We start from the raw sequence: 57,671 nt of genomic DNA, 5'->3' as shown, positions 1-57,671 counted from the left end.
CATTTACTATGGCAGTTGTATTAATTATGCTTTCATTTGCAATAGGATTAAACACTACAAATGACTTATTAGTTTACAATGGTAATGCTGCTATAAATTCAATTCCTTTATATATTCACATTTATGACTTATTTATCATTTTTGCATCAATAGCTATTTTACTAAATATCATATGTCAATCTTTAAGATGAATATATTCAGCTTATATCGTTTATAAAAATTCAAATAAGGGAGTAATTTATGAAAACAAAACAAAATAAAAACAATCAAATTACCAATGAAGAAAATGCTTATGATAAATTAGTTTATGGCAACTATGAAAAAGCAAAATCATCTGATAAATTCATTAACAAGCAATCGCTTGAAAACCAATTTTTATTAGTTGAAAACATTTCGTTCGAAAGCGAAGGCTATCAAAAATTATTAACTTTATTTAATAATGCGCTTAGTGAAGGAAATGAAATCGAATTTGATTTTGGTATTTTAAGTTTTGATAGAGATGCACGCTTTAGTTTAGATAAATTAGTGCCAACAATTCATCAAAAGCCAAATGATCATTTGGTGACATACTCTTTGATAAATTCTGATAATACAGTATTGAAACAATACAATGATTTTGTTGTTAAATTATTAAATTTACAATACTATGTCGAAATATTTAAGGGATTAATTATTTGAAAAGATGAAAATAATTTAATTAAAGTATTTTTTGCAAAAGAGTGAACAAATGCAAATTAAAACAATCAAAGAAAAAAATAAAAGTCTCGATAACATTTTAAAAATTATCGAATCAAAGAAAAACATTACTTTAATTAATATTTTGAAATTAACTAAAAGAATTGCCTTTTATTATGAAAGAACCGAGCGTTCACGCAATATTATTAAAAAACTAAGTGAACGCCACCAAATTGATTTGCCAATTTTAAATCACGAAAAAACTCATTGATATGAAAAAAGCAAGTGACTAAGAAAGCTTTCGCAAAAGCTTCTGCCAGCTAGCATCTGGGTTTATATCACTGAAGAAGAAAAATACGATACTAACTCATATTTAAAACATGAATTAAACATTGAAAAAAATTACCGTAAAAATGATGTGTTCATTGCTATTGGAAAACGGGCAATTAATTTCTGTAAAAATAAAAACTATAATGTGATTTACTCAGAGCAGGAAAATGACATTGATAAATTAACTAAAGTATTGCCTGATTTTATTTTAAATTATTTAAAAGCTTACGGATTTTTCAATGTTAGATTTATCATTAACTCTTCTAAATTAAAACAAGACTATTTGGAAATATTGCCAATGAAAAAGCTAAATTTTGATTTACAAGGTCACTATGAAACACTTGAAAACGAAATCGATTTAAATAAATTGACAATCTATCCAGACATCATTAGCTTTATCAATTCAGAAATAAATTCATATTTAACTTATATGACATTGACTTTATTATCTGAATCATCTTTGATTTATCAAAAGTATAAACTAGTCGATGAAAATCAAAAAATCAATGATTTAGAAAAGAAACAACGACAATTACATTTAAAAGAATTGCGTGCAAAAAGAGAAATCGAAGTAGAACAAATTTCTTTATTATCTAAGAAAAAAGACTTACTATACGAAAAGAGCAAGAATGAAAAAAATTAATTTAAAATTAACATCTCAAAACTTTCTTAAAAATGAATTTGAAATTGAAAAATTTGAGATAAATAATGAGCTAAAAGATAATTGATTAGTTATTAATGTTAATTCTGTAGCAAGTTTTATTAAGTCATTTTTCAAAGTAACTTTTCCGAATAAACAAGTTAGATATTTGTTATTAGACAACGTTTTTATTGATTACCAAAATGACACAATTTCAATTAAATATAATGATGAATTAGTTTTTTATAAATCTGATGAAAGCCAAGTTGAATTATTAAAAGAAAATTCACAAAAAATCAAAGTTTTGAAACAAGAACTTAAATTAAGAAAAGCCGAATTAGAATTAAATATCAATAAATTAGCCGAGTTTTACATTAGTGATATTACAAAAGAATTATTTAAATTAGAAGCCATTGAAAATTTCGCATTAATAAAGGATGAAGAAATATGAAAAAGATAAATAAATTACTATTGCTTTCTTCACTAAGTTTGCCAATCAGCACATTGCCCGCCATCGTTGTATCGGCTAATACAAACGAAAAAGATAATAGTACTCCTAAAGTAGCGGAAAATTTTAGCACTTTCAAAGATATTATTAATGAACAAATCAAAGAACAAATTGGCGAATTAATTGATAATAATGTTAATTCATTACGTGACCAAGCTAATGATTTAATTAATTCATCTGATGAAGTAAGTTCAAACGGTAAAGAAGACATTGTTAGAGCGGTTTATTTACAAAAAATTGCTGATTATCTTGAAAAAAATAAAGACGCAATTAAAGAAGATCCATCTAAATATGGTTTCGAAATAATTTATCCACGGGTAATTTCAGAAAATCAAAATCTAAATAAAGGCAATTTCACTTACGGCGAAGAAGAATTTAGCAATATTATTTTTGGCACAGAAATTGGCACATCGTATGATGACATATTGGGACTTAAAAAGCTAAGTGATGAAGGCAAACCTTATGTTAATACTGATGATTTAGATACGCTAAAGAAAAAAACTGAAGATTATTTTTCAGGTTTAGATACTTCATTTAATGATATTTTTATCAATGATGCTGATATTCCGACATTGAATGCAAATGATGACAATAATCGCCCATTGACAAAAATATTGTTTGACGAAGCACATAAAGGTATTGAAATCAAATTACCGAATGGATATGGTACATGAAATGAATATATTCGTTCACACATCAAACCTAGATTTTTAAAATATGATTTAGACACTAATGCCGAACAAAGTCAAGAAGATATCAAACAAAAACCAACTGTTCCGCCAATTATTCCTGACCAACCACCGATTGACCCAGTTAAAGATAATAGTGATATCCAAAATGTTTTAAATTTAAATCCTTATGTTAAATTTGAATATTACAATAGTTCAAATAACGATTTAATTCAATTGGCCAATAATAAAAATAATTTACAATTAATGTTTTTATTCAATAACCCAATTAATACACGTTTCCAATATTCGGTTACTGGTTTAGAAATGAATAATGATAAATTAATGGCAAACATTAAAATTCAAGATCAACTTAATTTATCATCATCACGTGAATATAAAATTGAAGTTTTAAAAAATACCTCATTACAAAAAACCTTAGTCCAAGAAGCACAAATTACTTATATTAATTCGCTTATGCATAGATTTTATCTAGCTACCGGTATTGGTGATAAAATGAATTTCCTCTTATTGCCAAATAAACAAATGTCATTGACTGTTTATAACATGATTCACGGCGTAATTAATTTATATTACCAAAGTGATTTCCAAAGCCAATTACAAGAAATTAATAATAAATTCGAATCAAGCTATGCTGGCATTAATAAAAAACCAGTCGTTGAAGAAAACAGCGAATTTGCAAAAGCCCTAAATAATTTATTTTTAGGAAGTTTGAAGAATTTAGAAATTACATTATTGAATACAATTAGTTATACATTTTTTAGCTACTTACCAATTAATTATCAAAGCACATATAGTGATTTTAAAAAATCCATTAATGAAGTTGTTCGTTCAAAAGTAATTTATGCTAACTTTAAAAAGTTTGATTTAGACATAGCTAATTTCGAAAACGGCTTGAATGTTTTAAAAAATAACATTTTAGCTTTAAAAGGTTTTTCAGAAAAAAATGGTTTCAATATTTATGGTGATTATTTAGTTTACACAACAATATTAACCGAAATCACTAAGTCATTTAATGCCCTTGGCACACTTAGCTTAGACCAAATTATTAACCCTGAAACTGATAAAGAGATAGCTTCTCAGTTCAAAGAAGCATACAAAAATCTATTAACTATCAAAGAATACAAGCGTAACGCAACATATAAAACTGTAAATGTTTCATTAGGAATATTCTTTAGCGTATTAACTATTTTGGCAATTTTGGGTCTAACTGTTACCTCGCTAATGAAAAACAAATCTAAAAAGAAAAAAATAATTTTAATTATCACATTAGCAATTGCTTTATGTATATTGATTGCTTTATCGGCAACATTTATTGCTTTAGGAATTGGAGGAGTATAAAATGCAAACACCTAAGATAAATTCAATATTCGATTATGTTATCGAATTAAAAGGAAAATACAACTATGCAGCAAATCAAGTTTTTGCTGTGAAACAAAAATCAGAAATTATTGCTAAAATGATTGTCATTTCAGCATCAGAAGATAAAGCATATTGCTTAGCTAAAGGAAAAATTGAAAACCTTTCAGTTGGTGATGCAGTCTCTGCTTCAAAAGAAGAATCAAGTGTTGTTACATACAAAGAAATGTTTGGAGACATTATTGATATCGACGGAAATTACATTTTCGGCGAAAACAAAGTGTTCAAAAACAAATATGATGGAAGCAATAAAGCATTCAACACACCAAATAAATTACTTGATTATGAATCTTTAACCACCCAATTAAATACAGGATATTTCTCAATTGATTTATTAATCCCAATTGGTAGAGGTCAAAGACAATTAATTATCGGTGATAGAAAAACCGGTAAAACTCATATAGCATTAAACACTATTATCAATCAACGTAATCAAAACGTTAAATGTATTTATGTGGCAATTGGTCAATCCCAAGAACAGGTAGCTTTAATTTACAATCTTTTAAAAGAAAATAATGCACTAGATTACACCATGATTATTGATGCATCATCAAGCAATCCATATGACCAATATTTAGCGCCATATATCGCTATGGCACATGCTGAAAATATTTGCGAAAAAGAAGACGTTTTAATCGTATTCGATAGTTTAACAAACCATGCTAATATATATCGTGAAATTGCCTTATTAACTAATAAACCAGTTGGTAAAGAAGCGTTTCCTGGCGACATGTTCTTTGCTCATTCAAGACTATTGGAAAGAAGCGGTAAATTTAAAGGCAAAAAATCAATTAGTGCCTTACCAATTTTACAAACAACTGAAAACGATATTACATCTTTAATCGCATCTAATGTTATTTCAATTACCGATGGTCAAATTGTAACTAACTCAGAATTATTTGCCTCGGGTAAATTACCAGCTATCGATATTGATTTATCAGTAAGTAGAATAGGTGGCAATGTGCAAAAACCTTACATCGCTAAAGTTGCTGCTGAAATTGGAAAAATTTATCATCTATACAAACGTCACATTAAATTAGCTTCATTAAAATATGATTTAAACGACGAAACAAACGCATTAATTATTAATGGACAATTAGTTGAAAATCTATTTATTCAAAAAGGGATTTCAATCTATAGTGAAGCCTCAATGTATTTAACTGCAAAATTAATTGCTTGAAACATTTTAAAAGGTATTGATAACATTGCCTTAGCAATTCAATTTATTGAACACTTAATTAAAGCAGATTCAGTTGCTAAAAGTAGCTTTGAAAAATTAATCACCAGTTCTGAAGCTGATGAAACACTAATCAGAGATTACTTTGCTTTTATGTTCAAAACATTTTCGGAATTAAATCATTTAAATTGAGATATTGAAGCAAAACAAACATTTGTTATATCAGATAGCAATTTAATTCAAAATATTTCAAAACAAATCATTAAAGGAGATAATAATGGCAGCCAAAATAACTAAAATTTGATCAGATGTTGTCGAAGTTACTTTTAGCAATGAAGAAGCACCTAAAATTAACACAATCTTAACAACTGAAGATGAAAGCTCAACTTTAATTGTTAAAAAAATTATTAATGAAAATATCGTTTATGCCATCATTATTGATTCTAATGATGCAATGCAAATTAATGAAAATATTATTAACACTAAAAAGTCATTTATGGTGCCAGTTGGCAATAAAACTAAAAACCATATTTTCGATGTTAAAGGTAAAGCATTAAATGAAACCAAAACAAAATTCGATTATGTTGAAATGAATGAAACCATTATCGAAAATAATGACTATAAATTTAAACCTGAATTAATGGAAACCGGTATCAAAGTAATCGATTTCTTTGTTCCTATTCTGAAAGGTTCTAAAATCGGTATTTTCGGTGGTGCCGGAGTTGGTAAAACCGTTTTAATGAAAGAAATTATTTTCAATTTATCAAAAACACAAGAAAGAACTTCTTCACTATTTATCGGAGCCGGTGAACGTTCACGTGAAGGAGTTGAATTATATAACGATCTAAAAGAATCTAATTTAATGCAAAACTCAATCATGTTTATTTCGAAAATGAACGAAAGCGCAGGTTCAAGAATGCACATCGTACCAGTCGGAATTACTGCTGCTGAGTATTTACGTGATCAAAATAAAGAAAATGTTTTGTTATTCATTGATAACATTTTCAGATTCTTACAAGCTAATAATGAAGTTTCGGCTTCGCTTGATAAAAAACCTTCATTCGGTGGCTATCAAGCAACATTAAATACTGATATTTCGCAAGTTGAAAACCGTTTATTTACAAATGAAAACGGAGCAATTACTAGTTTTCAAACTGTATTTTTACCAATGGATGATTTATCTGACCCTTCTGCTATCGCAGTATTCAATCACTTAAATGGTTCGCTAGTTTTATCTCGTGAAGTTACTGCTAAAAATATTTACCCTGCGTGTGACCCGCTTGAATCAACTTCGGCAATCGTTGATCCTAAAATCATTGGCAAAAGACATTATGATGCAATCTTATCAGCTAAAAAAGTTTTACAAAGATATAAAGAACTTGAAGATGTTTTATTAATTTTGGGTATTGATGAACTTGACCAAGAATCAAAACAAACTGTTAAAAAAGCCCTACAATTACAAAACTTTTTCTCTCAATATTTCCACACAACCGAACACTTCACTCACCATAAAGGTGTTTATGTTCCGTTGGAAAAAACTATTGAATCAATCGAAAGAATTTTATCGGGTGAATTTATTGATGTTAACCCTGCTAAATTCCTATACATTTCAACTGTTGATGATATTAAAATAGGAGATTAATTAAATGAAAAAGAAAAGCATCTTAGCAGCACTTCCTTTATTATCATTACTAACAGTTCCTGCGATTGTTTCATCGTGTAAAACAAACGCTCCTCAATCTGATACTAATAACCAAAATCCTTCAAAACCAGATACATCAGATAAACCCAATTCAAATCAAAATAATTCTTCTTCAAGCGAAAGCGATTCAAATAATTCTTCAAATAACAATGATGGTAATAATAATTCTTCTAATCCCGGAAACCAAAATCATTCAGATAGCCCCTCAGAAACTTATTTACAAGGTTTAAATTTATTAAAAGAATTAAAAATTGATACAGACTATACATACCCAACAAATGCAGATGATGCTGAAATTATTAAAAAATACAAACTAAATGAACCAAAATATTTGGCAAGAGTTTTAGGCATTATTTCTACTTACACAGGTCTAGATTTCAAAGATATTTATAATAAAATTTTGGCCAAAGTTCCAGCTAATTTCAATGAAAAAGCTGCTGCTGATAAAATGGCTTATTTAGCCGATTCATTAATTAAAAACTTTTCATTAGTAGATAAAGATAACAACCTTATTCTTAATCCATTGGGTCAGTCAATCAAATTGGCTCCAGATGCTGCAGATGCCGCTCCAATGGACCGCGGAAAGCCTCGTTTTTTAGCTAATGACAAATATAAAAATGCAGTTTTACAAAGTTACTCAATTATTATTAACAATAGTAATGATTTATTAACACAAGAAAACTCGGGCACTGTTAACGGAAGAATATATTTTGGAACCGCATGAATTTTAGATTATAAATTAGAACCAAATCAAACTTATCCAACAAAATGATATTTAGCAACCAACTTACACGTCGCCTTGTCATTAAAAAAACAATTTGACGCAGCTTCACATCAACAATATAAAAATGAACCAAGAGTTCAAGAAGAAGCAAATGAATTAAAAGCAGCCTATAAACAAGTTAAATCATTAGAAGCTAAATATTTTGCTAAGCAAAATGAAATCAAAGAAGAGGAAAGAAATAAGGGTCAAACAGAGCGTTACAATGAATTAAATGCTGAGTTACAGGAAATTTTAAAAGAATATTCAGCAGCTAATGCTAAATATAAAGCATTAGAAAATAGTTTTATGGGCGAAACTAAATCAATATCTTTATATCATTTCAATACTGAAACCCCACTAAATACTGAACTTCAAGTAACAAATCGTTCTCCATATGTAAATCATGTTAATTTAGAACCTTCACAAGTTAATATTGTTTATGCTGCAACAAACTTCTTAAATCAATCACCTAGTCAATATTTAGGTAATAATGATTTTCATAATCTAGAAGAAATGGCAGACTTTGCGGTTTTAGAAATTGACTTTTCTAAACAAACAGCAAATAGCAAAGGAACTTATACACTTAATGGGGAAACTCGTTATAATGATGAAGAATTCACAACACGTGAAGCATTAGCCAAAGCAATTACATCAGATTTTGCAAACTGAAATGAAGCTGATAAAGGTAAACCAGCAAATTTTGATTTAAATGAAAAATACTTTGATTTAATTAAAGAAAAAGTGTCAATTAATTACAATGGCAAACCAATTCAAACTTCACAATCAAACTTAAATTATATTGCCGTTGGTTTTCCTGTTGCTTCAACAGATTATAATATCCAAGAAGGATCACTGAACGATATCGATAGAGAAAATCTAAAATACACAACCTCGTTATGAACTAACAAATCTAATGCAAAAAATAGAGGTGTTGCTGAATTGGGTAATACACTTACTCGTTCATATGCTATGCAAAATATGGTTAATAAACCAGGATTAACCGATATTATGATAACCGCTCCAATAATCAATAATAAAACTGGTTTTGATTTAGGCAATTTTAAAGACGTTAATGATTCATCATATCAATTGGGGGAATACATTAACTATGGACTTGGTTACAATTTGGCATCATGACAACCGTTAACCGGAGCATCTGGTTCTTCGGTAAGAGATATCAATAATAATATCATTGGTATTAACTATGCATCAGGAGACCAATTGGGCAACTCTTTAGTTTCAATTGTACAAGCCTTAAGGTCAAGCGGAAATAGTTATAATGATTTTTATGGAAAATATAAATTAGCTCAATATGACTTGATTTACGGAGGCGGAGTTGATCAAAGAGACTCTTATCGTCAAGCATTGGCTAGATATGTAAATGATTCTTCATATCAAACTTATTTATTCAGTGATATTAATAATATTCCTGAACAATATAAATTTGTTTCGAGCACGAATAATTAATTAAGAGGAACAATATGCAAAAGAAAAAACGTTTAATTTATTCACTTCTATCATTAAGCGCTCCGCTAATAGCATTAAGCGCTATTTCTTGTTATAAAGTTTTAAATGATAATGCTAATAACATTAAAGAAAGCGAACAAGAAGCGATCATCAAAAAAATTCAAAGTGAAATTCTAAATGTTAGAGTTTTACTTGAAAATGATATGAATAAATTAAACCCAATTTTGGCAAATATTGATACTGAAAAAGCAAATGCCAAAACTGCAAAAGCCGAGCTAGAATCAGCTCAAGCAAAATTGCAACCACTTTTAGATTTTAGAAATGAAATTGATAAAAAAAGAGGGCCAATTTCAGCTCAAATCGATAAGTTATTGCAAGAAGACAAAAGCGATTCAATTAGTAATATTGATTTGAAAATTAATCAAAAAACTCAAGATAAGACGCAAGTTCAAAACACAATCAATTTATTGCAAAAAGATATTCAAGCTTTACAAGCCACAATAGACGCAAAACAAAAAGCAATTGAAAGTATTGATAATCAAATTAGCACAATATCAAGAGAAGTAAGCGAATTAAAAGCTAAAATCAATACTTTAAAATCAAATAATGAAGTTTCTGATACACAAAATCAAGAATTAATTAATAACCTAAAATCAGAGATTGCTTCCTTAGAATCTCAAAAAAATAAATTGCAAAGCACACTAAACACTTCAAACACAAACCAAAAAGCATTACAAAGCCAAATTGCTAAAATTAAAGAAAATATTAAAAGTACTGAAGCTCATATCGAACTTTTAAACAACATTCAAACAAAAAATAATGAATTTTTAATACAAGTTAATAACCTTGAAAACTTAATCAAGAAATTCATTGCTCCATATCAAAGTTCGTACCCGGAAATTGCTGCTCTATTTAAGAAGTTTTTATTATCGAATTTAATTTTCATAATCAATAACAATACAACCGGTGAAGCATTTGATGCCGGAATTCCGAAATACAATAAAGATGTAAATACATTTTTCAGAATTTTATTAAATAATTTATCTCCTGATACATTGAAAATAGATAGAAATTTAGTTTTACAAATAAGAAATAACAACGAGTTAATGGAAGCACTTCTAAAATTCAAAAAGCAATATGAAGTAACCAATGAAAATCTTTTAGCAGCCTTAAAAGCAGTAGCTTTAGAAGCGAATAATGAAGAAACATTTTCTAAAAATATTACCGTTATTAAAGATTTTGATCGAGCAATTAAAAATAAATTATCTGAAGATAATGACACATTATTATCTGAGAAAAATAAACTAAACGAAAAAAATCAACAACTGCTTGATGCATTGGGCGAAACGGATGCAGCTATAGCCAAAAGAATAGAAAATATTAATCAAGAGATCGGATTGAAAAAAGATGAATTGTCTCAGCTAGAAAAGAAATCATCTAATAACAAAATCATTGAGGCTTTAGAGTTACAAGTTAACACCAAAATTAGTTATTCTAATACACTTGCATTGCAAAAAAGAAATCTTTCAGATGAAAAGACAACAACTGAAAGTACTTTACAATCAAAACAAAGTACATTGCAAACAACTCAGTCTAATTTAGAACAAATTAATGCTGAACTTACAGAATTAGAGAACGAAAAAGCAGCAGCATCTAAAGCTGATAAGTCCACAGAGATTCAGAAATTACAAGCACAATTAGAACAGTTAAATCAAGAAAAAAGAACTAATGAAGAAGAATATTTAGCGGCTAATAAAAGCTATTTAAATATTGCAAATAATGTAAGTAAAATTATCGCTAAAGAAGAGCAAACTATTAGTTCATACAATGTTTTAATTAGAAGAATTAATGAAAATAAAAATAAGATCTTAAATTACTTTTCTGATTTGAAAAAATTGGGAACTCCGTTGTCTGAACAAGATTTAGAATTGTTGAAAAACATTGATAAAACTCAAAAATTTAAGCCTTTAATTCAACCTAATGAAAACGATCCTTTAAAAGATTTTCCGGGACAAGATACGAATAATAATCAAAATGGTGATGAACACAATAATTCGGGTGATAATACAAATTCAAACGATAATGGCAATACTAGCGGAAGCGATAATAATAATGCCGGATCACATACCGGCAATGACAATCCATTTCCTAACTTCCCAATGTACAATATTGCCGATAATGAATACCCAAGCTATGTAAATCGTTACCAAACATTGAATGCAGACGAAATATATAAAGAAATCTGAAAAAGAACTTTCACGATTTCATATTCATTCATTGAAGGTGATTCAATCAATAGTCCTAATCCGGTTGTTGTATATAATAACGAACGTGGAACAATGTGATTGCTTGACTACGCAAAACAAGAAGGCAATAAATATAAATTATTCTTTGCTACAAACATGCACGTTTTAGCACACTTTTCTAACTCTATGCAAAACAAAGTATTGCAAAAAGAATTGAATTATGAAGATCCTTCTGGCGATATCTTAACTGGATTTACAATTGGAAAATCTTCAATGCCAAGTACATTTGGTTCAATTCCTAACAAGAGTTGAAATGAACACATTAACACAAACTCCGGTGTTATGAAATATTACACTAACCAAGATAAAATCTTAGATTTAAAACCAGCTAACCAAAGCAATATGTTAAAAACTAATGCATTCACGAATCCTCAAATTGTGTTTGCGGCTGTGGATTATATGAATGATGAAGCGACTTCACAGTGAAGCCAAATCATTCAAAGCAGATGAGAAGAATTTAAAACAAATAATAGTATTTATAGTGCAGTAAAAAACTATGAAAAAACTAATGGAAAAATCCCGTTCTATACTGACTTTGGTGTAATTGAAATGGATGTCGATCTGGACCAAGCTGATAGTGATTTAAGAACATGATTTACTGAAGCAATTGGCGCAGTAGATACATATATTAATCGTGTTAAAACTACTGAAGAAATGCCTAACTTAAGTAAAGAAAATGATAACTACATGATGTCATTAGATTATTTATCAAAAGGTAAAAATATTGACAACGATAATCCAGCATTTGCATTTGGATTGGCTAATGCACAAAATGTTTATATTGGTGGATATCCGGGCAACTCTCAAATTGGTGCGATCTGAATGGAAAATAACCCGACTGAAAGAAATAGTACTAAAACAAGCTATTTACAATCACCTCCTAACAATAAAGCGTTTGCCTATGCAACTAATAATGTTGATTCACCATTAGATTCGGGCAATGTTTCAATTTATACAAACGTTTGAAGTCGTCCATTAGCTTCATTTTATGGATTTAATTACCGGATTAAATTTAGTTCATTATACTATGGGGCATCAGGTTCAGTAGTATATAATCAATTCGGTGAAATAATTGGTATTTATAATGGGGTTGCTTCAAACGTTGAGTTTGGTGATTTAATGCGTGAAGCGTTCATGGCACCTTTATTACAAACCGGAAACATTCAAAACTTTAGTCGTGATAAAACTATTTATGGCTACAATTTAATCGATGGTACAAATTATCAATATCAAAAAGCATCATATCGTCAAAACTTAAGCAAAATATATAGTGATACTAATTTAAAAACCGCATTATTCCCTAATGGGGTGAAAAAATAAGTCAACTTAGGTTGGCTTTTTTATTTAAAGCTTAGATAGTAAATCTCACAAAAAATAAATTTAAATTATTAAATTAAATGCTGAAAGTGCTCTTTTTAGCCAATTATGTAAAAAAATGTTTTTTTTATATAAAATAATATTATTACATTATTATTGTATAATAATTTTTAACTAATTTTATAGGAGGATATCATGCCAAGAGAAGGATTAACCTTAAGATGTGAAGCCTGCAAAATGGAAAATTACATTACTAAGAAAAACAAAAAATTACATCCAGACAAAATGGAAGTAACAAAATACTGTGCAAAATGTAATGCTCACACAAACCATAAAGAAAAGAAATAGTTAATTATATTTGTAATTGCCAAAGGAGAATACTAGTATGGTAAAAAATGAATTAAATAAAATCTTTGAAGAAAACAAACTTGATGCGATTATTTCAGAAGCACCTCAAACTCGTTTATGATATGCTAATGTTCAAACAACTGATGGATATTTAGTAATTGAAAAAGACAAAGCTCATTTATTTGTCGATGGAAGATACATCGAATACGTAACAAAAAATGCACGTAATGTTGAAGTTCATCTATTACAAAAAGATTCTTTATCAAGTTTTTTAGCTAAAAAGAATTATAAAAGAGTTGGAGTTGAAAAAGATTATCTAAACTTGGAAACTTTTGAATATATCAAATCAATGTTACCAAAATCTGAATTTGTTTTAGTTTCGGCTAAAAAATTCAGAATTATTAAAGATGAAGAAGAAGTTGCTAAAGTTCAAGAAGCTTGCTTAATTTCATTACAAGCCTTCGAGGAACTTAAAAAAGTTTTAGTTGAAGGTATGACTGAACTTGAAGCTTCAAATAAGTTAGGCTACTTGATGCGTTTATTTGGTGCAGAAAAAGAATCATTTGATTCAATTATTGCGTTTGGAAGCAATGCAGCTGAACCACACCACCACCCAACAAACCGTAAATTAGTTGATGGGGATATTGTTAAATGTGATTTTGGTGCCCAATTTGAAGGATGAGCAAGTGACATTACTAGAACATTTTTCTTTGGTAAACCAAAAGAACCAGAACTTGTTAATATCTTAGATGTTGTAGCTGAAGCTCAAAAATTAGGACGCGAAGCGGTAAAACCAGGTATGGCAACTAATGAAATTGACAAGATTTGCCGTGATTATATCGAAAGCAAAGGATATGGTAAGTTCTTTACTCACTCAACTGGTCATGGAGTCGGAATTGATGTTCATGAACTTCCAGGTGTTGGTCGTGGTAGGGGAGATGTCATTCTTGAAGAAGGAATGATTATTACCGTTGAGCCTGGTATATATGTTGAAGGTCTTGGGGGCGCAAGAATTGAAGATACCATTCTTGTTACAAAAGACGGAGCAAGGGTATTAAGTCGTCCAGAGGACTACAAATAAAACTTTATTAATGTAGATAAATTAATATTATTTTAAGCACAGCAATGTGCTTTTTATTTATATTTTTTTAAGTATCTATTAATGGATAATTTAAAAATCAAAAACTAACTTTATTTATAATGATTAATGATTTTGCTTTTAAAACATTTTAAAAGATTATTGAATAATAAAATAAAATCGAAATGCATCAATAATTTAAAGTTAAAAAAAGTAATACGCTAAACAAATTAAACATAATATACTTATCTTTATAATTTAATTTTTAAAACCCATAAAATTAATTAATATATAATTCTGTTATGAAAAAATTACACTTTTTAGCATATATTCCGTTGCCTTTGACTGCGTTAGTCGTTGCTTGTACAAAAGAACAAGAAAATACCGATCTTGTTTATAGTCAGTTAAATAAAGAAATAATAAATTTGGAAAATAAGCAAGATAATGGATATTATGTAAGTGAAATTAAGGATTATAAAAATCAATATTTAATGCTAGATAAAAATAATAAGCAGTTAATTCAAACATTACTTGATAAAATCTCAAAATTAAGTCAAAAAATTGATTTAGCTTTAGCTATAAAAAAAACATTACAACAAGTTTTAAAAGAATTTCAATTTCTCATATCGCAAAATGAGGAAATGATAATTTCTAACTATATGAATCAAATCCAAACAAAGATATATCAAATTAATCAAGCGCTTCATGATACTGCCCCTGATTTAACTATTTGAAATAGTTTATATATAGATTCAGATAATTTAATTTCCAAAATAAAAAATGATTTAACTACTTTAGCAAATAATCCAGTTGACAACGAAAACGAAAATTTTAATGAAGAAAGTAATAATGATAATAATATAAATAGCGAAGAAGGTGAAAACCCAGGCAATGCTAATTCAGAAGGTAATCAAAATTTAAGTAATGAAAAAATTATTTTTTCGCTTAATAATAATCTTGATAACATTAATGTCGAATTAAAATCTGAAAATGTTACATATAATGATTTAAAGGAAAATCTAGTTGATAATATATCGATATCTACCATACCATCAAATGTAAATTTGATTATGAAAGGTCAAGAAAAAACTGGTTATTTTGCAATCACCATACAATTAAAATATAAGGAAAATCCTGATTTATTTAGCAAAGTCAAAACAGTTAATGTTTTTCCTAAATTAAATGAAGATCAAGTAAAACAATATTATATCGATAACCCTACGGTTTTAAAATATCAAGAATCAAAGCCTAATATACCTACTGAATTTAAAAATAATAAAGACTATATCGATGATATATTATCGCGTTCATTTTCATTAAGATGGTCATTTAAAGATGGTACATGAACAGGCGGAACCGCTTGGTTGTTAGATTATCATAAAACCGATGAAAATAAATACAGTCTATTTTTGGCAACAAATTACCACGTTGCAGTAGACTTATACAGAGATGATGACCAAGAAATTTATTATCAAAATAAACGTGTTAATTCAAATCCAATAAATGAATTTTTAATTTCATTCGACTTAAAAAATTCGCAAAGTAACGAAATTAAAAATTTGGCTAACAAATACAAGTTTAATAAAGATTTCGCATACCGCATGTTAAAAGGCAAAGCAATTCCTAAAGTTTTATTTTTGGCTCAAAACTTTATGGATAGCCATATTAACGATGAGGGCAATAATTATTATTCTGACTTTGCTGTTATTCAATGGGATGTTGATTTATCTAAACAATTAACATTAGAAGATTTGAACTTACCAAGTGATTATTCAGCATCAGCAAAGCAAATTGAATTAAAAAATAAAAATATCGAATGAGCTTTAATGGTTCGTCATATTAAGGGTGCAATTAATAATTTGAATAATTCATATCAAAAATTTGTAAAAGGTCAAAATGAATATTTAATGAATAACAAAACTATTCCCTATGCAACATTGCCATATTACAATTTATCAGAGATTCGTAGAAATTTTTTCAATAAAGTTACCCCTGAACCTATATATGAATCCCCTTTCAATAAGCGACCAGATAATGTTTTGTCAATTAATCAATTAAGTGATTTGGTGAATGAATATCTTGGGGATTATAAATATGCATATAACATTAATGCTTATTTAGCTGGTTTTTCTTTATTAAATGGAGTGGCGCCTAAAACTTTGACAAATATAACGCCAGGCCAAGAAGAAAAATTAGGTTTTAAAGAAGATGAATTTAATCGACCTGTGCTAATTGTTGATAAAACTTATAACAATAAAAGGGTGGCCGACCATGGTACAGCATTTAATTTAAATGAAAAATCTTTATTTTACGGAATAGCATTAAAATATTTAGCATTACGCCGCGGTAAAGGTGGAATGAGTGGATCGATGGTGGTCAATGAAGAAAATTTACCATTTGGCATATTTTTTGGTAATACTAATGGCGGAATGATAATTGATAGTAATCATAAATATGTGAGTTTAGCCTCGCTACTTATTGCTCCATTTAGCCAAGAAATTTCTTTTTGAGAAAATGGTTTAAAAGTGGATAAATATAATTTAATTGATGGCACTGATAAACAAAAATATCCACATCAAATACATTCTTATCGTGAAAGATTACAAGCGATATACGGCAATGATTATGAAACACTTTTATATAAAAAATCACAATAAAAGTCAAACAGATGTTTGATTTTTATTTTTTTAATAATTAAAAAAACGTAAATTTAATAATATTTACGTTTTAGTCAATTTCATAATGATAGCTTATTGTGTGATTAATCGGTATATTAAATGTTTTTCAGCTAAATTGTTCATTGTTTGAATTAAATAATAAGATATTCAGAGTAGCATTAAGATTTAAATTAATTGTATTATTTGCTTGATTAATAGATTCAACGTTTATTGAAGCAATATTAGCATTTAAGCCATATATTGAAAAACCGTTATTTTCATTTTTATTAAATTTAATCATAGCAGTATGTGAATCATAATTATCGATTAAATTGTGTGAATTATTTGTAACTTCGGGATAGCCAAATTCAAGATAAAAACTTCTGTTTTCATGTAGCAATATTTCTTCGCGATTTACTTTAATATTGTTAAAGTCATATGGTTTTATGAACACAAAATTATTGTCTGCTTTTCTTAATAATTTTTCAAGCGCTGCCTCTTTATAATTATTAATTTTCGGATCATCTATATAGTTTTTTGCAATCTTATTAATTAGCTCATTTTTTATAACTAAATTAAATCATTTAGTAAGGTCGCTTTCATTAATTTGATTAAAACCATTTACTTGATAAGTTTTACCATGGCTTTTTTCAATTTCACTATAGTCATCTTCCCAAGTCAGCGATTGATTGATGAACAAAGTTCCGGTTAAATCATTTGCCAACACACTATTTGTACTGAAGTAAATTAATGATTTTCTAGCATTTGGGTTAGTTTCATTAAAATCTAATCAGTTTTCAAAGCCTGGCTCTACTTGGTAGAAATTATTTGCCAATGTTCCCTGGTTTAGAAATTTGGCATATCAAGAAGAAGCATATTCTGATGCTAAAAACTCTTTGTTAAAAGTAAGATCGGTTGGAATAATTTTATTATTCTCAAAAATGAAATTAAAAATATCTTGTTTGCTATATTCGATTTGATTTAGTACAGAAAAGCTTTTATTAATGAAACTAATTTCTTTAGATGTCTTAACATTGTTATTTATTTCAAAAACTTTTTGATAGACATTAATATTTAAAATACCATCATTTGATAAGCTTAAATTTTTAATGACAAAATTATTATCATCAGTATTGATATTATTTTTTATTTCAATTACATATTTTTTATTATTTTTAGAGTATGAAAATATACTAAAATTAGACAAGGCATTAAGTAATTCTTCTTGAGTTAATGATGCGAGTTTGGATTTGATTATACGATTTTCGATAAAATAGTTTTTATTAAATGTAATTTCAACCGATTCTGCTTGAGTGGGTTTTGCAAATCCTGAAATATTAATATTTAGGTTATCAAATGATTTTTTGTTATATTTTCCGTTAATTTTAATGGCAATTAAACCTTTTTCATCACTTAATGAAATAATTTCTATGCCAGTGATTATAAGATCAATATCGTCTCAATTTTTGGGTTGCAATCTTTCTAAATTTTGACTTGCTAAAGCATTTGCATTTAAATCATATAATTTAGCAAAATTAATAAATTTATTTGATGTCAAACCATTTAAAGTTCCTCCTTCAAAAAAGCTATTTTCTAATTCATTTTCATCAACTTTAGAATCTGACTCCATATTATCTTGATTATTAGGCTTTGTCATGTTTTCAGTAGTATTTTCTTGGTTATTATTTGAACCTTGATTGTTATTACTATTAATATTTTGTTGGTCATTGGTTTCGTCTATTTTGCTTTGATATGAACAAGCTAAAGTTAATAGCGAAGAGCCTGGAATGGCTAATAATGACGAAATAATAAAGGTTTTTAGTTTTTTATTCATATTTTTCCTATCTTTTTAATATCAAACATTATAAACAATATATTTAAATCTTAAAACATATTGTAATTATTAAATATTTTAAAAATAATGTATTATTATAAAATAATAAATTTGAGGCAACATTATGAACAAAAATAAAACAAAAAAAATTTTAAAGTTATCATTGTTTGGAATAAATTTAATTACTCCATTAGTTTGTTTGGCCTGCAGCAAAACAAATAAAAATGAAAATGATTCATTTGCAAATGACCTAAATAAAGGAAATGGCAATGATGATGACAAAAACAATGATAATAATCAATCACCTATTATCAATGATTCAACAAACGAAACTAACTCAACCAATACAAATCCAGAACCATCAAATGAAACTAATGTGGATATAAATAATGATTCAGATATTGAAAATAATTCAAATATTACTGATAAAACACCAAGCGAAGATCAAAATGTAAATGAAAATGAAAATGAAATTAGCGGCAATAACCAAAGCACTCCATCAAATGAAACAAATTCAAACGTGGCTATAGATGATACAAATGATTTAAATAATTTTTTTAATAATTTAAATTTATCTTTTAGTGCAGATGAGCTTAGCTACTTAGACAAAACCCAAGCTGAAAAAAATGTATTAAATGAAGATTATATTTTAAAAAATGAAGGCAATGTTGATATAGCTAAATGAGGAAATGTGCCGCTAGCTATTAAAGAAGATAATTTGATTACTAAAGAAGATTTAAAAATAATGTTAACTAAGATTATTGGTTCATCGAAGCCAATTGAATACGATTTTGGACATCGCAAAATAGATTCAAATTTAATGGCTGATGCATATAGCGAATGATTTTATGAAACATGAAAATATTATCCTTATTTTTCAGTATCAAACGTAGCCATGACTTTTGATATAAAAACTGAAAATGATAAAGTTTTCGTTGCTAAAATATATCGCCCATTATTTGCTTATGACTGGATCGGTAATTCAACTCATAAAGATAGTTTTAATGATTTCCTTAGCAATGCTTTTGTCTTAATTAAACCAAACATGAATGATTATGATAAAGCTTTTGTGCTTTGAAGATACGTGATGTATTATTTAGAATACAATTTACGTGATGTTTTAATTGCGCCTGAAAAAGCAATTGAAGTTTATAAAGGGGTTTGTGCTACTTTTGCACATTTATACTCATTATTATTAAACCTAGTCAATATTAAGGCGATGCCAATGATCACAGGTCAAGGTAATGAAGACATTACACTGAATAATGAAACACATGAAGTGGCTTATTTGTATTTACAGTTACCGGGTTCAAATAAAAAAATGTGATATTTATCAGATCCAACTTATTCAAGAAATGTTGACATTATTAAATACCAAAAAAATCAGTTAGCTTATACAGCAAATAATGATGTTGCTTATACTCAATTTTTAGCTCCTGTTTCTAAAAACTATCGAGAACCATTAATTAATGTTCAATTTCACGGAAGAAAGTTTTTTGATCTGCCTTGAACTAATTTTTTTAACGAGGAAAATGATAATAAAGAATATTTAGTATCTGATAACTTCTTTAGTTTTGATAAAACTAATAATAATTTGATAAATCATACTTTTAAAACCGGTTTTATGTATGACTATATTTTGCAAAAAAATAAAGGCGTTTTAATGGATAGACGTTCATCTGCTCAATATGTTGATGGCAAGTGATATTTCATTCAAACTCTTAAAAACGATAAAGAGGAAATTTCAAAAAATTTAATACGCCAAGATATGGCTTCTCATAATTATGAAAACGTTGATTGATATGAATGAATTGATAGTCAAGACAATATTAATGAAATCATGTTATCAATGTCATCATCATCTTTACCTCGTGCCTATAATTTATTGGGTTCCTATAAAAATAAAATGATATTCATTGGTAATAACATTGTTAGCAAAAATAAAGACTATGTGAAATTCTTTTATATTACGCAAAAAGTAAATAACCAAATTGAATTTATTAAAATTGATATTCCGAATTCGGCTAAAAAATATGTTACCAACTTCGAAGTTAAAACTGATGGAATTTATTATAGTTTTGATTATGAAAAGGAATATCATAAATTGGAAATGTCAGAAACTGAAATGAAATTTTATCAAACTTCAGTTAAAAAAGAGGATCTAAATCAAGATTATATTAATGACTGACATTTAAAACAAGCAAACATTAACAGTTATTTATCTGTCAATAATAATGGCAATATTTTAATAAATAGTAAAAATAATTTTAATAAATTGATTGACTATAGTATAAAAAATATAGCTTACATTGATGTAAATTTTGTTAATCAATTAATTAATAAAATTTATGATGGTTTAATACAAAAAACTACTGACATTGCTTTTATTTTAGAGTCAAAAATTACTGATGAAATTATTAATATACCTAATTATAATTTTGAGAAGCATGGTTATAGTTTAGGAAAATTATTTTATGAAAATCTATCGCAACTATCTACTGCAAAAAATTCAATATTTTACGTTGATGTATTGACAAGTGATGATAATAAAAATTTCCAAACAGTAATGAGTAATATTCCTTGAGATAGTTTGCGGCTAAACAATAAAATCATTACAGCTCCATTAACATATATAAAATTACGTTATAAATTAAACAAAGATAGTAAAGAATTTATCGAAGAAAAAACATTTTTATTTAATACTGATACTGATCAATACAATGACAACATTTCATTATATGCAACGATTAATTATCAACCTTATCAAATTAGTAATTATATAAATACCCAAAATTGATATGAAGAACCGGTGACATTGAATATTAATTTAGGTATTAATCAAAATGGTGTGTCAAATGTGAAATTAATACACATTAATAAATCCGGATTAATTAAAGAACTAAGTTATGAAAACAATGAAATTAACCTAGGCAAAATCAATAGTGATAATGCTGGTATTTATTTCATTAAAAAAACAATGGTATTAAAAAATAAAATATATAATTTATATTCAAACTTCTTTTTTGGATTAGAAAAAGAAGATATCAATAAATTATCTTCAACAAAATTATTTGCAAAATTAATAGAAAAAGCAAAAATTGTAAATTAAGTGTTTTGGCTTGCCAAAACATTTTTTTATAATAATTTTTTATTAAAAACTTTATTTTTTTTATTTCTATTATTTTTTCTATGCTATAATACTTAAGACCAATTTGCGAGCGTAGCTCAGCTGGTTAGAGCACACGACTGATAATCGTGAGGTCGATGGTTCGAGTCCATTCGTTCGCACCATTTCAAGTAATTGACTAAATAGATGCCAAATCGGCATCTTTTTTATTTATTTTTAAAATTTTATATATTAAAATTTAAAAAGAAAAGAGATTGTATGACCGGAACAGAATTATGAAATTTATATTGCGATGAAAATAATATTGAAAAATATTCTAATCATTTCGTTTGAAAATTAAATCAAAAAAGAATTAGAGAAATTCTTAAATTTAAATTGCATGGGCGAATTAATGTATATCAAAAGTTTTATGAAAAAACTCACCATATTCCACAAATTAATGATTACTTAATATTAAAAGATTTTAAAAAAAGAGTCTATGCTATTTTAAAAATTAATTGGGTTTCGATCACAACTTTGGACTCGATTCCGCAAGATTTTATTGCTAAAAATAATCCCAAAAATTTAAATTATGAAGATTGATATTTAAGTCTAAAACATTCTATAAAAAACGATTTAAAATTAGAAGAAAATTGCAATAAAATTCCAGTTATATGTGAAGAATTTTCTGTAGTTAAAATTAATCAAGATATAAAGCTGTAATTTTAGAATATTATGATATAATATTTTTGTTTTAACAAACATATATTTATTCCTTGGTGATAATTAAGATTATTGCTAGGTTATGAAAGGAAAAAAATGGTATCAAAAGAAAGAAAAGCTGAATTAGTAGTTAAATTTGGAAGAAACGCAAAAGACACAGGTTATTTACCAGTGCAAATTGCTATTTTAACCGAAGACATTGAAAGTCTAAAAAAACACTTTGCTACAAACAAAAAAGACTTACACTCAATGCGTGGATTTATGGCTAAGGTTAACCACCGTAAGGCCCTATTAAACCACTTAAAAGATGAAAACTACAATTTATACTTAGAAACTATTAAATCATTAAATATTAGAAAATAACATATTGAGCCGGTTTTGCCGGTTTTCTTTATAAAAAGTTTAAATTCACATAAAAAATTACTAAAATTTCGTATTAATTTGATTAACGGATAAAATTGGAGGACTATGGCAAATAAAAAGATCAAAGCAGCTTCCGCTTTTTTAGCCGTCGCTACTATTGCATCGACTGCAGGGACAATTTATGTTCTATTAGAAAATAACAACGAAAGCAATGATATTAGAAAAAGAATCGCAGAATTAGTAAGCGAAATTAAATCATGATCGCTTAATAATTTAAAAAATAAAAACTATGCTAAAGAATTAGAAAACTCAGTTAATGATGGCATTAAAAAAATCGAGACTATTTTAGTCGATAAGAATATCAAAGACGCCGCAACATTATCAAAATTTTACGATGATGCGTTGAAAAAATTTGAGGAAGACAAAAGAACTTTAGACATTTTGGAAAATGAAAATAGCGCAACCAAACAGGCGCTAATAAAAGCAAACAAAGAATTCGATGACTTTAATCAAGCAAATCAAAATAATGATTTAGTCATGAATACTTTAAATCATTTTCAAGACCAAATTAACAATATTAATAATTCTTATGTAGTTGCTCATAATTTGACGGATTTAATTTCTGTTAAGGAAAATGCTAACAATTTTAGCGAACTTTTAGAGGCAACTAATCAATTATTAAAATCAATATCATTATCACAAGAAACTTTGGATAAATTCGGAAATTATGAACACGAAAATAAAAATAGTTTGCAAAATTTAACAAATGAAGCTATTGCAGCAGTTAATGATATGACGCTTAATAACGAAAATAAAAAATCTTTAGCTGAAAAATTAAATAATGCAGCCAATGAAATCGGCGACTTTTTAAATTCAGAAAAACAATCATTAGTTGCACAAATTTATAATATTATTGAGCAGGCTAAAAAATATTCAAATGATAATTTAAAAGATGATATTTTCAACAATTTAAGAAATAAATTAACAAATCAAATCGAACAAATAACATTAGACTTAAACAATGCCAACAACCTTGGCGATTTTAATGCTATTTTAGTCAATAACAAAAATCTTATAAGCGAAACAGAACAATTAAAAAATTTAATAAATGACTTAAATGAAGAAAAAATTAAAGCAGAAAATAATAAAAATGAAATAAATTCATATCCAGATGCTTTTGAAGAAAATGAGCTTGAAGATTTAGTTAATTTGATTAATAAGTCAGATACAGCGTTAGAGACATTGAATTCAAAAGAATTAATTACTGTCTTGAATGATTTAAGTCTGAAAAATAATAAATTAAATGATTATATTAATTCTTTAAAAAATAAATTAATCAGTAGCACTGAAGCCTTAATCGAGGAAGCTAAAGAATACAATAATTTAATAGATGAACAAAAATATCCAACAATCAAAAAACAATTAGAAAAGTTAATATCATCGATTAGTGAAAAGGCTAATAATAAAAGTTTAGTAGGTGAATTAAGCGAAAATAAAAAATCACTAGAAACTGCTCTTAAAAACTCAAAATATATCATTGCTCGTGAAAAGCTTAAAGATGCAATAAAATTTTCAAAAAATTTATTAGACAATATTGTCAATAATAATGCATTTGATAGTAACCTAAATTTAAATCACATCATAAGCCAAGCTGAAGATGTTTTATCGGCAACATATAGTCAAAATCAAGACATTGCGAAAATTTATAATGATGCTATTAATAATTTATCAACTGATTTTGCAAATGAAATTAAAAAACAAGCTAAGATCAGATTGCAAAAAGCCAAGGAATTATCTAAAGAATTAGAAGATAAAAAATATTATGTGAATAATGCAATTTCAAGCGCAAAAAGAGATTTAGATGCGGCTATTGCCAATCTAGAAGTTTCATTAGAAGAAAATGATAATGAAAATAATATTGTTGATAATGTTATAGCTTTGAACAATGCGTTTGTTGAAGCTGAGTCATTTAAAAATGCAACTGCTGAAGAGCGTTTAAAATTACTTGAAAAAATTCAAAAAACAAAAGAAAAAATTAACGAAATCGTTGCAAATTTAGGTAATGAAAAAGATGAACTAGCCAACGATAATTTTGAAAAATACGAAAAATTAATTGAAGATTTGACAAACACAATTGAAAATTACGAAAATAATACTAAGCCAGAAATGGAAAATGCTGGTTTAGCCAGATTGAACGAAATTCAAAAACAATTGCAAGATAAACTTGATAGCGTTCCCGCAAATAAAGCAAAAATTGATGAGGAATATCAAAAGCAAATTGATATCTTGAATTCGAATATTGAAAGAGCTAAAGAAATTTTAAAATTGATGCCAACTGATGAATATAACCCAGAAAAGGCATTGCTACAAAATATTTTGGCTCAGTCAGAAGATAATCACAGTATAAATTCGGTTGAAAAAATTAAAGCTATTAATTCTAAGTTTGCAGATATTTTAGAACAAGCTAATAATAAAGCAACTAAAATCAATAATGAAAAGACTGAATTAATCAATGATATTAATAATTTAGTTACAGTTGCAAAAAACTATTTAGATGAAAATGTAAATCAAAATCCTTCTATTAGAAATATTTTAGAAACCGAGATACAAAAAAATAGCCAAACCGAAACAAATTCTATTTCATTAACTAAAGATGAATTAAATAGAAAAATTTCAGATTTATCTAATGCCTTGGAAAGGGCTAAAAAAGCAGTAGAAAACGGTAATAACAAGTCTGTTTTAAATGAAAAAGTTAATGAATTAGAAGAATTGAAAAATTCAATTACTAGTCTAGATCCAACTATGGTTGATTTAAAAAACAAACTTCAAGAAGCAATTAAACAAGCTAATCAAGTACTAGAAGCAGAAAACGCTGATGAGTATTTAAATCAATTAAGCAAATTAAATGAAATCCAAACCGAAGCAAATAAAAATATTCAAGACTTTGCAACCGAATTATCGAACAAAATTCAACAACATGAAACCGCATTATCAGAAGCTAAAGATTTATTAGCAAACCTTGAAAAAGATTCAAATAAGGCTAATTTAACTGATGTAATTAATCAACTAAAACTAGCAATTGAATCAAACAAAGTAATTGATAATAACGAGCCATTGGAATCGATTGCAGCGAAAACAAGCAACTTAAATAATGCTATTTCATCGGCTAAGGAAAACAAAAAATTAGCAGATAATTTAACCAATCAAAAATTAGCTGACCTAAATAATACAATTGCCGAATCTAATGATTTATCTGCAAAAATGACTGATCCAGCTTTAGAAAGTGCGAAAGTAAAATTGGATGCAGTTATTTCAAAAGCAACGAATATTCATGATGCTGAAATTAAATCAACTAATGAAGTTATTGAAAGCTCAAATGAAGAACTTAAACAAGCTCAATCTGAAGCTAAATTAGCTTTAGACAAGTTAAATAAAGAAAAAGCAGATCTTCAAGATAGCATTAGAAATAAAGCCGAAGAAATCCAAAACTATATAAGCGATTCTCTAGCAGAAGAGCAATATAAACAAATAAAAGCAGATCTAGCTGCTGTATTAGATAATTACAATAAAAATCAAAAGAATTCACTTGATGTTAAAGATAAAGCCTCATTAGAAGATATTCAAACTAAATTAAATGATGCCTTAGATTTAGCAAAAAATAAAAAAACAGAAGTTGATAATCAAATCAAAAAAGACAATAAAACTAAGTTGAGTGAAAAAGTTAATGCATTAGAAGAATTGAAAAATTCAATTACTAGTTTAGATCCAACTATGGTTGATTTAAAAAACAAACTTCAAGAAGCAATTAAACAAGCTAATCAAGTACTAGAAGCGGAAAATGCTGATGAGTATTTAAATCAATTAAGCAAATTAAATGAAATTCAAACCGAAGCAAATAAAAATATTCAAGACTTTGCAACCGAATTATCGAACAAAATTCAACAACATGAAACCGCATTATCAGAAGCTAAAGATTTATTAGCAAACCTTGAAAAAGATTCAAATAAGTCTAATTTAACTGATGTAATTAATCAACTAAACCTAGCAATTGAATCAAACAAAGTAATTGATAATAACGAGCCATTGGAATCGATTGCAACAAAAACAAGCAACTTAAATAATGCTATTTCATCGGCTAAGGAAAACAAAAAATTAGCAGATAATTTAACCAATCAAAAATTAACCGACCTAAATAATACAATTGCCGAATCTAATGATTTATCTGCAAAAATGACTGATCCAGCTTTAGAAAGTGCGAAAGCAAAATTGGATGCAGTTATTTCAAAAGCAACGAATATTCATGATGCTGAAATTAAATCAATTAATGAAGTTATTGAAAGCTCAAATGAAGAACTTAAACAAGCTCAATCTGAAGCTAAATTAGCTTTAGACAAGTTAAATAAAGAAAAAGCAGATCTTCAAGATAGCATTAGAAATAAAGCCGAAGAAATCCAAAACTATATAAGCGATTCTCTAGCAGAAGAGCAATATAAACAAATAAAAGCAGATCTAGCAGCTGTATTGGATAATTACAATAAAAATCAAAAGAATTCACTTGATGTTAAAGATAAAGCCTCATTAGAAGATATTCAAACTAAATTAAATGATGCCTTAGATTTAGCAAAAAATAAAAAAACAGAAGTTGATAATCAAATCAAAAAAGACAATAAAACTAAGTTGAGTGAAAAAGTTAATGCATTAGAAGAATTGAAAAATTCAATTACTAGTTTAGATCCAACTATGGTTGATTTAAAAAACAAACTTCAAGAAGCAATTAAACAAGCTAATCAAGTACTAGAAGCGGAAAACGCTGATGAGTATTTAAATCAATTAAGCAAATTAAATGAAATCCAAACCGAAGCAAATAAAGTAATTAGCGATTTTTCTGATCGCCTTAATGTTGCTAAAGCTGAATATAATAAAAAGCTAGCCGAAGCAAAAACTCTTTCAAACGATATAAAACAAAGTTCAAACAGCGCAAATTTAGTCGGTGTGGATGAAGCATTGAATTCAATTATTGATAACAATAATTCAATTAATGATAACGATGCAATTAGTTTGATTAATGCTAAAACTAACGCTTTAGCAAAAGCAATTGAAAAGGCTAATGCCGCAATCAAAGAAAACAATTCCTTAACTGATCAAAAATTAGCTGAATTAAATAATCAAATTGAAATTGCTGAAAAATTATTGGAAAAAATGTCAGATCCTGCTTTAGCCGAAGATAAACAGTCTTTAAATGAAGCGATTGTCAAAGCCAAAAACACTGCCGAAGCAAATAAAAAACAATTAAATAACATAATTGATGCTGATACTCAAAAATTAATCGAAAAAATTCAAGTTGCTCAATCAGCTCTAAATAATTTAAACCAAGAAAATGAAAAATTGATCGCTAAAATAAATAAAGAAAATGCTGAGGTATCTGATTTTGCAACAAATCTAGATAATATTTTGGTTAATACAAAATCTGAATCAAACAATTATTTAAGTGAATTAAATGAAAATACTTTACCTTTATTGAATCAAAAAAATAACGCTGAATTAAAAGAAATTTTAAAATCTATCGAAGATAAAAAAGTTGAAATAAAACAAAATGCATTTAATGAAGCAACTAATTTATTGTCGGCTGAATTAAAAAACGCAAAATCATTAAAAGAAGAATTAAATAACTTGCCTAATCATGAAGCCGCAGAAATTCAAGATTTAATAAGTAAGTTAGATAAAGCAATTAATAATGCCACATTGGCAAATAGTTCTTCGGATTTAACTGCTATAGTCGAAGCATTTAAAAATTTAAAACAAATTAACACCGAAGCAAAAGATGCCATAAAAAACTCATATAAAAATGAATTAAATAAAATGTTTGAAAATGCCAAGGCAATTAAAAGTAAGCATGCTTGAACTAATGAAAAGGCACAAGAAATTATTGATGAAACTACACCATTCTTGACAAATAATGACAAAGACTTTTCAGAATATAAACAAGCTTATCAAAACATAAAACCTAAAAATGAAAAATTAAATAAAGAAATCGAAGATTGAAATAATCAAGCTAAATTATTTAATGATTCAAAAGAAACCATGAATTCGCTAGCGCTTGCTATCAGCGAATTGGCTAAAGAACAAATTAATTTTAATCCCGCATTAAATGATTTATTATCACAAGCTAACGCTCAGTCAAATATAGTATTAGACAATGGTTGAACAAAAGATGAATTAGTGAATAAAATTAGCGAGATGAAAGCAAAATATCAAGAGATTAGTAATGCCTTAAAAGCAAATCAAAAGCAAAAGCTTAATGAATTTAAAGCCATTATAGGGGCTAATAAAGTTAAAGCGAACGATTTAAATTCTAAATTTTCAAATTTTGATGAATTAAGGACTATTAATAATAAAGTAAATAATAACTATGATAAAGTAATCGATGCAATTAACACAATCGATAATAATAGTTTTGTATACAAAGGTAATGTAAAAAACATATATGATAATTTATTATCGGAATCTGAAAAACAAATAATTGCCTCGCTAAATGAAACTTTAAATAGAATTAATTATTTAAGAAGCTCGGCTTTAATTTTCAATTCACAATTAAACAAAAATATTATCGATACAAATTCAATTAATCAACAAATTGATAACCAAGGAAATGGTTTAAGTAAGATAAGTAATTGAAATGAATTAAATAATTTAGTAAACGGACTAAATAATATATATTCAAATTCAATTAAAAACAGTATCATAGATTTAAAAAATGCTTTAAACTATGTACTTAATGGCAATAATAATGATTTTAATGTTGCGTGATTGAATAATATTAATTCATTGAACAATTTCATCGCTAAAACATCAGAAGCTTTCAAAGATAATGAAAGCATTATTAAGGCAAATAATAATTTAAAAGCAAGCGTTGCTCAAACCCAATCATTAGACATAATTAATCAAAACAATTTAAGCAATAGCGTAGATCAAAATATAAAATCACAATTATCTAATATTAATCAAAGCAGCGAAGCAACAGAAAGCAATTATTTGGGACAATCATATTTTGAAATATTAAGCGCAGCATTTAAAGGTAAAGAAAATATTTTGTCAGAAGTTAAAAATCAGTTTAATGAAATGATGCAATTGGTAAACAAAAACAAGAATGAAGTATTAGGAGTAATTACTGATTTTAAAAATCATGCAGACGACAAAAAAACCCAATGACCTTATTTAAGCACAATCAACTCATTAAATGCCGAAGAAATTAAAATTCAAAATAAAGATGACCTATTTGAATTGAATTCTGCTGTCAACAATCTAACAGGATTAATAGGTAAAAATCAAGATAAACTAGCTGAAGTTATTAAGGCAAAAGTAAGAATAGTAAATAATTATTATCAATATTTATTTACTAAAGAAATGTTTACTATTGGCTTTACTAAAGGTGATGAAATCAAATCATTTAAAAATATTTCTCCTAACGATATTAACGTTGAATATTATGAAATAACTGGTATGTCAATAACTGATGGTTATAAGGGCAATTGATATGAAAATCCTCAAACAGAGCAAGGGCAAGGGCTATATCAAAATGCATTAAATATAATCATAGATACATTAGATTTCAATAAAAATAAAGAACTATCTGCTGAATATTCATTGAATGCTAACAAATTAAATGAAAAAATTAATAGCATTGAAGGTTCGGAAATAGCTTCGGTAAACATTTTAAAAGATGCGTCATTGAATATATTAAAAAGTATTCAAAATGCTTTATTTAAAAAGATTTATCAAAACATGCCAAATATAATGCAATACTTGCCGGTAGCAAACTCACAAAACAATGGTAAATTAACACCATCAAATAATTACTATGATTATTTATATGAACAAAGAAATAATAGTTCATACGGCCGCTTTTATACTAATCCGGTATTTTATGATAATAATAATGCTAACACTGCAAATTCTGGATCGGCGCCAACCGAAATTATCGAATTTAATAATTACTTAAACGTAATGTTGGGAGCAATAAATAACTATCAAAATAAATTTGAATTAAATATTAATAATACGAATACTAATGAAGTTTATGACTCTTTAGAAAAATTTAATCAATTGTATATCATTGACAAGAGATATTCAAGTGTTAAAGATAGATTAAGTGTAATGTATGATTTAATTTTAAAGAGATTAACTTATGATGGTGATTTAGATTCTGCTCAAAAAAATAATCCATTTTTAGTAAACAATGGTTACAATATATTGATTAATACTGATAATGAAAGATTAAAAGCAACACCTTATTCATATATGCAAATGGTTGGTTATACAGCCTATGTATTGAGAAATTTAATTAACAAAGACATTGCACCTCATCTTGACCAAAAACGTTTTGGAACTTGAATGAATAATGATAAAGGTGAAGCTTACGTTTGAAATCCTAATGTCCAAAATGAAGTAGAAAAAGTTTCATATAGAGGATTGCTAAATGACGTTATTATGAGAATGGGTGTTTGAATTTCAGATGAACCTGACGGACTTAGCCATAACGGTTTAATCGATGGTGGACCACGTTATGGCGTAAAATGAAGCTCTGGATATAACAATTATCCTGACAGAATCTTATACGGACCTTGAAAATCATATAATGATGGGTTCTATTCACAAAGACAATTCGGTACTTATTCATTCTTTTACAATCAATCTACAAGATTAAGTACCAATATAAACCCTATTAGCGGAGAGGGTGTAATTGGAACTGGACAAGGTGCATTAGACTGAATTAGAAATGCATACCAAGACATTTATAAAGTTATTGATTGATTATCAGATTTTAATCACCCTTCAAACCCATTTTATAAAAATAAATTCAAACTATATAGTTTTAATAGTAAAAACGGTTTTGCAAGTAAGACAAATATAAATACATCATCAGCAAATCCAAGTCCAATATCTTATTCAAAATCAAACAATACAGAATGAATTAAAAATTCACTAATTGACTTAGATAAAAATATAGGATAAAAAATAGCGCACTCGTGTGCGCTATTTTAAGTTTAAAAACCTAAAGATTAAAATAATATTTTTACAGCGTCAAAAATTTATAATTAGTCGCTGTAAAATTTAGGGATCCAAAAAAGCAGCTAGACTAGCTGCTTTTTTAGTTGAAATTAAATTAAAAGAAAAAAATTATGAAAAGAAATACTTTTTTTAATTTTAAAACTGAACCATGTAACATCACTATATATAAATTATAAATAAAAACTAGTCAAATGACTAGTCTGCGCACTTTTTCATTCCCGAAAGCGTCCGTAATCTTATTACGTCATTTTCACAGTCGGAGTTGCGCCTCTCTTCTCAATATGGTTTTATTATACACTAAAAACTAGATTTATAAAAAAATATTAATTTAGTAATATTAAATTATGAACGAATATATTTTAAATATCATAAAACTGAAAATTGGAAAAGATGAAAATTTTAGAAACTCAAGGGTCCACCGGTACTTTAAAGTAAGCGTAAGCGCGGATATATAAGTGAAAATTATTTTAAAAAAGTTATTTGATTATTTAGTAAAAAAATAAAAACCGAAACAATATTTTTGATTTTTCATAATTTTTTTAAAATCTGTCAAATATAAATAACTAGATTATGTTTTGATGTCGCTTTTACTTCACAAGATCTAAAATTATGGTATAAAAAACTAGCTTTCGCTAGCTTATACCATTTTTCATTTTCAAATAAGCATCCGTAAGTACATTACGCCGTTCTTTTGAGCCGGAGTGGCATTTCTCTTCTCCAATATGACTAGATTATACACTAAAAACTAGATTTATAAAAAATATTAATTGAGTAATATTAAATTATGAAAGAATATATTTTAAATATCATAAAGCAAAATATATACTTTGTAGATCTAATTTATGGCAAAGATTAAAGTTATATTTAATGATTAGATAACCCTAAAGGATAATTTAAAAAGTTTAAATAATGATTTTGGTTTTAATTTTCTGTCTTTATTTTTTGATTTTTTAAACTTGAAAAATTGTGATGAATTAACACAATTAACATATTTTAATTGTGAAAATTTAGAATTTCTTTTAGGTCAAAATAGAGCAAAATTATTATTTTTGCTATGCCTTTAGCTTTACAAGAACCATAATTTATAACTATTATTTTTTAATATATTGATTGAAATTGACGCTTATTTTTTATTTTTATTAAAAGGTTTTTAATATTCTGCAAATAAAACAAATTTAATTAATTGCTTTAAGTCATAAGTTATTAATTATTTTAATATTAAGTCAGTTTATTTAATGTGTGTTGAATTTATTTTTTAAATAAGCTATATTGATAAGATATTTATTTGTTACTATAATTTTAGTATTTTGATTTGTATTAATAATTATCATAAGAAATAAAGCGACCTATCAGTAATTTATGCGCATAATATATAATCTCAATTTTAAGAGTATTGCATTATTACAAAGTTTTTATTTAATTTACGATGTTATTGATATATTTATCAAAATAAGTTTAATTTTATTATTAAATCAATAAATAAATTAAAGAAAGATTAACTAAATAATAGTTAATTTCATAAATACAAATATAATTATTATAAATAATATAATAATTAAAAAATAAAAAGAATACAAGAGGGTAAGCATGTCAAAAAACAAAAAAAATAAATTATTGAGAATAAGTGCAGCAATGGTATTAAGTTCAATACCTTTTTTTGCAATTGCATGTAACAATATAAAACCGTCAGATAACAAAAAAGAAGATAATAATAACAGTATTACAAATACCGATACTGATAATAAAAATAATAATACTAATAATCCTAATCAAGATAATAGTGCTTTATCGGGCGACAATAATGAAAATCAAACAACAAATAATAACGGCTCAGAAAATGGCAATAATTCAAATGAAAATCAAACAACAAATAATAATAACGAAGCAGAAGACAATGGCACTACACCTGCTAACAATGGTACCGAACCGTCTGATGGCAATTTAGAAAATGGAACAAGCGATTCTTCCGCAGATAATAAAAATAACGAAGTAGTATTTAAAAATGAAGTAATAATTAATTTTTTAAATATTGTAAATAGCGAAAAAATTAAACAATTACTTGAAATAACTGTCAACGCTAATAATGACAAGAAAAATCAAGATCTAATTGAACAAATTAAGAATTTTAATAATAAATATGGCGAGATTGTATCAAATGCCAAAATTATTATGAATTATGGACAAGATATTAATACACCATTTTTATATTCAATGTCTTCTATTCGCGAAAAAATTATTGCGGCTTTTATAATTGATAATCAAAATAATTACCAATTAAAAACAGATACATTTGTAAATAATCAAAAAAATAGTTTCGAATTAGCTTTTGAATCACTTAATGAAGGTATTGATAGCATAAAAAACGCTATTGAGGTTTTTCAAAATCAATACATTAGCGATTTGGATAAAAATATCAAAACTACTTTTTCAGATGCTTTCATAAACGCTTTTAATATAAATTTAAAATTAAAATACCCTAATTTATTCAACATTCATAATAATTTAATTTTGGATAAAAATGAACTTGTTAAGGTGCAAAATCAATATCAAAGCTTGACAAATCTTCAAACTCTATATAAAAAATTAGTTTCTATTGAAAATTCTTTTGCCGAAATTTTTTCATCTAAATCATTAGAATCATTTAATGATAATCTACAAACAAGATATAAAACAATTAAATCACTTATTTATGATGAAAATAACAAAATTATATTTGATAATTTAACCGATTCTAATATCCTTGATTATGAAAATTTACTAAATGAATTTAAAAATAAATATCAATTTATTCTCAAAGCGAACAATGCTTTAAATATAAATTTGAATAAAAATTTGAAAAACTATGAATTGGATAAGGCGATTAATCCATTATCAATTACGAATAGTAATTTTGATTATTATATTAATAGCAACCTTACGGATGAAAATTTATCAGCCAATTTAGTTAAATTTGATTTAGATTTGGCTAATAATAATATATTAAAAATTGAGTATAATGTTGCCGACAATGCGACAAACATGAATACTAATGTTATAAAAGAATTAACTTTTCCGAATAGCTGAGCAAACAAATTAAGTGAATTATCAAACTTAAATATTCACGATTTATTTAATTTCAATAAAACAATTATCAGTAATTACACAGTAGAAGAATTTTTTGCTAACGAAAGTATTGTTAAAGAAAACATCATTCCAAAGAAAACAATATTGAATGATTACTTCACTTACGAATTAGATGATCAAGATCCTTATGACAAACAAAACAAAAGCTTTAATATATTAATTAAACACAATAATCAAGTCATTAAGCGTTTTTCATTAATTGCTAATGATGTTTTATTCATTAATTCTAATCACGAAGTCACATTTGCAACATTTTCAGAAGAATTTAAAAAATCAAAATATTACACAAATCCTAGTGAATTCGGTAACTCTTTAGCAAATTATTTTTCTTATGCAATGAGTGAAAAAGAAAAAGCATATAATGAAAGTCATCCTAATGCGACGAAATTATTAATTAACCCACTATGAAATAAAGTTCCAGTACAAAAAGATTTGTATTTTACACAAGAGCAAAGATTGAGCATGTTTAAGGAAGTTATTAAAGGTTTTATCACCAATATTAATGCCGATGATATTCAGCCTTATAACGACGCAACACTTATTAATTTAATTCAGGAAGTTAACGCCATTCAATTTTGAACCGATAATAAAACTAAACTCGTGCAAGTTCAAGTTAATGCTTCTGAAGCATCAGAGGATAATAAAAATTTAAATTTGATTAAAAAAACTCTAGGTTATTCTGAATATTGAAGCAAATTACAAAATTTAAATCCAGTAAAAAGCAACTTATTTGCAAATATTCAAGCTAAAAACCCTAATGTTACTCACTCAGATTTCGTTGCTTATGATAATCAAACCGTTTTAAAATTATTGAATGAGATTTATACATTCCCTTCATTCGGAGAATATCAAATTTTTATAAAAGAAATTAAAAACGTATCTCCGCAAAAAGGGAAAGCTGATTTATTTTTCTGATATAAAAAAAATAATGAAGAAGCTGTTTTACCGAAAAATTTTGGTTCATCGCAAAAAGTATGATTTACTTTAGAATTCTTTAAACCACTTACATTTGAAGATGTCAAAACAATAGATGGAACCAAGGTATTTAAGGCGGTTGATTTTCAAGGTCAAAATTATAGTTCAATTGATAAAACAGATATGGATAATATCAAGTTAATTAATTCTACTAATTTCGACTATCGAATGGTTAATGCTTTATGAGACAATAAAACGCCAATTCCTTATGCTGTGATTGACCCATATGATATTTATGAACAAGAGGCATTTTTAAAAATTAATTATGTATTGAAATTTAAAAATGGTTCTTTAAACAAAGATAAAGAAACTGAAGACAAAAATGAAAATAACGATAAGTTCAATAATAACTTTGAAGATAATCCTAAAACAACTGATGAAAATAAACCAATTCCTGAACCTACTGTAATTAACTTCAATCCTAACTCAAGATCAATTGCTAACCCACGTGATTTAGCAAATAGCGTAAATATGAATACATTAGCTAATAAGTATTTTATTTATTTTGTTAATGTCAAACCATTTATTTATCAAAATACAAAAGGAATGTCATTCCAATTAGGTTTTATTAATAAAAATAATTTATCGCAAAGATTTATCAGCCCTCAAACAATTAGATTAGTTAATTTACAAAATGATTATAAAAACAATCTATACCCTGAAGTGATTCTTAACAATATAACATTTGATGATTTATCAATTATAAAAAACTCAAAAACTTTTACTATTAAAGATTTAGCTAATACCGTGTCGCAACCTTTATTAAGAAATTCATATATAACTTTAAATATCGAACCAAATTCTCAATTTGATTATCCCGTAATTAAATACAATAATTTCTATTTAAATGCAAACAATATTCAAATTGCCGAAGTAATTAAAAAGGATAATGATGATACTAAAGCTTACTTTAGATTGAAATATGTTGAAGGCAATAAAGTAATCCAGGGTAATCGATGATATGTAATCGAAGATCTAAGGGCTCAAGATAACGATATTATAAATAAAACATCATTGTCATATTCAAATAATAATTTAAAAGAAATTTACACCCCAAACTCAGTCCACCGCGAAAGAATTATTGAACCTTATTACAAAGATTTGGAATGAAACAAACTTAATAATGGTGCAAGCTGATTATTGAAAAAGAAATACTATGAAAAAACATTATTAAACCATGATGTAAAAAATGCCAAAATTAAACTTCATATTTTTGGAAATGTCTTATTCCAAGATGACTATAGATTAAAACGAATTACTGATATCGATAAAGGGATGAACATTGAAGTTGATTTTAATTCATTAAAAGAAACCGGTAAATATCATACAGAAATCGACATTCAACCTATCCATACTTCGAATAATGGTAAATTCTATAATAGTCCTAATATAACTATTAATGTTGATGTATTGTATACTGAAGCTGGAATACAATTTAATTTAACTCCAAATAACGAACAATATAATATTATTTTAGGCAATCCGTTGAATCACGTATTATCTACTTCAGAATTCCTAAAAAAATTTGGGCATTTTGATTCTAATGAGGCAATATTAATTGCAAAACAAAGTAATTTAATAACAATTTCATACGATTCAAATGTGCAAAATGAAAACTTTGGCATTTCAACTAATAAATTTGATTATAATCACATGTCATATACTCAGGAAAATCAACCAATTCTTTTTTATAATGATTATAATGAAATTTGAAATACTTATTTACCTAATCAAAATGTTCCTTATAAATTGCATGATGGCTATATGCTAAACAATGAATATTTGGGTAATTCGTATACTAATACCAAACTATTCCAAACCATTTGAGGAAACAGTATGGCATATAATTATGGTTCAGCCACAAAAATGGGTAAAGTAAATACTAATAAAAACGACGGAAAATTTTATTTAGTAACTAATACTCACGTTGAAAATTATGGTGATATTCAATCATTAAAAAACAAACCTCACCAAGCAAATTGAAGATATTTAGTTAAATCAGGACATAATTTTGCAAATAATATTAATAGTGGTTTTGGATACTGAGATGGCTTATACCCAGTAGGTGTGAATCCACAAGTTATTTGAGTCGGTAAAGACCAATTAAATGTTAATGGCACTAACCCAGCAAGTGTCGACATGACCATTTTTAGTATCGATATTAATCAAATTATTAAGACGACTATGAGCGAAGGGCGTTACCAAACCGCGTATTGATATAAACAATGATTTGATGATCCGTACATGGATATGAATTACGAAGGCGGCAAAGATAACGTAGTTTACGGACCATATGTAATTAGAAATGGTATTAACGGATTCCCTTATGCTAAACAAGCTGGATATGTAGTAAATCGTGCCTCGATATATGATTCGGGAATGACATTACAACGTCAAAACGGTTATGTTCCAACGTATTTCAACCCAGGTAATTCTGGAACAGGTATCATGGGTGATGAAAATTCATTCAATTCGGTAATTAATTCCGGTACACCTTTTAATGTATTATATGGACATAACTTTATCAGCAGTCAATATAACTATTTAGGTTTGAACTCAGAAAATAATGATCCATTATCTTTAAAAAACAAAAACTCTTTTGCTTCGATATTATTTAATCTAAACGTTAGATATCCATATCAATATGATATTCCGTGATTTATTAAAAATAATAAATAGTTACTTTAATTTGTATATAAATAATAAAATCCTAAAAAAGTCCAACAACAGAATTAAATACTTATTAATGTAATTTAGTAAAAGAATTTAGAGAAGAGCGTAAAAAAATGAGAAAAAGTTTCAAAATTTTGCTAGCTTTAGTATCAATGACAACGATACCGCTAGCGACAGTTTCCTGTTATAAAAATTCTAAAGGCGAAGAAGATAACACTAAAAATGATAATGTCATAGTAAATGATGTAAATGGCGGCAATCAAAATAATATTGAAAATCAAGTTGGCAATGATAAAAATAATACAGACCATCCAAACGAAACATCAAATCCCAACTTATCTAATCATTATGAAAATCAAATTAATTCAATGTTATCTGTAACAAATGAAAAGAAAAAAACATTAGTAAATTTAATTGAAATTCAAAGAAGCCAAATAAATGATTTAAAAGCTCAATTTGAAAATCAAAAAAATTCACTAAATCAATTAAAATCTAATATTGATTTAAATTCAAATGCAAGTGAATCAAGAACGCAAAGTATAAATAACATAATGCAGGAACTATCTTCAATAACCGAAGATAATAAGCAAGACAGAAAAAATAATTTATCAAAGAGCTTAGAATTAATCAAAAACTCGGTTTTAGAATTTACTCAAAGCAATAGCAATGATTTAAATTTATTATCTTTAGTTACAGAAAATATTGATCGAAATTTATCTGATTTAGAGCATTTTTTAGTCAATCTAAATCAGCAAAATAATACTTTGCTAAATACTTTCGAAGAATTATTAAATTCATTGAAAACACTTAAAAATAATTTAAATAAAATAAACGAAAATGATTTCAATACTTTAAACAATAAATATGAAAGTTGGAATTCAGATCTTGATACATATCAAAATCGAAGTCAAGACAAATTCAACGAATTTAATACTAATGCTAGTCAATATTTTATAAAAATAAACATCGTTAAAGATAACTTGAACGTATTAAATAATAAATTAAATTCAATTGATCAGAATATTAGTTCTATCCAAAATGATGTGACTCAATTAAAATCAGAAGTTGATAACACTCATAGTTCATCAAATATTGAAAATGGCGAAGGTAGTACAAATCCATCAAATGAAAATTCTAAACCTATTAATTCAAAGCATGAAATTCAACCAATGTTTAGTTTAGATAAAGAAATTACAATTCGCCGAGGTGAAAAATTCAACTTTGATAGTATTTATACAATTAATCAAGATTATCAAGCCACAGAACCCGATAGAACATTCGAAGCGCCAGGCATGCTAACCGTGAAAGGTGTTAATATACCACCATTCCCCGGAAATGATAAAGTTGAAAAAATTAATCCTGGAAAATTATATACAAAAAGCCCAATAGGTAAGTGGGTAACCACTGGTGATTTATTTGATAATGGCGATATTACATATTATTTATTTTTAGATGACGAAGGCAACTGATTTGATTCAAATAAATGATATAGAGTCGGTAATAAATATGATGATGATGAAGTGCCTAGACCACACGGAACTGGGGGCGGGGATGACCGTAGCTGTTGAGCTGCTGCAGCAAGTAATATCATGCAATGATGACTACAACAAAATCGCAAATTTATTGATAAATATTATGAAATGTACCCAGAAGATTTATTAACTTTAATTAATGGAAAAAATCTATTGCAAGCTTATGACCAAAAACAATATGCGCCAATATTAGATTATTTATGTGATTATTTTGTTGATAAAAGCGGTTTTGCTATATACGGCATTGAATGATTATTATCTGGATATAAAGATAGAAACTTGAGTGCGGCATTTGAAAACGAAGAAGTAGGGAAACAATTTAAAGGCTTTTTTCCACATTTATTTAATAAGTCAAATGTTTCTGATATGGGAACATATAAAAAACTTGCTGGTGGCGTTAATAACGTTAAACAAGTATTTTCAGATTTCATTAAAGAAGCATTTTTAAACGATAATGCGGTTTCATTCGTAATAACCCCTAGTTATGGTCAATATAACCATGCCGTTACTTTATGGGGCGCCGAATTTGATGATGAAGGTTACGTTAAATATTTATATTATTCAGATAGTGATGAAAATGATCCTGATGCAAGAAGATTGTCAATTATCAAACGTACTGAAGTAATGTATTCAAAAGATAATCGCACTATGAAAATGAATAATTATCCAGATTCGCCCGATAGAGAAAGAGCATGAAAATATTCATGAAATATAAGTTCGGTTGAGAAAATTAGTTCTGGTTTTAATATTTGAAAAAATTGATATGAAAATGTTGCTCATGCTAAAGATGATGCAATTACAGTTAACGTAATAAATCCAGACGCATTAAATGTTAATAAAGAAGGTATATACAAAATTAAATATCAAGCAACTGATATTTTTGGAAATACACAAACCCAAGTTACAAAAATCATTGTTGAATAAAATAATAATAAAACAGCACTGTAATTAAAGTGGTGCTGTTTTTTAATATAAAAAGCCAGACGCAGTGCTGCATCCGGCTTATAAAAGCTATTATACTAATCTGCTTTTATTGTGTGTAAAGATTCGAGCGCCATTACACCATTATAGATTATATCAGGGCATCTAATTTCGACTTGTACTGCTGGCATAGAATCTTTTATTACAAAAAAGTAATAAATTGGATGACCAAATTTTTCGTTGCCAGGATATGAGAAATTAAAATATTTTTTAAACACATCAGTTTTTAAAATATTTTCATACTGAAATGAATCATTTTTATAATTTGGTTCGGCACTAGAATAATTGGCTCGCACTAATGCTTCAAATTCTCGATTTGCTATGATTTTAACTTCAGGGTCATCATTTTTATATGAAAAGTTTACCGTTTCATTAATCGATGATAACTGAGACGAATCAAGCAATCCATTAACTTTATCAGAACTATTTGGTATTTTGTTTAAGAAATTTGAAATAGTTGTACTTGACGTATCATTTAATGTTTCGCCGTTGTTCTCTTTGTCTGAATTAGTTTTTTCATATGCACAACTTAGGGTAGAAAATGCTAAGGGCGCTGATACGAGCGGCATGAAAATAAAAAGGTTTTTATTTTTGCTCATTTTTAATTATTTTAATTTTAGTTAAGTTTGTAAGCTTTATTTACAACATCTTCAACAGCAGATAATGGTAATGCACCATTCATTAGTATGTATTCTAATAATTCTTGGATTTTTCCGTGTTTTACACTTGGGTATTCAACACCTTCGATGGTAAATCCTGAAACTTTATTTACGAATTCTTCTCTGCTTAATCCTGATTGTTTTCTTACTTTGTCATATAACTTGATAAATACTTCTTTACCAGCGTTATATGAAGTAGCTTGACCAGGAGCCATTAAATAACGTCTTGCTTCTGATTCGGCATTACCTAGTGAACTAGCTGAATTATTTAAAATGAAGTTCTTAACATCTTCTAATGAAGCTTGAGGTCCTAGATCTGCTTTGCCTTCAATACCGAAGCCGTGTAAAGCAGGGTCAACCGCTCTACGCATATTACGTAATTGAGCATCATTTAATGATCCATAGTATTGTAATAAGTTAGCTAATTTAACAGCTTTTTGAGCATGAGTTTTATCGTTTGATGAAGCTGTTATTGAATCAGATAATTTTCAGTATACACCGCCGTGTAAGTTTTTAATTTGGTTAATCATATCATCGGTAACTGCATCTTCTGATTGAGCAGCTTCTTTTGTAAAGAAGTTGGTAATACCTCTTGAGTATGAGAAATCAACTGGGGCTGAGTAATAATCTGTTTCGTTGTTGTAATCAGGAGTTCCGTAGTAACCAGCTTCAACAGCAAATCATTCCATAAATAGAGCTCATCCTTCTGCATAAGAAGTATATTTGAAAATATTTCCAATATTTTGGTCGTTAAATGAAGCTAGGAATTTTTCGGCATATTTAACTTGGTTGTGGTGTCCCATAACTGATTCGTGGTTAGCAAATGTTGTGATAGATCATTTTGGTAAGCCATAGTAAGGATCAGCATTGAAGAAGAAACTTCCTTTTCTTCTGTCATATGCCCCGCCACCAGCGTTTTGTCTTCCAGCATATTTGTAAGTTGATACACCATATTCGCCAACTTGTTTAGCAAAATATTGGTATCCTTCTTGTTCGGTTGCTGCTTTAAATTGTTGATATGCTTTAAATGCTTCTAAGGCTCCATAGTAGAATTGTTTGTTTGTGATTGAGCCATATTTATCATTGTTATCTTTTAAAAATGCATAACCGTTAGCAGCCAACTCAGTCTTAGCTTTTGCTAATGTTTCATCATTGTCTAATTCTGAAATTTTCGCTTCATCATAAAATGCTGCGCCTTCACGTCCAAAGTAAAATTGTTCTTGGTTTAATCATTTATTAAAGTTAACAATATTGATTTCACCATTAGCATTTCTTATTTCAAGCGTTACTTCTTTAGCATCATTACCGCCAATACCATCTTCGTCGTATAAGAAAGTTGCATTTCATGCTCCGTTTTCTCCGGCAATTAAATTAGCAACTTCTGAAGCAACTTTGGTCATATTTTTGGTAGCTTTTTTAGTTAATTCATAACCTGATTGAAATACTTCATTAGCAGTTTCATCGGTTGTTGTTGCCATTTTTAAAATTGCTTGATATAATTGACCACCATCAGTGGTATTTGGATTGCCTTGGATTGATGATAAACCAACACCTTTTGCATTAATTTCTGCCTCAGTATATCCTAAACCATAGATTTTTACAATTTGTTTGTTATGGTTTCATTCTAAAGTATTTTGAACTTCGTTTATAGTATTTGTTTTATAAAGTTTAAGTTCAGGTTGATTTTCGTCAACTCCGAATTTTGAAGCTTTGAAGTATTCATTAGCATAATATTTATAAAATGCCAATTTCTTTTGATATGATGGTTCAGTATTTTTTTCAATTAGTTCAACTAGCGAAATTTCTTGAAGTTGATCATCATTCAAGAAATCATCTACTTGTTTTTTTAATCATCTATTTAAAATTGATGCTAAGTTTGATTTAATAACTAATCTTGAAACTACCACATTATCTCTGACAGCTTCTTTTAAATTTCTTAATGCTGGTTCAGCATTTTCTTCGGTCATTCTAAAGAAGTTATCATAAAATGAATTTGCTGGGTAAGCATTTTCTGGACCTAATTTGTAATAACTTAAAATGTAACGACCTTTAGAAGCATAGTTACTGATTGAAATTTCATAACTGTATTTTAAACCTTTAACTCACGCTAAAGTAATAGCGTTTAAATTGTTTTCATCAATTCTGTTTAAAATTTCAATTTGAGATTTATAAAAATCAACAATTTTTTGTGCTTCTTCTTCAGTTGGGTAGTTTTTGTTTAAATTTTTGAATTCTTCTGCTTCTAAAACACCACTTAATTTTTTGAAGTTAGTTATATAATCAGAAGTAATTTTTTGAATTTTTTCTTTTTCTTCAGTGCTTAATGCTGATAAATTTCATTTATGATTTGCAATTTCAGATTGAATTTCGAACAATGCTTTAAATTTGTTAAAGTTTTCTTGTTGATTTTGTTCTGTCTCAGCAATTATAGCTTTTGCTTTTTCGATAAGGTTTTTATTTTTTTCAATATCACTTTCAATAATATCTGGTTTTTTTAAATTATTTTCAGCTAGTGCAATAGCTCTATAATATTTATCGATTTTTTCTTTATTTGAAACTTCGGTATTTTTAGCAGCTTTATATTCTTCTAAATCATAAGCGGCAACTTTGACTTTTAATAAACTCTCTTCTTTATTAGTATTAATAGTGTTTTTTAATTCATCAATACGTGTTTTTAATTCAGATAGTTTTTTATTAAATGAGCCTTTGCGTCCTTTGATATCAGATTTTAATTGTTCTGCAGCTTCGTTTAAAGCTTTAAAATCTTCTGGAGCGTATTGAGATGCTTCTGCTTCATTAATTGAGCTTAAAACCGAATTAACCATTTCAATTTTTTTACTGTCATGTTTTTCCATTCCTTTTTGAATGCCCATAGCTAAAAGAGGTAAACCTACGGGTAATATCACGGCGGCTGACACTGCAGCGCCTAAAATAATTTTTGATTTCTTATTCATGTGTCTCCTTAATAAAATAAAATAATGAAATGTAATAAAATTATAAAAAAAAATGCTTAATTATTTAGTAAATAAATGGACCATTTTAACAATATAAAGGAATTTTTTGTAACAATTAATGTAATTTCAAGTTTACAACAAAAAAATATACTTACTAGTATTTTTTTAGTGTACTTTATTTTTATTAAATATAACCAAAAAACTAGAAAATATCCTTTAATTTTATTCAACTAAATAAAATATTTTATTTAGTTATTTTATTTTTTTAAATTTAACAGCTTTTTAATTAATGTATTGACAATTTATAATTTAAGTATCATGTTATAAAGCACTATTAAAATTTATGATTTTATGTTGTAGTACATCCAATATGTTTATTTATAATCAAAATCCTGAGTTGTTATTCATAACGATCTCTATAAAAGGAATAATTTGTCATAAAAAAAAATTAAGTTCATAAATTGAACTTAATTAATTAAATTTTTAAAATAATTTATCTTCATTAGCACTATCTTTGTTTAAAATCAGTGCAATTTCTTCTTTATATGGACTTTTATTATTAATATAAGGTGTTTCTAAAATAATTGGTATATTATCGAAATCTTTATCAAATACAAATTTTTTAATTGTCTCTAAACCAATGTATCCTTTGTCAATATTAGCATGACGATCTTTATGCGACCCTAAAGGATTTAATGAGTCATTTAAATGAATAACTTTAATATGTTTTAAATAATCGTTACTAATTAAATAATTTTTAAAATCTTCATACTTAGTTATATCATATCCAGCATCAAACACATGACATGTGTCAAGGCAAATCGCAACACGATCTGAATTCACACCTTTAATTACATATAATAAATCTTCAAAACTTGAACATACTTGGCTACCTTTTCCTGCCATAGTTTCCAAGCAAATTATGACATCTTTAGTTTGCGCTAATATTGCTTTTAAACTGTTTATTAAAGTATCCAAAGCTTCTTTTCGAGTATATTCCATCGACGAACCAGGATGCAAGACTAAATATTTAGCATTAATCGTATTCATTCGATTAATTTCTTGTGATAAAAAACTAATCGCAAAGCCTTGCTTATCTGGATTTGCTGGATTTACAATATATGGCGCATGAACGACAATATCTTCTGGTTTAATATCGTTTTGATAATTAATTAAATATTCATTATATTTATACTGATCGGTTGCTACGCGTAACGTCGTTTGCGGTGCCCCTAAATAAATCATCGCACAATTAGCACCATTATCAAGTGATTCTTCGATCGCACCAACTAAATAATTAGGCTTTTTAAATGAAACGTGACTTCCTAATTTAATCATTATTTATCCACTCTCCTTTTGTATATATTAAGTATAATCAATTGTTTAAAATTATAAATAAAAAAGAGGATTTTACCTCTTTAAATTAATCAGAATCGTACGATTCATTATTATAAAATTCTTTTAATTTCTTACGTTTTTGAGGGTGTTTTAGCTTACGTAATACTTTGGTTTCTAATTGACGAACTTTTTCTTTACTAATTCCCATTTCATTTGCTAGTTCATCAAGTGAATGCGGATGAAATTGATTTCCGTTTAAATCATTAATTCCGAATCTTTTTCTAATTAATAATCTATCTCCTGGATCGCTTAATCCGGTTTCAATCATTTCGTTTAAAATGACACTTAATTCTTCTTGACTTGCAAAATTAGTTGGGCTAATAACACTTTCATCTTTAACAAAATCTGAGAAACTAGAGTTTTCTTCTTTACCGATATTTTTATCTAAACTAATCGGATCAATATTAATTTTACGAATGTATCTAACTTTTTCTGCAGTAAAGTCGCCACCATATTTTTTAGCAATTTCTTCATCGGTTGGTGGATATCCGTTTTCTTGTTGCAATTCACGTTCAATTTTTAAAATTTTATTAATTGTCTCAACCATGTGCACTGGTACCCGCACTGTTCTAGCTTGGTCAGCCACCGCACGAGTAATTGCTTGTCTTATTCATCAAGTTGCATAAGTTGAAAATTTAAAGCCTTTAGTATAGTCATATTTAGATACTGCTTTCATAATTCCTGAGTTACCTTCAGAAATTAAATCAATAAAGCTTAGGCCACGGTTTTTATATCTTTTAGCATTATTGATAACTAATCTTAAATTGCGTTTTACAAGCATGTCCCGCGCACGTTTGTAACGGTAATTATCATTAGCGTCTTTTGCTTCTTGCATTTTTATTGCAAGATCCCTTTCTTCTTTAGGTGTTAATAACTTACCATATTTACCGATTCAGCGCATGTATCATTTAACAATATCATTTGTTTCTGTCAATTTATTACTCAATGCGTTATCATTGTCTGAATTATCATGTGAACGGTCGATTTTAATATCATCGGAATCGAAATCTCTTAGTAATTGGTTTGCTTCGAATTCATAATTTCGATTTTTCTTTTTAGGAATTCTCTCTTCAAAATCGTCGTCATAATCTCCGTATGATTCATAATCATCTTCATCATCATATCCGAATGTATCTTTGCTAATATAGTCATCATCAGCATCAAGATCCAAGTCTTCTTCATCTTCTTCGCGATTTCTAACACTACTATCATCATATTCTGAGTCAACATCAATATCTTCATCCTCGATATCTTCATCTAACTCACTAAGTTTTGATTCATCAAAATTTTCTTCTTCATCTTGAGGTTTTTCTTCCTCTTCTTCTTTGTTATTATATTCAAAATCACTTGAATCAACATCTTCGAAATCTTTATCATCTACTTCATCTTCAATGATTCCTTGTTGCATCAATTTATCTAATAATGCATCAGCCTCATCTTCGGATACAAATAATCTTTTTTTATCTAAAATACTAAAAACTTCGTCTTGGGTAAAGAATTTTTTTGAACTATTTTTTTTCTTTGCTTTCGCCAATTCTTCTTGTAATTTCTGAACTACAATTTCAATTGATGAATTCATTTCTTTTGTATTTATACTCATGTTTTCTCCTATACGTTACTTTTTGTTAATAGTTATGATTGATTTTGTAGTGTCGTTTTTTTCGGTTTTTAAATTTGAAAAGTAACGTTCAAAATCTTTTCGCTCATACGGTTGTAATAAATTATTATTATTTTTGTAATTATTGAAATTAATTACTTTTTCAGATGTTTCTAGTAATGAATTATACATTTCTATATTTTTAATTTTGAGTTCATAGTCATTATAAATTAATTCATTTATATTTTGAAAGTCAACCAATTGGTTATTTTTTATTTTTTTAACAACATAAGTGATTAATTCTTTATATCTATCATCAATATTCATGTTGATAAAATCAAATTCATTTACTTTGAATTCTTTTATAAATAATGGTTCTTTTAATATTGATTTTAAAATTCTTATTAAAATAAACTCGCGACCGACAGGAATAAGCATTGGTTCTTTTTTATTTATCTTATAAAAAGTTTTTTCGGTGTTAAGTGTATGATTTTCATCATTCATTCTGTCTAAATAAACTTCATTAACTGGGGCAAAATTATCAAAAATTTTATCATCAAAATTATCATAAAACTGGTTTATATCATTTGCTTTAGAAAAAGTGTTTTGTGATTTTTTGTTTTGATATAAAATCGCTTTAGCAAAGTTTATATCAGAAGGAAAATTAGGTTTTAAAAAATCGTTTGAATAGCTTAAATAAGATTCTTCGCTAAAAACATTTAACTTATTTATCAAAATATCTTTCAGTGTTAATTTGAGTTGGTCATTTAGATAATACATATATTCGAACCATTCTTTATATTGCTCAAATTTTTCGTTTTGCATGAGCGATTCATTATAGTGAATTGTGCTTAATTGTGCTAAGATATACGCACTCAAATCAACTTTATTTTCGCATGTTTTTAAAAGTGTTTTTCCATTATCAAGGTTATATAGTTCATCGGGGTCTTTGTTATTAGAATTAAAAATAATCGAAACTGATAAATTGTATTTTTCGGCAAAATATAAAATAATTTTTAAATTTTTCTTTGTTGCTAAAATCCCCGCTTTATCACTATCAAAAAATAAATTGATTTTGCAATTTTTTAACAATTTTAAATGTTCTTGCGACAATGAAGTCCCCATTATCGCAATAGCATTTTTAATACCAGCTTTGTATAGGGCAATAACATCAAATTGACCTTCAACTAAGTAAACTTCGCCCGTTTTTATTATTTCGTCTTTCGCATGATAGTAATTAAACATTACCTCATTTTTATGAAATACTGAAGTTTCGGAACTATTTAAATATTTTGGTTCGTTTTTAGAAGTTATGTCACGCCCTGAAAAAGCAACAATATTACCATCAGCATCTTCAATCGGGAATATTAAGCGATCATTAAAAAAATTCTTTTGTTCATTTGAACTAATTAAAGACGAATTGGCAATAGTAAAACTATCGTATTTCTTTTCTTTTAAATAGTTATAAATTGATTTGTTAGCATCAGCAAAACCTAATTTAAACTCTTTAATTAATTCTTTGTTTAGTTTTCTTTTCTCTAAAAATATTTTTAAATCTGCGCGCTTATTTACTAACATTTCAAATTGAAAAAAATCAGATGCATCATGATTAATTTCAAAAATTTTAGTTTGTTCTTTAGTAAATGATGTTTCTTTAATATTAGTTAAATAATTTTCAATATTAACATTGGCTTTTTTAGCTAAAAGCTTTAATGCTTCTATATTAGAAATATTTTTAAAATATTCTAAAAATTTCAATGCATTACCGCTTTTACCACAACCAAAACATTTAAAAATATTTTTTTCAGGATTAACAACAAATGAAGGTGTTTTTTCTCCGTGAAAAGGACAGCACGCTTTGTAGTTTTTACCCTGTTTTGTCAATGTTACATATTCACCGATAACGCTAATAATGTCAGTTTTTGATAAGACTAATTCTCAAACATTAACTTTTTCTGCCATTCAATCCTCAACAACTATTTAACAAATTTTTCTAAGTATTTTTCAACTTCATCGACACTAATTCTTTCTTGTTCCATTGTGTCTCTATTTCTTATCGTTACAGTTTGATCTTCTAAAGTTTGAAAATCTACTGTAATGGCGAAAGGTGTACCAATCGCATCTTGTCTACGGTATCTTTTACCAATTGAACCAGTTTTGTCATAAATTACTCTTATATCTGTTGTTTTAAGTAATTTATCGTAAATGTTTTTAGCAGGTTCTTCAAGTTTTTTGACTAAGGGGAATACTGCTAATTGGTATGGTGATATATTATAATCTGTTTTTAATACAATTCTTTCGTCATCTTTTTCCAATTTTTCTACTTCATAGGCATCGATTAATAAAGCTAACAATAATCTATCAAGTCCAATTGAAGGTTCAATAACAAAAGGAATAATTTTGCTACCGTCATCTTTTAAATATTCTAATGATTCCTGTGAATATTTCATATGCTGACTTAAATCATAATTTCCACGATTTGCGATTCCTAATAATTCACCCCATCCAAATGGGAATAAATATTCAATATCGCTAGTTCCTAATGAATAGTGGCTTAATTCTTCTTTTTCGTGAGGACGAATTCTAATGTTACTATTTTTTAAGCCCAAAAGTTCAACAAATTTTTTACATTTATCAATTCAGTAATAATAAAATTTTTCACTATCTTCAGGTTCACAGAAAAATTCCAATTCCATTTGTTCGAACTCTCTTGTTCTAAAAATAAAATCTCTCGGAGTGATTTCATTTCTAAAACTTTTACCAATTTGACCGATACCGAAAGGCAATTTAGCACGGGTAGTACGACTAACGTTTTTAAAATTTACAAAAATACCTTGTGCCGTCTCTGGTCTTAGATAGGTTTGTGCGGCCGTTGAATCAATTGCTCCCATTTGTGTTTTAAACATTAAATTAAATGGACGAATTGAAGTTCATTCACATTTTTCATTATCATATTGTTTAACTTTTTCTTTAATGATATTTTCCAATTCTTCGAATGTTGCTTTTTCAACATTTATCTCAGGAAAAAGATCTTTAACAATATGATCAGCTCTGTATCTTTTTTGATTTACTTTATTTTCGATTAAATAATCTGCGAAATTATCAATATGTCCTGAAGCTTTTCAAATTTTAGGATTCATAATAATTTTTGAATCAATTTGATAATTACCTTCTCTACTAATAAATTCTCTTACTCAATATTTTTTAATGGCTGTCATCATATTAGTAGATAATGGTCCATAATCTCAGGTATTAATTAACCCGCCATAAATTTCTGAGTTTTGATAAACAAAACCAGATACTTTAAGATGGTTGATTATATCTTGAATGTTTTTTTCTTCGTTTTTTGACATATATAACCTCATTTGTACTTTTTTCTTATTATTATTAAAACAATAATAATATTTTACCATAATTTCTTTTTTTCATCGCTATAAGTTTTATGATTGTGAAAAAACAAGAAGTAAAATAATACAAAAAAAATTATTTATAACGTGATTTTTAAGTTTTTTAATCATTAAATTTGTTGCAGATTGGGCTATATAATCAAATAAAAAACTTGAAAAATATGTAAATTAAGTATAATTTAAACATGTTAGATTTTATCCAAAAAAGAATGCAAAAATCAATGCAAAAAATAAATAAAAAGATGTCAATTAATGAAGAAGACATCTTAGAAGTTTTAAGAGAAGTTAAATTAGCGTTATTGGAGGCTGACGTTAACTTAGAAGTTGTAAAAACATTTACCAAGCAAGTTAAAGAAAAAGCACTAGACAGTCAAATTATCGGAAAATTAAATCAACAGCAAACAGTTTTAAAAATTTTTAAAGATGAATTGGTCAATATATTAGGAAAAAAAACTTGTGAGGTCACAATCAAAAATACACCTACCAAAATAATGATGGTAGGGTTACAAGGTTCTGGTAAAACAACAACTGCAGCAAAATTGGCAGTATATTTTAAAAAAAGAGGGATTTGTAAAAATCCATTATTAGTAGCAGATGACATTTATCGTCCCGCAGCACGTGAACAACTAGAACAATTAGCAAAACAAACCCAAATCGATTATTTTACAGAACCGGAAAATGATGCAATAAAGATTGCAAAAGATTCCGTTGCTATAGCACAAGATAATAAAAATGATTTAGTAATTATTGATACGGCCGGTCGTTTAGCGATTGACGAAAATTTAATGACTGAATTAAAAGAAATAAAACGCTTTACAAGACCTGATTATGTTTTCTTGGTGGTGGATGCCATGAGTGGTCAAGATGTTATTAATACGGCAAGAAAATTCCACGAAGACTTAGGCTTAGATGGCACAATCATTACCAAGTTAGATTCTGATGCACGGGGCGGGGCCGCTTTAAGTATTACCCATCTTTTAAATGTACCTATTACATTTATCGGGGTTGGAGAGAAATTAACCGGATTAGAAGTATTTCATCCAGATCGTATGGCCGAGCGTATTTTAGGAATGGGAGACGTTTTAAGTTTAATTGAAAAAGCAGCCGAAGAAGTTGATGAAAAAATGATGAAAAAAATCGGCTACAAAATGCTATCTGGTAAATTTGACTTAAACGACTTAATGAATAGCTTGGCACAAATTAAAAAACTAGGAAAAATGAAATCAATTTTAAAAATGATTCCCGGAATGGCCGATAAAGTTAATGATGAAAAAATTGAAGAAGCTGAACGCAAGTTTGAAATTTATACATATTTAATTAATTCAATGACAGCATTAGAAAAGAAAAATCCTAAATTATTAAAAAATGCTAGTCGGAAACAAAGGATTTTGGCCGGTTCGGGCCGTAGCGCGCGTGAGTTTAATATGCTTGTTACTGATTTTGAAAGAATGGCAAAGCAAATGCGCGAAGTAGCTAATGGCAATTTAAAACTTAAAAATGGTTTAAATATTGAAGATTAATATTTGGATTAAAACTAAAAAACAAAGATATTTGATTCTTTGTTTTTTTTATAATTTTGATAATCAAATTAAATTAATTTTAAATTAAATATCCTAAATCTTCCGTTCTGAAATTAAAAATTTTATAAATTTATTTCAAATTATTATCACTATAAAATAAAAAAGTCCAACAGGACTTTTCAATAAATCATATTAAATTTTATTATTTTTAATTATTTTTAGGATTTTTAATAAGTTTTTAGTTAAATTAATTCCAACCCATAAAAAACTGTTGAATGAGATGATGTTGTTCAATTTAATTTTTTTAATTTTTATATTTTTTAAAATTAAATCATACAACGATAGATCTTTAATATGGTCTAAAAATTTTAAAAATGAGTTATTTAAAAACTTAGGATTTTCTTTTAAAATATCAATAATTTTCTTTATTGAAGTAATTAAAGTTTTTTTATCGTTTGCAGATAGCTTTCTCATTCTTGTTGATGCGCTAATTGTTTGAATAATAAAATCTATCGTTTCGTCTATTTTACTTTCGTTTGTTATTTCTAAAAACATTTTGTCAAATAAATACATTAAATTAAATTTATTATTGACAATAATAGTTTGTCAAAGTTCATCAAAATCTTTTAATTTACTATACACATCTGAATAATTAATTAAAATATCTACTACGAAATCAACCAGTTCTTTGAATGAATCCAGCGTTGCTAAATATTGTTTCATTTTGTCAAATTTTTTTGAATTTTTAAATCCAAATAAATAATTCAAAATGTTCGTATTCATTGCATCGGACAAAGTTGCCATGGCGATTTTCTTAATATCTTTTTTGGAATCTTCAATTAATCCAGAACTTAAAAATTGCTTAAAAACATTATATGTTAAATGCTGATTATTTTGTGAAAGCGCCTTTCATTCTTCTTTTATAAGATTCAATGATAATGGTTCCTTATTTTTAAGCATCCGTTCATAAAGTCTAGCTTGTAAAATAAATAAAATATAGTCAATTCGATTGTTTTTTAAAAATGTCAAAAAAACTTCTTTAGATCTTGTATTATTACTCAAAAAATTTAAAAGTAGTTGCACCGATTCATATTTTTGCGGCGCATCATGGAATTTATCTTCTAAATACTGAATCGCTAATTTATCAATTTTATAGTCACTATATCTAACAAACAAATCCAAATAATCAGAAAAATTAATATAAGGTCTTAATTTACTTTGATTTTTTCTTTCCTGTAATGAATATATCATTACAGAATAATTCTTATTTTTTCCATAAATATCTTTAAATAAAATACTGTTACTAATATTTAAATTAAATAAATTTCGATGAAAATTCATGTCATTTAATCAATAAAGTGGGTTTGCAATATATTGATTCAAAAAAGCTACGTTATGTATATCGCTTTTAAAATTATTTTTATTTAAACTTAATTTAGCGAATAAGTCAAATCCTATTTTTTTATAACCTTTTTCAGTTGGAAAAATCGAAAAAATATTTTCATTTAAATAAAAACTATTTTCATTTCAATAGGCTTTATCATAAATATTAACATATTCAATATTATTTTCGGTTGCGACTTCAATTGCTATATTACTCAATGTTCAAAATAGATAACTATAAATACTATTTTTATTTTTCTTGTCATATAGAAAATTTTTAAAAAGTGGTTTTAAATTATTAATTGGTTCTGAATAATTTGTCAATACAATCTGAGAGTTCTTATTGATTTTTCTAATATTTTGAATTAATAATGAGTATTTCTCTTTAACTTGATTAGCTATTGTTTGGATATCATTTTTAAGTTCTTTAATTCCTGCTTTAATTTCATGATCATTAGTATTTTTAGCAATAGATGAGATTTTAGCATAAGGAAGATTGTAAAATAAGTCTGAAAATCCAAGCGTTATCGTAATTAGGTTAGCATTTTTTATCAATTCATAATATGGTTTAAACTCATTATTTTTAATATCTCAATTTCCGAAATAGAAACTAAAAAAATCCTTAAAGGGGTTTTGGGCATGTCAATCTGTCGATTGTAAAAGGTCAAGTTTATTTTCTAATGCTAATAGCTTCTTTTTATTATTAGTTACTAAAGCATCAATAAAATCAATCGTAGCAGAGGGTATTGCGAGATTATCAAAACTAACTAAATTACAATTATTATCACGCAACAATTGCGCAAAAAACGACGGGTAACCAAGGCCAGTGATTTCCCCGTTTTGCAATCTTCCATTCGTATTAAATCCTAATTTATTATTAAATCCGGCGGCAAATGAATCACCCAACGCAACATAATTAATGCCATTTTCAAAAATATTAAAATTATTTCTCTTAGATTCTGAATATTTAGGCATTTTCTTCCTCGTTTAACTGTGAATCATAAATTACATTATCCATATTTTTAAAATAACTAATTAACATATTAATTGCTTTATTAGTATCTAGCACACCATTTTTTAATAATAAATTATTTTTCTTGGCATATTCATTAATATTATTTAAAATATCAATTTCATCAAAGGCCGGTTCTAATCCAATATTATTTAAACGTCCGGGATAATATTGCGAAACCAATTTATAAATTTCTTGTATTAATTCGTTTTGATTTAAAGCTTCTTGTCTGATTGATCCGACAATCGCCAATTTAGCTCCCACTTCATCGCTTTCAATTTTTGGCATTAACAAGCCCGGGGTGTCTAATAATAAATAATTTTTGCAATTGATTCATTGTTCTGAACGTGTAATTCCGGCAATCGCTCCAACTTTAGCAACTTTAGATTTTGCCATCAAATTAATAAACGTGCTTTTCCCGACATTAGGAACTCCGACAACAACACATTTCAATGATGGTGTTAATTTCCCTTTTGCTTCATTGCGTTTTTTTAAATCCAAAAAACACGCATTTAAAGCGCTATTAATTTTAGTATAAGCCGAATTTGATTTTAAATTAGTAACAATAACTTTTCCGCGTTTTGCATATTCTTCAACAAAAACGGCTAACTTACTTTTATCCGTCTTATCAGCTTTATTAAAAATAAATAAAATAGGCTTGTTGTTTGCTATTTTGTATATTTCGTTATTAAAAGAAGATAAGGGTATCCTGCTATCTAAAATGATAATAAATAGGTCGAACAATTTTTGTTTTTCTTTTAATAATTTAAATTGCTTGGCCATGTGACCGGGAAATCAATGAATCATAATTACCTACTAATCTTTCTTTAAAATAAAATCTTTGCCTTTTTGAACTTCATATTTAGAAAGACCTTCAAAAGATCTTTGTCTCAATATTTCATATAAAACTATAGCAACTGTATTAGCTAAGTTTAAACTTCGACATTGGGGATACATTGGAATTCTTAAACAATTATTAATGTTTTTTTGCATTATTCTTTTTGGTATACCCGTGCTTTCAGTTCCGAACATTATTCAAACTTCGCCATCTGATTTGATGACTGATTCAAAATTAACGTCAGCGTAATTTTCAAGGCCATATCTTGTAATATAATAAATATTTTTATTTCCGTATTTTTTATCGAATGCTGCATAACTATCGTGAATTTCGTGTTGAATTTCAGATAATAAATGTCCGGCACCATTTCTTTTTAATCAATGAGGATGTAAATCAAATGCAATCGGTTTAATAATATGCAATTTAGCATGCCCAGCATAACATGTACGAATAATGTTAGATGTATTTCCGGATATTTCCGGTTCGTATAAAACTATATTAATCATAATAAATTATTTTACTACATTAGGGCCGCTAAAATAATTTATTAAATAATAATTATTTAATTCATAAAATAAAAAAAACAGAAGAATATTCTTCTGTTAATTTTTTTTACGTTTTTTAGCGAAATGTACGATTAGATAAATTATTAAACCAACTAACCCTAATAAGCCCAATACACTAAACAATATAATAACTTTTTTATTATTAGATTTATTTTCATTAACTTTACTTGGCACATCTGTAGTATCTGGTTTATTATTTGGATTATTTTCTTTTTCTTTACTATTATCAGAACTTTGTTCTTTTCCGTTATCAGATGTTTGGTCTACTGAAGAAGTTTGACTATTAGGATCTTCCCCTGTACCTTGATTATCTGTTGTAGTAGTACCAGAATTGGTTGAATCATTTTCTTTATTTGAAGTACCGCTGCTATCTGGATTATCTGGGTTTGTTTCAGGTGATGTTTCGCCGCCAGGTTGTTCATTTCCGTTATCAGTAGCTTCAGAATGAGAATCTGTTTCGCCATTAGTATCTGGTTTAGTTGAATCTGGGTTGTTTACTTCTCCACCTTGATTATCTGTTGTGTCAGTACCCGAATTAGTTGATTCGCTTTCGTTATCTGAAGTGCCGTTATTATCTGGATTATCTGGGTTTGTTTCAGTTGTTGTTTCACCGCCAGGTTGTTCTTTTCCGTTATCAGTAGCTTCAGAATGAGAATCTGTTTCGCCATTAGTATCTGGCTTAGTTGAATCTGGGTTGTTTACTTCGCTACCTTGATTATCTGTTGTAGTAGTACCAGAATTGGTTGAATCATTTTCTTTATTTGAAGTACCGCTGCTATCTGGATTATCTGGGTTTGTTTCAGGTGATGTTTCGCCGCCAGGTTGTTCATTTCCGTTATCAGTAGCTTCAGAATGAGAATCTGTTTCGCCATTAGTATCTGG

30 protein-coding genes and 1 tRNA gene (1 of these 31 running past the window's edge) are annotated in these 57,671 nt (G+C 27.3%); 20 read left to right on the top strand and 11 right to left on the bottom strand.

Going from position 1 to position 57,671, the window contains the following annotated elements; translation table 4 throughout:
* From FJR74_RS07520 to FJR74_RS07490, 12 genes are all read left to right on the top strand, one after another.
* Positions 1–260 carry the 3' end of an MSC_0624 family F1-like ATPase-associated membrane protein gene (locus FJR74_RS07520; RefSeq protein WP_140914753.1) on the top strand. 1,156 nt of this gene lie to the left of the window's left edge, so 260 of the gene's 1,416 nt are visible here — the last part of the coding sequence; the start codon falls outside the window, past its left edge; the stop codon is at positions 258–260.
* A complete protein-coding gene (locus FJR74_RS01315; RefSeq protein WP_140914752.1) occupies positions 241–738 on the top strand; it encodes an MSC_0623 family F1-like ATPase-associated protein in 498 nt (165 codons plus the stop codon). The genes FJR74_RS07520 and FJR74_RS01315 overlap by 20 nt, the downstream gene beginning before the upstream one ends.
* Positions 728–1,648, top strand: a complete 921-nt coding sequence (locus tag FJR74_RS07515; RefSeq protein WP_140914751.1) for an MSC_0622 family F1-like ATPase gamma subunit — start codon at positions 728–730, stop codon at positions 1,646–1,648. The genes FJR74_RS01315 and FJR74_RS07515 overlap by 11 nt, the downstream gene beginning before the upstream one ends.
* Positions 1,635–2,105, top strand: coding sequence for an MSC_0621 family F1-like ATPase epsilon subunit (locus tag FJR74_RS07510; RefSeq protein WP_140914750.1), 471 nt, complete (start codon positions 1,635–1,637; stop codon positions 2,103–2,105). The genes FJR74_RS07515 and FJR74_RS07510 overlap by 14 nt, the downstream gene beginning before the upstream one ends.
* On the top strand, positions 2,093–4,183 hold the full coding sequence (locus FJR74_RS07505) for an MSC_0620 family F1-like ATPase-associated subunit (protein ID WP_140914749.1): 2,091 nt from the start codon (positions 2,093–2,095) through the stop codon (positions 4,181–4,183). The genes FJR74_RS07510 and FJR74_RS07505 overlap by 13 nt, the downstream gene beginning before the upstream one ends.
* A gap of 1 nt (position 4,184) precedes the next feature.
* Entirely contained in the window at positions 4,185–5,735 is a 1,551-nt protein-coding gene (locus FJR74_RS01295; protein ID WP_140914748.1) for an MSC_0619 family F1-like ATPase alpha subunit, read from the top strand.
* On the top strand, positions 5,716–7,080 hold the full coding sequence (locus tag FJR74_RS01290; protein ID WP_140914747.1) for an MSC_0618 family F1-like ATPase beta subunit: 1,365 nt from the start codon (positions 5,716–5,718) through the stop codon (positions 7,078–7,080). The genes FJR74_RS01295 and FJR74_RS01290 overlap by 20 nt, the downstream gene beginning before the upstream one ends.
* Before the next feature lie 4 nt (positions 7,081–7,084).
* On the top strand, positions 7,085–9,370 hold the full coding sequence (gene mip, locus FJR74_RS07500; RefSeq protein ID WP_140914746.1) for an Ig-specific serine endopeptidase MIP: 2,286 nt from the start codon (positions 7,085–7,087) through the stop codon (positions 9,368–9,370).
* Positions 9,371–9,384: 14 nt separating this feature from the next.
* Positions 9,385–12,996, top strand: coding sequence for an MIP family Ig-specific serine endopeptidase (locus tag FJR74_RS07495; protein ID WP_140914745.1), 3,612 nt, complete (start codon positions 9,385–9,387; stop codon positions 12,994–12,996).
* A 192-nt stretch (positions 12,997–13,188) separates the two neighbouring features.
* Positions 13,189–13,341, top strand: coding sequence for a 50S ribosomal protein L33 (gene rpmG, locus FJR74_RS01275; RefSeq protein WP_140914744.1), 153 nt, complete (start codon positions 13,189–13,191; stop codon positions 13,339–13,341).
* Between the two features lie 37 nt (positions 13,342–13,378).
* Complete coding sequence (locus FJR74_RS01270) at positions 13,379–14,422, top strand: aminopeptidase P family protein (protein ID WP_140914743.1); 1,044 nt, start codon at positions 13,379–13,381, stop codon at positions 14,420–14,422.
* A gap of 299 nt (positions 14,423–14,721) precedes the next feature.
* Complete coding sequence (locus FJR74_RS07490; RefSeq protein WP_140914742.1) at positions 14,722–17,076, top strand: MIP family Ig-specific serine endopeptidase; 2,355 nt, start codon at positions 14,722–14,724, stop codon at positions 17,074–17,076.
* Between the two features lie 70 nt (positions 17,077–17,146).
* Here the strand turns inward: FJR74_RS07490 and FJR74_RS07485 are convergent, their stop codons facing one another.
* Positions 17,147–18,910 (bottom strand): hypothetical protein, encoded by a 1,764-nt coding sequence (locus tag FJR74_RS07485; RefSeq protein ID WP_140914741.1) that lies wholly within the window; start codon positions 18,908–18,910, stop codon positions 17,147–17,149.
* A gap of 124 nt (positions 18,911–19,034) precedes the next feature.
* Here FJR74_RS07485 and FJR74_RS07480 point away from each other — a divergent pair, with 124 nt between their 5' ends.
* From FJR74_RS07480 to FJR74_RS07460, 7 genes are all read left to right on the top strand, one after another.
* A complete protein-coding gene (locus FJR74_RS07480; protein WP_140914740.1) occupies positions 19,035–22,019 on the top strand; it encodes a transglutaminase-like domain-containing protein in 2,985 nt (994 codons plus the stop codon).
* A gap of 105 nt (positions 22,020–22,124) precedes the next feature.
* Positions 22,125–22,201: transfer RNA gene (locus FJR74_RS01250), tRNA-Ile, on the top strand.
* A 94-nt stretch (positions 22,202–22,295) separates the two neighbouring features.
* On the top strand, positions 22,296–22,739 hold the full coding sequence (locus tag FJR74_RS07475; RefSeq protein ID WP_140914739.1) for an ASCH domain-containing protein: 444 nt from the start codon (positions 22,296–22,298) through the stop codon (positions 22,737–22,739).
* A gap of 96 nt (positions 22,740–22,835) precedes the next feature.
* On the top strand, positions 22,836–23,102 hold the full coding sequence (gene rpsO / locus FJR74_RS01240) for a 30S ribosomal protein S15 (RefSeq protein ID WP_140914738.1): 267 nt from the start codon (positions 22,836–22,838) through the stop codon (positions 23,100–23,102).
* Positions 23,103–23,207: 105 nt separating this feature from the next.
* Positions 23,208–32,114, top strand: a complete 8,907-nt coding sequence (locus tag FJR74_RS07470) for a hypothetical protein (protein ID WP_140914737.1) — start codon at positions 23,208–23,210, stop codon at positions 32,112–32,114.
* Positions 32,115–33,758: 1,644 nt separating this feature from the next.
* Positions 33,759–38,948, top strand: coding sequence for an MGA_1079 family surface serine endopeptidase (locus FJR74_RS07465; RefSeq protein WP_140914736.1), 5,190 nt, complete (start codon positions 33,759–33,761; stop codon positions 38,946–38,948).
* Between the two features lie 107 nt (positions 38,949–39,055).
* Complete coding sequence (locus FJR74_RS07460) at positions 39,056–41,398, top strand: IdeS/Mac family cysteine endopeptidase (protein WP_140914735.1); 2,343 nt, start codon at positions 39,056–39,058, stop codon at positions 41,396–41,398.
* Between the two features lie 95 nt (positions 41,399–41,493).
* Here FJR74_RS07460 and FJR74_RS01220 read toward each other — a convergent pair whose 3' ends face one another.
* From FJR74_RS01220 to FJR74_RS07445, 6 genes are all read right to left on the bottom strand, one after another.
* Positions 41,494–42,054, bottom strand: a complete 561-nt coding sequence (locus FJR74_RS01220; RefSeq protein ID WP_140914734.1) for a hypothetical protein — start codon at positions 42,052–42,054, stop codon at positions 41,494–41,496.
* Between the two features lie 17 nt (positions 42,055–42,071).
* On the bottom strand, positions 42,072–45,068 hold the full coding sequence (locus tag FJR74_RS07455; RefSeq protein ID WP_140914733.1) for a DUF885 family protein: 2,997 nt from the start codon (positions 45,066–45,068) through the stop codon (positions 42,072–42,074).
* A 483-nt stretch (positions 45,069–45,551) separates the two neighbouring features.
* Positions 45,552–46,406 carry a deoxyribonuclease IV gene (locus tag FJR74_RS01210; protein ID WP_140914732.1) on the bottom strand — a complete coding sequence of 285 codons (855 nt, stop codon included), beginning with the start codon at positions 46,404–46,406 and terminating at the stop codon, positions 45,552–45,554.
* Between the two features lie 85 nt (positions 46,407–46,491).
* Positions 46,492–48,066, bottom strand: a complete 1,575-nt coding sequence (locus FJR74_RS07450) for an RNA polymerase sigma factor (protein WP_140914731.1) — start codon at positions 48,064–48,066, stop codon at positions 46,492–46,494.
* A gap of 15 nt (positions 48,067–48,081) precedes the next feature.
* Positions 48,082–50,025, bottom strand: a complete 1,944-nt coding sequence (gene dnaG / locus FJR74_RS01200; protein ID WP_140914730.1) for a DNA primase — start codon at positions 50,023–50,025, stop codon at positions 48,082–48,084.
* A 14-nt stretch (positions 50,026–50,039) separates the two neighbouring features.
* Complete coding sequence (locus FJR74_RS07445; RefSeq protein WP_140914729.1) at positions 50,040–51,416, bottom strand: glycine--tRNA ligase; 1,377 nt, start codon at positions 51,414–51,416, stop codon at positions 50,040–50,042.
* Between the two features lie 239 nt (positions 51,417–51,655).
* Between FJR74_RS07445 and ffh the strand changes: the two genes are divergently transcribed.
* Positions 51,656–52,990, top strand: a complete 1,335-nt coding sequence (ffh, locus tag FJR74_RS01190) for a signal recognition particle protein (RefSeq protein ID WP_140914728.1) — start codon at positions 51,656–51,658, stop codon at positions 52,988–52,990.
* Positions 52,991–53,182: 192 nt separating this feature from the next.
* Here ffh and FJR74_RS07440 read toward each other — a convergent pair whose 3' ends face one another.
* The 4 genes from FJR74_RS07440 to FJR74_RS03370 all read right to left on the bottom strand — a co-directional run.
* Positions 53,183–55,348, bottom strand: coding sequence for an SGNH/GDSL hydrolase family protein (locus FJR74_RS07440; RefSeq protein ID WP_140914727.1), 2,166 nt, complete (start codon positions 55,346–55,348; stop codon positions 53,183–53,185).
* The gene (gene ylqF / locus FJR74_RS07435) at positions 55,341–56,192 is read right to left on the bottom strand and encodes a ribosome biogenesis GTPase YlqF (protein WP_140914726.1); all 852 of its coding nucleotides are present in this window, start codon (positions 56,190–56,192) and stop codon (positions 55,341–55,343) included. Before ylqF ends, FJR74_RS07440 begins: the two co-directional genes overlap by 8 nt.
* Before the next feature lie 9 nt (positions 56,193–56,201).
* Positions 56,202–56,729, bottom strand: a complete 528-nt coding sequence (locus tag FJR74_RS07430; protein WP_140914725.1) for a tRNA (cytidine(34)-2'-O)-methyltransferase — start codon at positions 56,727–56,729, stop codon at positions 56,202–56,204.
* A 96-nt stretch (positions 56,730–56,825) separates the two neighbouring features.
* On the bottom strand, positions 56,826–57,671 hold an 846-nt coding region (locus FJR74_RS03370; protein ID WP_170178325.1), incomplete at its 5' end, for a hypothetical protein.

This window comes from Metamycoplasma neophronis (assembly GCF_006491995.1).
GTDB lineage: Bacteria > Bacillota_I > Bacilli_A > Mycoplasmatales > Metamycoplasmataceae > Metamycoplasma > Metamycoplasma neophronis.
This window is presented reverse-complemented; position numbering and strand designations above follow the sequence as displayed.